The following is a 57,671-nucleotide window of genomic DNA, read 5'->3' as shown; positions in this document are numbered from 1 at the left end:
CGCCCTCGGTGAGGAGGATGCCCATGCGCCAGATGCCCGTCGGGTGGAACTGGAAGAACTCCATGTCCTCCAGCGGCAGTCCGCGCCGGTAGCAGGCGGCCTGGCCGTCACCGGTCAGCGTGTGCGCGTTGGAGGTGACCTTGAAGAACTTGCCGGTGCCGCCCGAGGCGTAGATCACGGCCTTCGCCTGGAAGATGTGGATCTCGCCGGTGGCCAGCTCGAACGCGACCACGCCCGCCGACTTCTTGACGCCGTCGACCTCGGTGATCAGCTGGTCCAGGACGTAGAACTCGTTGAAGAACTCCACGCCCTCCTTGACGCAGTTCTGGTACAGCGTCTGGAGGATCATGTGGCCGGTGCGGTCCGCGGCGTAGCAGGACCGGCGGACCGGGGCCTCGCCGTGGTTGCGCGAGTGGCCGCCGAAGCGGCGCTGGTCGATGGTGCCGTTCGGGGTGCGGTTGAACGGCAGACCCATCTTCTCCAGGTCGAGGACCGCGTCGATGGCCTCCTTCGCCAGGATCTCGGCGGCGTCCTGGTCGACCAGGTAGTCACCGCCCTTGACCGTGTCGAAGGTGTGCCACTCCCAGTTGTCCTCCTCCACGTTGGCGAGCGCGGCGGCCATGCCGCCCTGCGCCGCGCCCGTGTGGGAGCGGGTCGGGTAGAGCTTCGTCAGCACGGCGGTACGGCTGCGCTTGGTCGACTCGATGGCCGCGCGCATACCGGCGCCACCGGCGCCGACGATGACGGTGTCGTACTTATGGATCTTCATTGGTCTCGTCAGCCCCGGCTTTAGCGGATGTTCGGGTCGAAGGTGAAGATCACCAGCGTGCCCAGAAGGATGGTGAACACCGTGGCGGTGTACAGCAGGCCCTTGAGCCACAGACGCGTGTTGGCGCGCTCCGCGTAGTCATTGATGACAGTGCGGAGGCCATTGGCGCCGTGCAGCATGGCGAGCCACAGCATCAGCAGGTCCCAGGTCTGCCAGAACGGTGACGCCCAGCGGCCGGCCACGAAGGCGAAGCCGATCTTGGAGACGCCGCCGTCGAGCACAAGCTGGATCAGCAGGTGGCCGATGACGAGGACGACGAGGACGACGCCGGACAGGCGCATGAAGAGCCACGCGGCCATCTCGAAGTTGCCGCGGGTCGCCTTGGGGGTCGTCCTGGTGCGCCGGCGCGGCGCCTCGATGTACGGGGCCGGGTTGTCTGTGTCGAATCGGAGGACAGGCTCGCCGCCCTCGACGGGGCCGACGGCGGACGTGGTGTCAGCAACTGTGTTGTTCGAAGACATGGTCTGGCGTCAGCTCCCGAACAGTTCACGTACGGCGTGGCCGAGCACCGGGTAAAGGGCGCCCACCATCAGCACGAACCAGATGGCCATCACGGTCCAGAACATCTGCTTCTGGTAGCGCGGGCCCTTGGACCAGAAGTCCACGGCGATGACACGCAGGCCGTTGAGCGCGTGGAAGAGAATCGCGGCCACCAGGCCGTATTCGAGCAGCGCCACGATCGGCGTCTTGTACGTGGCAACGACATCGTCATAGGCCTCTGGCGAGACGCGGACGAGAGCGGTGTCCAGCACGTGTACGAACAGGAAGAAGAAGATGAGGACGCCGGTGACTCGATGAGCCACCCAGGACCACATTCCTTCCCGGCCGCGGTACAGCGTTCCAGCCGGCACGGAAGAACCCTCCGGGAGCGGGGATTGGGGCCTGCCGGCTTGGGGGGTCGGTCTGGCCCGGCCGGGTACGGTCCACCGGCCCCGGCCATCGTAGCGACGACTTGTCGGTTCGCTTGCCCGGGGTCCACAGGTGTGATCAAACAGGCAATCAAACAGCCTCGGACGGGCTATCGGGAAGCCCCTGCGACGTCTGATTCCGGATGGTTGGCCACTACATGTGCCAGTCGGGAGCGCACGAGTCCGCGCAGCTGCTCGGCGGAGACGGCCCGCTCCTCGTCCGGTTCGTGGCCGAGACGGGCGCGGATGCCGGCCAGCACCTGGTCGAGGTACTCCTCGGGGTGGTACCCGTCTAGGCAGATCACGAAGGCGTGGCCGAAGCGGCTCTCGTACGCGGCGTGCGCGGCGCCGATCGCGGTGTGGGCGGCCTGGGGCGCGCCCGGGTGCACTCCGGCGGACGACTCGTCGGCGAGGGCCTCGCAGAGGTCGGCGGGGGAGAGGTCGTAGCTGGCCTCGTCGGCGGCGGCGAGGAGCGCGTCGAGGTCGGGGTAGGGGCGGTGGGCGACGAGTCGCTGGGCCCAGCGACTGCTGCCGCAGCAGGCGAGGAGGGTGGCTTCGGCGACGTCGGCGGGGGCGGTGTTGAAGCGCTCGAGGCCGGGAGCGCCGCGGTGCCGGCCCGGTGGCGGGGCCGGTGGCGAGGCCTGGGAGGGGGAGCCATGTGAGGCCTGGGACGCCTGGGAGGCCAGCTGGGACGGTATGGCCGATGGTGTGAGGGCGCGGGGCGTGTGGTGGAGTGTCGGCGGTCGCTTCGGGAGGCCGGCGTGGGATTCGCTGGACAGCGGGGGCTCCTCGAAAAGGACAGCTGGACGGCTGCGACGCAGGGGATGGATGGGTCATAACGCTATCCGCGCCTGACATGAGCTGTCCGACGGATGCGCAATTTTCACCCGGACGAGAGAGTTTCGATCATGTGATGGACGATGGACGGGGGTGCTTCGCCGTAGTTACGCAATAAATGGGAGGTATCCGAGTGATACGGCACTTTGGGCGCACGCGGTTCACCGGAGCGGTCCTCGCGGCAGCCGCGGCCTTCTCGATGACGCTGTCCGGCTGCTCGACCGGTGAACCCGACAGGGCGGGCGGCGGTGGTGCGCGGGGCGACGTGAAGGCCCCCACCGCGAGCCCGTCGCCGTCGCCGTCCCGGACGTACGCCCTCTCCAAGGCGCCCGCCACCATCCCCTCCGTACGCACGCACGAGCCGGCCCGCGGTCCTGGCTGGCGGCCCGGGCCCGGCGGCGGAGTTGTCGTCGCCAAGGGCAGTGAAGCGCTCGCCGACGAGGGCCGGCTGATAGCCGGCGAACTGAAACTCGGCTACCGCGGCGCCGTCCCGGCCCGTGCGGGCGACGTGGAACTGGCGCTCGCGGGCAAGGGCGGGCGCGAGTCGTACACCGTCATCACCGGCGGCGGCCGGGTGCGGATCACCGGTGCCGACGAGGCCGGCGCCTTCTACGGGACACGGACCCTGAAGCAGGCCGTGAAGTCCGGCGGCGTGATGCCGGAGGGCGTCGTACGGGACGGGCCGGACCGGCCGCAGCGCGGGCTGATGATCGACATCGCACGCAAGCACTTCACCGCGGGCTGGATCGAGGACCGGCTGCGCGAGATGGCCGACCTCAAGCTCAACCAGCTCGGCCTGCACTTCTCCGACGACCAGGGCTTCCGTATCGCATCGGACTCGCATCCCGAGGTGGTCTCGAGTCAGCACCTGACCAAGGACGAAGTCCGGCGGATCGTGGACCTCGCCGCCCGGCTGCATATCGCGGTCATCCCGGAGATCGACTCCCCGGGCCACCTGGGCGCGGTGCTGGCCGCGCATCCGCAACTGCAGCTGCGGGACGCGGCGGGCAGGTCCGTGCGGGGCGCGATCGACATCGGGCAGCCGGCGTCGGCGCAGATCGTCGATGAGCTGCTGAAGGAGTACGCGGATCTGTTCCCCGGCGCGTACTGGCATCTGGGCGGGGACGAGTACCAGGCGCTGGTCCGGCAGAACCCGGAGGCGTCCTTCCCGCAGCTGGCGGCCCTGGCCCGGCAGAAATACGGACCGCAGGGGCGGGTCCAGGACCTGGCGACGGCCTGGGTGAACGACCGCGCGGCGGTGCTGCGGCCGGAGGGCAAGAAGCTCAAGGCCTGGAACGACGGCTTCTTCCGCGGCGGTGCGGTCGCCGTGGACAAGGACATCGAGGTCGAGTACTGGACCGGCAAGGAGATCGGGGCGCGCCCGCCGGTGGAGTATCTGCGTGAGGGCCGACGGCTGGTGAACGTCAACGACGAGTATCTCTATTACGTGCTGGGCCAGCCGCAGACCTTCGTATATCCGACCGGCCGGCGGATATACGAGCAGTGGAACCCGTTCGTGATCCGCGGCACTCAGCCGGTGTCACGGCAGTACTCGGACCAGATCCTGGGCGGCCGCTTCGCGGTGTGGTGCGACCTGTCCCGGTCCCAGACCCAGGACCAGGTGGCGCGCGGCATCGCCATGCCGCTGGCGGCGACGTCCCAGAAACTGTGGGACCCACGCAAGCCGAGCCGCAGCTGGCAGAGCTTCGAGCAGCTGGCGCGGACGCTGGGCTTGGCCTGAGCTGCGGATTCGCGCTGGACGGTGGCCCGGCCGGAGCCATATCGTCCGTGAGCGGTCGCACGGAGTGCGGTCCCGGTTCCACGACGCCTCCGGGGAGGGGCGTCATCGCGCCCGTGGGGGGTCTGCTCAGCCATGCTCTGCTCGAACTGCCGGAAGAACACAGCCACAACCGATGACGGACTCTGCGACGGCTGCCCGGCCGTCCCGGTGGTGGACCGCACCTTGCCGGGACGGCCCGCGGAGCGTCGGCCGGGTGTCCTGCGCTCGCCGGTCGGGCTCTCCTACGCCGTGGTCGCACTGCTCTGCATCGTCGTCGCGGCCGACGTCTTCTCCATGTTCGCCGCGGCCGGCCTGCGGAACCTGATGGGCACGGCCTATTCGGAGACGGACCTGGAGCAGGCCCTGTCGGTGACGGATGCCGCCGGCGTCGTCCAAGGGGTCGCGCAGATCGCCACTGCCGTTGTCTTCATCATCTGGTTCTCCCGGGTGCGGGCCAACGCCGATGTGTTCGCGCCTGATCTCCAGCGGCGCGGTCGGGGCTGGGCGATCGGCGGCTGGTTCGTCCCGTTCGGGAATTTCTACCTCCCGCGCGCGATCGCAGCCGACATCTGGGCGGCCAGCCGCCAAGACCCGTACGGCACGGGGAAGCAGGAGCCACACACCATCATCAACGTCTGGTGGATCGCATGGCTCGTCTCGAATCTGGTCAATGGCATTGCGGGCGCTCAGTACGACATGGCCCAGACGGCGGACGAGGTCCAGGCGGGCGCGGACGCCTTCATCGTCGGCGGTCTTGTCGACATCGGGGCCGCGCTGCTGGCGGTCGTCGTCGTGCGCAGGCTCACGCGTATGCAGCTCACCAAGGCGGTGCGGGGAGCGGAGAAGGTCGCGGTGTGAGCCCGCCCGGGGGCGCGCGGGCTCACACCGCGTGATTCGGCCGAGGCGTTCCCAACAGGGCGCTCTGCAGGCCGAGTTCCGGTGGCGCAAAATGTAACAGAGCTGTGGCGTATATGTGTACGAGTTGCGCATGGTGAATAGCGCACGTCGGCTTGGCAGGACTGTGGCGGCAGGGGTGCCAAAGGGAGTACTTTGCGCCAAGCGGTCCGCGGCCCGCGCCGAGGAACTCTGCTTCCGATTCCTGGAAGGAACTGGGGATTCCCGGCCCGTGGGAGTGACGCATTTGAGCCACGGGGCGCAGTAAGAGGAAGTACTGCGTCCGCGATGGGAGTCGTCCGGTGGCATCGAAGTGCCTGAGGGAACTGATCGCACAGGCGGATGAGCAAGGCCTGGCCGCGAGTGGGCTCGCCTGCCTGGACCGCTGTCTGCCGCTGCTCGCGTCCGAGGCCGATGTGCTGCGTCCGCTGTGGGCCGGCCTGGTGGACGGTGAGGAGGACTGGTCGGGACGCCTCGCCGAGGCCCGGCAGACCATGGGGGGCGCGGCGGTCGAGGACGAAGCGGCGGCGCTCGTACGGCAGATGCTCGGCGCCGCGCCCTCGGACTGGGCGGCGGAACCGCTGCGCGAGTGGGCGGACGACTGCTCTGTCGCCGCGCTCGAACTCCACCACCGCCTCGACGCGGGCCCCGGGGCCGACGAGCCCGCTGCCGCCGATGTCGTCGAGGTGCTCAAGCGCTGCCGCGAAGGCGAGCCGGACGGTGCGGGCCCGCTGGTCTCCGGTGAACTGCGCCGTCAGGTGCAGATCCTGGAGATTCTGGCGGACGCGGAGGGCGGCGTCGGGCTGCGTCAGGCACTGGACGTGTCGACCGAGGGGCAGCGGGTCCTGCGCGCGGTGGTCTCCCGCCGCGCCCGCGTCCAGCGCTGACGCGTCCGGTCGCACGCTGAGCACGCTCGGTGGCGCCGGGCTGGTGCCGGGCGCGAGGTCTGCACGCCTTGTCTCCGTGCCCGGCGCTGACGCCCTGGTACGCGTGGCCACGAGCGCGCCGGTCGGGGTGCCGGATATGAGACGAGCGGGCGTCAGTGGGCGTCAGTTCTCGCCGCGCTCGCCGGCCGGCAGTTCGCCGGTGCAGGTTGCTCGCCCAAAGCTGCCGGAGGCGGTGGCGAGTTGCACATGCTTGCCGCGGATGGCGAGCGTGCAGCTGGCCTGCCCGCCCTTCTCGTTGAGGACGATGGCGATGGTCGGTGCCTTGCCGAGGGGTACCTGGACGGACTTCTTCCAGGGCAGTGCGACGCTCTCCTCGACGGTCGCCTTGCCGGACTCGCTGCGTGCGAGGTACGAGAGCTCGGCCGTGCCGGTTCCGGTGACCTCGTAGGTCACCTCGGCGGTCGGGACGGCGCGGGCCTTCGGCTTGTCGGGGGTGTTGAGGATTCCGTAGCCGATGAGCCCGCCGCAGGCGAGCAGCACCGCGGCCGCGATGGCCAGGCCGCGCCGGTCGGGGCGGCCCTTCTCGGCAGTCTCCGGCTCAGCGCTGCTTTCCGGCTCCGCGCCCTCGGGCTCAGCGCTGCTTTCCGGCTCCACCCTGCTCTCCGGCTCCGTGATTCCGGTCGAGTCCGTCGACTCGGTGGATTCCGTTGACTCCGTAGATGGCATGAGGACTCGGCTTTCCATGAATTGACTCGGTGCGGAACCGGGTGGTTATACCTCATTCACTCCGCCCAGCGCGAGCCATCGGAGGAAACGGGCAAAGCGGCCTGCGTTTCAGAGGTCAACTGTCCTGAATGTTCCGAGGGTTGACGGGACCTCAGGTAACTGATTAGAACTCCACCGCTGCGCCCCGGCCATGCATTTTGTGTCCGTGGTGCCGTGAGTCAAGCCAGCCCGGAAACCTCCGAGCGGGCCCATTCGGCGTGCCAATTTCGCGTGCGGCGAATGGGATGCCGATACGGAAAGGTACCGAGGTGAAAGTTCCATACAGGAGATATCTCTCCTGTCTGGTGGTCTCGGCGGTGGCGGGTACGCTGCTGCCGCAGGTCGCTTATGCGGCCCCACCATCCACGCCCGAAAAGGACGACGAGAAAGGAATCGTCGACACCGTAAAGGGCTGGTTCTCGGACGACGAGGACGTAACGACTGCCAAACCTCCTGTCGGCGGCAAGCTTGAGATAGCCAGCCGGGAGAAGCTGCCGAAGGGCAAGAAGCTCCCGCCGGCGAAGCGGGTCAGGGAGCTGACGGGGAAGCGCACTTCGCAGGCGCGGTTCTGGGAGCTGTCGGACGGGCGGGTGGAGGCCGATCTGTCGGCCGTGCCGGTCTCGTACAGGTCCGGCAAGTCGTGGAAGCCGATCGACACCGCGGTACACGCCACTGGGGACAAGGGCTTCGCGTTCGCCAACACCACCAACACCGGCCGCAGCTGGTTTGGTTCGGACGCGAAGAAGCTGCTGCGTTTCGAGGCGCCGGACGGCCGGTCGGTCAGTCTGGGGCTGGTGGGCGCGAAGGCGCTGAAGCCGCAGGCCAAGGGTGACACGGTCACTTACCAGGACGCGGTTTCCGGTGCGGATCTGCAGTACAAGGTGGGCCGGGGGCAGGTCAAGGAGAATATCGTCCTGGACGCTGCTCCGGCCGGCCCGGTGTCCTTCACGTTCACGCTGAGCACCGACGGTCTGACGCCGAAGGCGCGCAAGGACGGCTCGGTCGCCCTGTTCGGTGAGGCGCCCGGTACTCCGGTGCTGGTGATTCCGGCGCCGTATATGACGGATGCGAAGAAGGACGCGCTGTCGCCGACTGGTGGTACGTACTCCACCAAGGTCAGCCAGAAGCTCACCCGTGACGGGAAGAACTGGAAGCTGACCCTCGCGCCGGACGCCAAGTGGCTGGCGGCGAAGGAGCGTCAGTATCCGGTGGTGATCGACCCGACGATCACCGTCGCGCCGTCGCCGTCGGCCTCGCAGGACGTGATGGTCCTGTCCGACCAGGCCGGGGTGAACTTCAACTCCACGTGGAAGCTGTCGGCCGGCAAGACGGACATCGGTATCGCGCGCTCGCTGATCAAGTTCCCGCTGAGTGAGATCCCGGCGGGCGTGAAGGTCGATGCCGCGCGGCTGGGCATGTACTACGACCAGTCGCACACCACCAACGGCAACGTGGTGACCATCGAGGCGCACCGGGCCACCGGCGCGTGGACCGAGTCGACGGCGACCTGGTCCAACACCAGTGCACTGGTGGGTGAGCTGTCCGGCACCACCGTCCAGCAGGACGACGGGGACACCGGTACGGCCAAGGTCGGCGAGTGGCCGGGAGGCACCACCACCGGTGGGGCCGCGACCAATGACGACTTCGCCTACAACAAGAACGCGCTCACCGGCGAGACGTACACCTGGCAGCCGCAGGTCCCGGAGACCGACACCTACCGGGTTGATGTGCACTACCCGGCGTCTGCAGACGCGGCCACGGCGGCCCCGTACACCGTGAACTACAGCGGCGGCACGAAGAACTACACGGTCAACCAGACCGGGACCGGCGGGGTCTGGAAGACCCTGGACACCGCTGAGTACAGCTTCGCCAAGGGCAACGGCGGCAAGATCGTGCTCGGCGACACCGGCAGTTCGACCACGCGCACGCTGGCGGACTCGGTCCGGCTGGTGAACCCGGCGCAGATCGTGAAGCCGATTGGCAAGTACAACCTGTGGCACGACTTCCCGGTCACCGACACCGTCCAGAAGTGGGTGTCCGGTACCGCCACGAACCACGGCTTCGTGCTCAAGGCCGCCGATGAGTCGGGCGACGCGACGACGGGCGGTCCGCTCGGCGGTCCGCGCTACGAGGCGGGCGACGGTGACTACGGCGGCGAGACCTCGACCATTCCGCGGCTGACCGTCACCTACGGCAAGGTCGGCACCGCGCTGAACTCGCCGACTGTGGTGCACGGTACGGGTCCGGAGCTTTCCTGGCCGGCGTACGTCAACACCGGTGGCGCGGCCAACGACGCGATCGTCGAGTACCAGCTGCACCGCTCCACGCAGCAGGTCTTCACGCCGTCCGCGGCGACGCTGATCGCCCCGATCGCGTCGACGACGACCGCCTACACGGACACCACCGCGGTGCCGACCCCGGACTCCAGCTCGGCGGAGATCGGCAAGTCGTACTTCTACCAGCTCGCGGTGAAGACCAAGGGCGGTGAGCTGCTCGGTTCGCCGACCCGGGTGGTGGGCATTCCCAAGGCCGGCCGGACGATGAAGATCATCCAGTCCGGTCAGACGGACACCACGCTGTCCTCGCTGCAGCCGACCACCAACCAGGACGCCATCAAGTCCTTCAACATCGGCCAGACCTGGCTGAGCGTCGGCAACAACTCCACCACGTACGGCAAGACGCGCGCCGTGCTGAAGTTCCCCACCACCTCCATCCCCACCACCGCCACGGTGCTGGAGAACAAGATGTACATGTGGGGAGCGGAGACCACCAGCACCACCAACGGTGCGATCTACGAACTCCACGCGCTGACCCGGGACTTCACCGAGACCACGGCGACGTGGAACAACGCGAATGCGACGACGGCGTGGACCACGCCGGGCGGCGACATGTCCGCCACGGTCTCGGACACCGTCCCGCAGATCACCGACGAGGTCGGGCGCCACTGGTGGGACGCCACCGGCCTGATGCAGTCCTGGGTCAAGACGCCCACGGGCAACAAGGGCGTGGCCGTCAAGCTGAAGGACGAGACGACCACCGGCCCGCAGGAGCGCACCCTGTTCCTGTCGGCGGAGGCCTCCGACCCGCAGCTGCGCCCGTACATGCAGGTCATCTACGTCGACTCGACGACCGAGGACACGTACTACGCGCCGACCACTCCGGCCCGGATGACCCCGAACTCGCAGTACACGGTTGAGTTCACGGTCACGAACACGACCGCGACGGCGTGGGCGGCCGGTGAGCGGCAGCTGTCGTACACCTGGAAGCTGCCCGACGGCACGGACGTCACCAACGGCGGCAATCAGCTGTCGACCGCGATACCGGCGCTGCTGCCGGGCAAGTCCGCCACCATTCAGGCGCAGGTCAAGACCCCCATCAACTCCGACTCCGGCAACAAGCGCAACGAGTACGTGCTGGGCTGGGACGTCCGCAAGATCTCCGACGGCAGCTGGCTCTCCGCCGGCACCCCCGCCATCCCGCCGCTGAAGCAGAACGTGGCGGTCGAGGACCCGACCTCCAACACGCTGGGCCTGGAGAAGTTCTACTCCTACACGGGCAAGAACACCGGCGCCGGCTCGACGGTCATGAACAACCTGGCCTCGGGCAACAACGTCTGGTCGTACAACGCCTTCACCAACCCCGGCCGAGGCCTGAACACGTTCGCGCGGTTCGCCTACAACTCGCAGGACACCTCAGACACGGTGGCCGGTCACGGATGGTCGTTCCAGGCTGCGGGGCCGATCCGGTTGGGTGCGCCGCTGGACTTCCACCCGAACCCGAATCCGACGGAGATCCGTCTTCCGGACGGTGACGGCACCACGCATGTCTTCCGCAAGGAGCCCGACGGCAGCTGGAAGGCTCCGGCAGGTGTCCATTACAAGGTCACGATGAAGTCGGGCCTGGACTGCAAGCCGACCAAGGACCCGGTGCCGGACGCCTGGACGCTGACGCGTCCGGACGGCACCCGCTTCCTGTTCGGCTGCGACGGCTACATGACGTCGATCGTGGACAAGAACGGCAACACGCAGAACTACACGTACGAGGAGCGCAAGTCCAACAACAAGCCGACCAAGTTCCTCACGTACATCACGGACCCGGCCGGCCGTCAGTCGCTGACGGTGGAGTACTACAAGAAGGGCGACGCGTCCTACGAGTACATCAACGACACGGGCGCGAAGGTCACCGGCTCGAACCTGACCAACTCCAAGATCTACGACCACGTGAAGTCCATGACGGACATCTCGGGCCGCAAGATCGCCTTCTACTACACTGACAAGGGACTGCTCGGCCAGTTCACCGACGGTGTCGGCTCCAGCCAGCCCAAGGACTTCAAGTTCACCTACGACGCCACGCAGGGGAACAAGAACGTCAAGCTGGTCAAGGCCACCGACCCACGCGGAAACGCCACGAACATGGCGTACTACGCACCGCAGGCGGGCGACGACCCGAAGCACCACTGGTGGACCAAGACGATCACCGACCGTCTGCAGGGTGCCACCGGCTTCACCTACGCGGTCAATGCCGGGAACACCAAGTTCACCGACACCAAGGTCACCGACGCCGAGAACCGCGCCACGGACTACGTGACGGACGACTTCGGTCGGCCGGTACAGACCACCAACGCCAAGGCGCAGACCACGAAGACCTCGTGGGACGCGGACAACAATGTCACGTACCTGGAAGAGCACAACGGTGCCAAGACGGCCTACTGCTATGACCAGAAGACCGGCTATCCGCTCTGGGAACGCTCAGCCGAGTTCAACAAGGCGGGGGTTCCGTCGGCGGGCGACTGCGCGCCGGGCACCTTCCCCGCCGATTCGGTGAAGTACACGTACCAGACACGCGTCGACGGCTACTCGGCCGACCTATTCACCAAGACCTCGCCCGAGGGCCGCGCCTGGCAGTTCACCTATGACTCCTTCGGCAACCTGAAGACGGTCACCGACCCCAAGGGCGTGTCCACCACCTCCGTAGCGGGCGACTACACCGTCTCGTACGACTACGACGCGTACGGTCAGCTGACCAAGGTGACCGACGCTAATGGCAACCCGACGACGAACACTGAGTTCGGTCCGACCGGTTACCCAGCCAAGATCACCGATGCCCTGTCCAAGACGACTCAGTTCGTCTACGACGAGCGGGGGAAGGTCACCGAGGTCACCGACCCACTAGGCAAGAAGACCACGCAGACGTACGACGCCTTCGGGCGCCCGATGGTCAACACCGTGCCGAAGAGCCAGGATACCGGCGACCTCATCGTGACCCCGGCGCCCGTCTACGACGCCAACGACAATGTCACACAGACGACATCACCTAATGACGCGATCTCGACGGCGGTTCATGACGCTGCAGACCAGATCACCTCGGCTACGGCGCCGAAGGACACCGCCACTCAGGAGGACCGCCGGACGACCTACACGTACGACAAGGCGGGCAATCTCAAAACCACTACGGAGCCAAAGGGCAATGTGGCTGGTGCCGTGGCCGGTTCGCACACCACAACCAACAACTACGACGAGATCTATCAGCTGACATCCGTTGTCAACGCGGCCGGCGACAAGATCTCGTACGAGTACGACAACGTCGGCAACCCGGTCAAGACGATCGCACCGAAGAAGAACGCGACCGCGGACCCCGACGACTACACGACCAAGACCGCATACGACCTCAACCACCGGGTCACGACAGTCACGGACGCGGTGGGCAAGTCCACTTCGCGTACCTACGACAAGGACTCTCTGGTCGTCGAGTCGACCGACACGGAGAACAACACCACCTTCATCACCCACGACGAACGCGGGAAGCAGAAGGAGGTCAAGGTCCCTCATACGGGCACCGCGCCGATCACCTACCGCTCCACCAAGTACGAGTACGACCAGGTCGGCAATGTGACCAAGGTGATCACGCCGCGAGGTGTGGAGACGGCCAACGCCGACGACTTCGCTGGGCGTACCGAGTACGACGCACTTAACCGGCCGGTGAAGCAGTATCAGCCGTACGATCCGACGGACCCGCGCTACAACAAGCCGAATGTGTACTCGGAGACCACGTACGACGCTGTTGGCCGGGTTGCCAAGTCGTCGCTGCCTCCGTCCGAGGGGCAGACGGTCCGCAACGACACCACATTTGCGTACTTCGACAACGGCTGGGCGAAGTCTTCGACCGACCCGTGGGACATCGTCACCTCGTACGACTACAACCAGCTCGGTCAGCAGACGAAACGGACGCTGACCTCGGCCGGAGGCTCCTCCGACCGCACGATGAGCTGGAGTTACTTCCCCGACGGCAAGCTCCGTTCGAAGTCTGACGACGGTGTGCCGGTGGGCAAGAACGTGGTTCTTGTCGACAACACCGATACGCAGAACATCGCGTCGACGGGTACCTGGACGAAGGACAGCATCACCGGGCAGCACGGCTACGACCACCAGGTCCACGCCGCAGGCGCGGGTGCGGACGCGTTCACCTGGACGCTGAACATCCCGAAGGATGGCACGTACACCGCGTACGCGAAGTTCCCGAAGGTCAGCGGGGCGGCCACGACCGCCAAGTACACGGTCACGCAATCCACCGGTTCGACCGAGAAGACCGTTGATCAGAACAACGTCAACAACACCGGCAACTGGCTGAGCCTGGGCTCGTTCGCCTTCAAGCAGGGCAACGACGCCACAGTTCGGCTCGACCAGAACAGCGGTGGGGCTGTCGTCGCCGACGGCATCAAGCTGGTGCGCGACACCTCCGGTGACAGCGACACGGAGCAGCGGACCTTCGACTACACCTATGACGTCAACGGCAACATGACGTCGATCGCCGACACCTCTTCCGGCTCGAAGGTCGACGCCTACACGGTGGCGTACACGGGCTTGAACCAGGTGCAGAAGGTCACCGAAGCGCTTGCGGGACAGGATAAGGAGTCCACCGCCTACACCTATGACGCCAACGGCCAGTTCCTGACGGTCAGCCATCCTGACCAGTACAGCGCATACACCTATGACCCGCGCGAACTGGTCAGGACCGTGTCGATCGGCGAGAGCGCGACTGACCCGACCCCGAAGGTCAGCAGCTACACCTACACCGACAGGGGCCAGCGGCTCAAGGAGACCAAGGCCAATCAGAACACGGTCGACTACGCCTACTATCTCGACGGCGCGCCGAAGAGCACGGTCGAGAAGAAGCCCAACGGCACGCTGGTGTCGTCGCACACCTACGCCTATGACGCCAACGGCAACAAGGCGCAGGACGTGGCGAAGAAGATGAACGCCGACAACCACGCGGCGTACCTCGACTCCACCACTGACTACACCTACGACCCGGCCGACCGGCTCGCCAAGTCGGTCAAGACCGGTAACGGTGCCGGCACCGAGACATACGTCCACGACGACAACGCCAACGTGGTCAGCCAGACGGTCCGAGGCGCCACCTCGACCTTCACGTACGACCGCAACCGCCTGCTGTCCGCAACTGCGTCCGGGACGTCGTTCTCGTACAACTACGATCCCTTCGGTCGGCAGGACTCCGTCACCAGCGGTGGCCGGGTGGTGGAACGCAGCGTCTACGACGGATTCGACCACGTCGTCGAGTCGTCGAAGATGGACGACGCCGGGGCGATGAAGACGGCGACGTACACGTTCGATCCGCTGGACCGCACCGCCTCCAAGACGGCGGACGGCAAGACCACCGACTTCACGTACCTCGGACTGACGGACGAGGTTCTGGACGAAGAGGTCGCGGGCCAGCTCACCAAGTCGTACCAGTACAGCCCGTGGGGCGAGCGCCTCTCGCAGGTGAAGCACAACACCGATGGGACGCGTGAGGACGGCTACTACGCGTACAACGGCCATACGGACGTCGAGGCTGTGACCACCGGAAGCGGTGACACGAAGGCGACTTACGGCTACACGGCCTACGGCAGCGACGACACCTCCGAGTTCACCGGCATCGACAAGCCGGACACAGCCGACCCGAGCAAGGAGGCCTACAACCCCTACCGCTTCAACGCCAAGCGCTGGGACGCCCAGTCCGGTACATACGACATGGGCTTCCGCGACTACAACCCGGGCCTGAACCGCTTCACCACCCGGGACATGTACAACGGTGCGCTGTCGGACATGGGACTCGGCACAGACCCTATGACGGGCAACCGCTACGCCTTCACCGGTGGCAATCCCACCAGCTTCATCGAACTCGACGGCCACATGTTCGGTTTCGATGACCTCTGGGACACCGTCCGTCAGATGGTGAGGGACGCGAAGAAGACGCGGAAGAACCTGGGGATCAAGCACGACAAGGACTTCACCTACCCGCATAACCAGGCGCAGGCAGTCGCGGCGGGTGAGATCAAGAAGCAGGCGGCTTCACTCGGGGTCGCGGACTTCGAGGTCATCCAGGGCTCCAAGCTCGACAACGCGAGCAAAAAGTGCATGCCAAATCCGACAGCCTTCTGCCCGAACCCGGGCTACATCGACATCCTGGGCCACGACAAGAGGACGGACACCTTCTTCGTCTGGGAGGTCAAGTCGGCCGGTCAGTCGGCGAAGGCCGTGCCGGAGGCCCAGTGGTACGTGGACCGACTGAAGGTCAACGGTGAGAAGGCTGTACTCGGCTGGACGATCGGCGGTCCATACGATGTGGCGACGACCGGTGACAAGGTCGTCGGTCCGGCCGAGGGGGCCGTCATTTATGGCAAGCAGCAGAACAAGAAGTTCAACAAGATTCTGACCTCCAGCCCGGCGGCGGCGGTCCAGCAGCAGTCGGCGCAACCGACACCTTCACCGAGTGCCGGTCCCGGCCCTGGTGACTATCCGGGGATCGCCTACCAGCCGGGACTCGGGCACATCCCGCAGCCGGCAGGCGGTGTGAACCACTGGCCGTTGCTCGTTCCGGTGGCTGTCCTTGCTCTTCCGGTGGCCTTGGAAGGGGGCGCCGTGGCGACCGGAACCGCGGTTACGGTGGGTGTCACGGCGGCCATGTTCGAATTGGCAGCATGATGGCGACAGCGAAAGGAGAACGATGATCTCGCAGAGCGCCTGGTGCCGTCGTCATGTCGTCCCCGTGGCCAAGGAGGCAGGACTCGTACCGGACGGCAAACAGTTCCGGCTGTTCGGGGAGCGCGGGGACTGCGCGGTGCTGGAGCTTCAGACGCACCGCGTCGATCCGCAGCGGGAGACTTTCTTCGCGCGGGTGTCGATCGTTCCGCTACCCGAACGCGCGTGGGTTCATCGGCAGCACTGGCAGCAGGCCAAGGACCAGCTTCCGAGCTCGGGTTCGGGCATGCTGCAGTGGCAGCTGAGTCCCCCGGACGCAGTCGCACTCGAGCCGCAGGGAGGCATGGACGTCACGGGCCTGTGGGCGTACAGCCCGGACATCGATCCAGTTGTGTGCGCCGAGGAACTGACCCGGATACTGCGTGATCTCACGTTCCCGCAGATGCGCCGGTTCCTGGACCGCGATGTCCTGCTCGCCGAGATGAAGCAGCGCTCCGCCGGACTCCGCCATCGGCGTCCCCCCGGATGGGCGCAGGTGCTCCTGAACGTGGACCGGGTCGCACCGGCCGCGTTGGAGCCGTTGCTCGACGAGGTCGAGACTGACTATCCGGTGGCTGACGAGTTCATTGCCTGGGCACGAGAGCAGGCAGCGGACTGGAGCCGGTCGAGCTAGCGGTTGAATAGTGCAGAACACTGGGTCCACCGGACGGATGTCCGGTGGACCCAGTGGCAATCGTTCGAAGAGGCTGGCTCTGCCGAGCCGTTTCGCGGGACGGTGGGTCGGGGCGGTCTGCCGCCCGCCGTGGAGGCTCGCGCAACTTCGCTCCCGAAGGGCCCTTCTTCCAGCCGATCGACTGACCCGAACCCATAGCGACGGCCCGCCGGCCTGCCCGGCGGGCCGTTGTCCACGAGATGCGAGCACGATGACGAGGGGGCCTGAGGTGGAAGTGGCAATCGCGAGTGCCATGTTCCCCGGCCGGACTCCTACGGCAGGAGGAGCACAAGTGACGAATGACGCGTGGGCAGCCACCGAGCGGCAGTTTCCGATCGGATCGACGCTGACTGGCACCGTGGAGAGCATCGCCTCCTTCGGCATCTTCGTTTCCGTCGAAGGAGTGCGGCAGTACGGTGTCGTCGCGGATGTCGCCGGGATGCGCAAGGACGCCGCCGATGATTCGGTGGTGATCTGGCCCGAGGTGGGCGAATCGATCACCGGGATCGTGGTGGGGCACGCGGACCGAGAGCTCAAGATCCACCTGACCTGACCCAGGCGACGCCTGTTCGCGTGACCGCAAACCCGGCCCACCACGGGGCGGCGCGGCACGCAGCCGCCCGGCCGGTGGCTGCGTTCAGGGCCGGCCTCCACGTCGACGTACGACCGCAACCGTCTCCTGAAGACGGCGGCGGGCGGTGTCGCCTCCACGTACAACTACGACCCGCGCCGATGTCGTTGTCGGACTCGGCGGGGACCGGTCCTCGCCGAGGGGGGAGGCCCGGATTCGGGCCGAGGTTCAGGGAGGAAAACATGAATCATCTCGATGTCGTTCGGCTACTTGGTCTCGATGCCCCGGTTCCGTCACAGGAGAGCGGCAGTGAGGAGCGGTCAAAGGAGAGCGGGTACGGGGGCGGGCAGGTGATCCCCGAGGATTTCGAACTGCTGGTCCAAGCAGTGCAGAAGGGGGATATCGCGGGCTCCGTGGTCCTCACGCGGCCCCGTTTTGCCGTGCGTTCCCTGGAGGACTTCACCGAGGACGCCGCGCCGCGCATCGCGAGTATGGAGGCGTCCCTGCGCACCCGCGGTCACGAGCTTCCACTGCCTTTCTTCCCGAACCCCGGCGGAATGGTGCCGTGGGGCCGCACCGCCCGTGACGGTGTGCTGCTGTGGGACACCACCGCCCCGGACACCGCGAACTGGACGACCGTCCTCACCGAATCCGATTTCCAGGTGTGGCTGGACCTTCCTTTCTCCGCAGCAGAATTCACCGCAAGGGTCCTCATGGCGCGCCCGGAGGGAATTCCTGCGTTCGAGACCATGGAAGAGTACGAGTCGGGCACGTTCTGGAATGTCTACGAAGACATTCGTGAGACGGCCACGACGCTGGCGAACCGGGACATCGGGGCGGTGGAAGAAATTGTCACGATGGTGCGGAGCATAGGTGTCCCGGGCATCCGGCAGTACGCAGAAGAGCTTCTGGACCGCGCCGTGAGCGAGTCGTTCGACGCGCTCCCGGAGGACTACCTGGCGGTCATGAAGGAATTTCCCGGCGGGGTCATCGCCGGAGTGCGGGTGTTTCCCGTCGTGCGGGACGGCTCACCCGCCGCGGACGGCTTGGCGAGCCCGGCGGCCCCGGCCCTGCGGTGGCTGGACCAGGACCGGCTGTTCCTGCAGTGGGGAGAGGTGGAGGGCCGAGCGGCCGGTTGGCTCACCGGCAAGGGCGCTCCACAGGACTGGCGCGTCGCCTACATCGAGCCGGACGGCTCCGCGCTCACCTGCCTGGTGGACCAGACCTTTGCCACGTTCCTGCAACGCCGGCTGCGGGGCAACAACTCACTGTTCTGATCCCGGTTCGGCCATATCCGGGCGGGGTCGCGCATTCCGTGACGGGCGCGCAGACGGCCCTCCTTGAGGGACGTGACGAAGGACGTCCAGGCCGGGGTCATGATGGTGAGGACCGGGCCGTGGGGGAGCTTGGAGTCGCGGACAGGGACGATGCCCGCGAGGCCGTCGGCGACCTCGACGCAGTCTCCGCCGGTGCCGTTGCTGTGACTGCTCTTGCGCCAGCGGGCGGCACCGGGGAAGGCCTCGGCTACCTCGACGCAGTCCCCGCCGTCGCCGTTGCTGTGGCTGCTCTTGCGCCAGACGGCGATGCTCAAGTCAATCCCGTTGCTTGCCATTTCGGTCATCCTCAGCCGCTTGATCGATCAGGGCGAGGGACGCCTCCGGCGGCAGTGCGGCGGCCCTGAGCCGATCGTATGCCTTGCGGTACTGCTTCACGAGGGCCGGATCGTCGATGGTGTCACCGCTGTACTGCGCCTCTGTGTAGACCAGGGGCGGGGCATCCGGGAAGGTCATGATCTTTGCCGTGCCGAGCATGAGGGGGTGCGGCCCGCAGTTCCACGGAAGGACCTGTGGAACGATCCGGCGGCGCCTCGCCAATGCCGCGATCCGCTCCAGCTGTTCGACCGTCTGCTCCGGCGGAAGGATTGGCTGGCGCAGCAGCGACTCAGGCAGGATCGCCCAGTACTCGGGGGTCCTGTGGTCCTGCTCGAAGAGGCGGGCCCGCGCCATGCGGGCGCTGACCTTCTCCTCCACTTCGTCGTCCGGAGCCAGCGGGTGCGCCGACCGTACGACCGCCCGCGCGTACGCATCCGTCTGTAACAGGCCCGGAATCAGCGTCGGGCACCACTCCTCGATGGTCTCCGCGTGCTTCTCCGCCTCCAGCACGCGCTCGAAGTAACTGGCGTGGCCTCGTCTCTTCGCCTTCCTTACGTCCTCGCAGCGGCGCTTGAAGAAGCCGTCCGTGCCGAGCGCCTTGTCCACGTGCTCCGCCAGTTCCGCCGGCATGCGGCGCTCGCCGCGTTCGATCTCGCTGAGGTGGCTGGGGCCGTAGAAGCTGCCCTCGACCAGCTGCTGGAGGGTGAGCCCGACCGCCTCCCGTTTCCAGCGCAACTCCTTGCCGTAGAAGGTGGGGACGCTCGCCGACCCGTCGATGTCCTTGCGCTGTCCCATCGCCCACCGCCCTTGGTGCCGCTACCGCCTGTTTCACAGCGTGTCCGCCCGAGTCCCGGCGATTCCCGTGCCCGTACCAACTCCACGTCGCATACGTGCAGTTCAGGGCCGGGAGCCCGAACCTCTTTCACGGTACGCGGCTCTGCGTCAGGGTGTGAGCAGTTCGTCACAGAGCGCACTGAAAGGTGTGACCCCCATGCACGACCACCCTGACGTCCAGGACTGCGCCGAGGAGCTGCGGTCCGCCCTCGCCGCCCACGGCATCAAGCTGCCGTCCCTCGGCGTCGACCTGCCGACTCTCACCGCCCGCTACCCGACCGGGCCCCTCATCGCGCTGGGCAACTGCAACCTGCTCACCGCCCGCGCCCTGGTCGCCGCCCTGCGCAAGGGGGTTGCCTGATGCGACCACCGCTCACGCTGGAACTGCTCGCCACCCCCAAGGCCGTGCCCGAGGTCCGCCGCGCCCTCCGCGCGCACATGGGCGGTCCCTGCGCCGACCTCCAGCTCTGCGCGAGCGAACTCGTCACCAACGTGATCCGCCACCTCGGCGAAGGCGTCCCTGTGACCGTCCGTGTGGCCCGTGAGCCGGGCCGTACGCGGCTGGAGGTCACCGACCCCGACCCCCGGGCCCTGCCTGTCCTGTGCAAGGCCGCCGACGATGACGAGACCGGCCGCGGTCTTGCGCTGCTCGATGCCCTGACCCTGCGGTGGGGTGTGGAGCAGGGGCCCGGCAGCAAGACCGTCTGGTGCGAACTGTCGGGGGACAACGTCACGTCCCCTGCCGCGTGGTCTTCGTTCGTCGCGCACGTGTCTTCCTGATGGACCGGGCCGGGCCGGTGTCGTTCTACGAGCGGCGGTACAACCGTTCTGGGGCCACCGCGCAGCGCGAAGTACTGGACATTTTGGATAGAGGCGCAGGCCGGCGCGAGACTATGGAAAGAATCAAGGAGGCTTCTCAGCCTGCGGTACGGCGATTCACTGAGGAGATGCCCGAATTCGTCCGGTGAGCGGGCTGGGAGAGCTGAAGCGCCCTCAAGAGTCCGGCGGCGCGCGGCCGTAATACTTGGAGCAGTGTGCACATGGTGTGGGTTGAGCACATCCTTGATGCGGTCGGCCGTCAGTCGGAACAGGTTCGGGTGTACTGGGGCGAGGTGGAGTCGGAGCTGGGCACACCGCTCCCCGCCGACTTCAAGCAGCTGTGCGAGGTATTCGGGCGCGGCGAGTTCAACGGGTTTCTGTACCTGTACTCCTCGAAGGGCGGAAGCCATCTCGAAGTCGTCGACAGTCTGCGCGGGCTGCACCGGGCCATTGAACGATTCCCCGACTCCGCGGAGGTCTACGCGCCGTACCGGATCTTCGAGCGAGGGTGTGGCGGTCTTATTCGCTGGGCGGGGGCGGCCGCGGAAGGTTACGAGTATTTCTGGCTGGCTGATGACGGTGCCCCGGAGAACTGGCCTATCATCGCGAGGACGGACTACACCGAGGAGTGGCACCGATACGAGATGCGTGTTTCGGAGTTCGTGTACCGGATGCTGACGGATGCCGATTTCAAACCATTCAGCATCGTCCGGTATTCGCCGACGCCGAACTACTCTTCCTATGCGGACCCGGAGTGATCAAGCCCAGCGGACGTGGTCCGGCGTCACGTTCCAGTGGATGTCGGCGACATGGGAGTCTGCCGTGGGTATGTCATTGCGGATGCGGAGAGTTTCTACCCATGATGTGGCGAAGGGGGCGCGTCATCTGGAGAAGCAGTTCTCGAAGACCTTGAAGGACAGAAGGTTCAAGACGGAACTGGACTGCGGAATTCTGTGCAATCTGGGTGAGGACTGGCAAATGGTCAACGTGCTCCTCACCGGTGAGGATTTTCCGGCTACCGGAGCCGAGTCGTTGCCCGTCCTCGGAGGGGAGCACATCGCGATTCTGGGGGAGCAGGTCGAACTTCTGGTTCTGAAACCCGAGTTGGTTCGGATGGCGGCTGATTTCCTTGAGGACGCGGACAGCGATGCACTGGTACGTCAGAACAAGGGCAAGCTTCGCGTCGTCGGGGGAGCCCCGGACTGGATGACCGATGCGCTGGTGGGTCATCTTGAAGCGATGAAGAAGTTCTATCTGGAGGCTTCGGTGAGCGGCAGCGCCGTGGCCAAGCGCGTTTACAGTTGATCGTTGGCTGTCCGCCCCAGAATTCGCTGTGTGAGCGTGACCATCAGGCTGCGCTGATTTACCCGAGAGCTGGAAGGGGCCCGATCCCGGCCACGGTCTGCGCCGGCTGGCGATGACCTGACTGACTTTCCCGCCTGCCCGAGACGGCTTCTACCGGAGTAACGGCTCGGACGTCGTGTCGTGGACCGTGCTGGTCTGCGGTCGCAACGACCACGTCGTCGGGGCCGTTGCCGACGCGGGAAAACAGAAGGGGGAATTCGGACACTTCGCCGACGATTTCATGGGATTAGTCCGAAAGGTCGCTGGGGTCGCATCCGGGCGTCGACCTGGTATATAACCGGCCTCATTTCCCCGCGCCGGGCTCGGCCGGTCGTCACCAGCAACCGAAGGATTACATCGTGCTGCCCTCGTCCCGTAGGTTCTCCGCCGCACTGGCTGCCACCGGCGCGGTATTCCTGGTGTCGGCGTGCGGAGGCCAAGGCGAGACTGCCCCGGCCGCAGATGTCGCAGCCAGTGCCGAGAGCGCGGCGACGCCGGACGTGTCCACCTCGCCCGCCTCTCCGAGCAGCTCCCCTTCCGCTTCTGCTTCCCCCTCCGCCTCTGCGTCCGCGTCGCCGTCCGGGAGCGCGTCGCCATCCTCCAGCGGCTCCCGCGCCGCGGCGGCCGGCGGTGCGGAGAAGGGGCAGTCCTCCGCCGCGCCCGCAGCGCCGAACTTCCCCGTTCCGGTCAACGTGGGCAACGCCACCCAGGTCATCACCGTGAAGGCGAGCGGCTCGTACGCCAAGGTGACGGCCTGGGCCAAGGGTTCGTCCGGCTGGAAGTCGGTCATCTCCGACAGCGGCCGGGTCGGATCGAACGGCGTTGTCGATGGCGCCACCCGCAGGCAGAGCACCTACACCACGCCGTCGGGCACCTACACCATCACCGAGGGCTTCGGCGTTGAGTCCAGCGGCACGAGCATGCCGTACACGCGGGTCAACTCCAGCCACTGGTGGGTCCAGGACCCCGAGTCGAAGTTCTACAACCAGATGCACACCGAGGCCGGGGCCGACTTCCCGCTCACCGAGAGCGGCGAGCGGGGCAGTGAGCACCTCATCAACTACCCGACGCAGTACGCCAAGGCCCTGGTCATCAACTTCAACCGCTGGCCGGCCACGCCGGGCCGCGGAGCCGGGATCTTCCTGCACGTCAACGGCAAGGGGGCGACCGCGGGTTGCGTATCGGTGCCGCGCGCCACCATGGACCGGATCATGGGCTGGATCAAGCCCGGCGCGCACCCGCGCATCGCCATCGGCTGACCCGCCGGCCGAAGGAGCGTGAACATGCGAGTGAACTACAGACTTGCCGCGCTGATCATCCCGCTCTCCGTTTCGTTGATCGGTTGCTCTGCGGAAGGGGAGCCGACGGAGTCGGTCGTGTCGGCTGAGTCCACGAGCCCCGGAGTAAAGACAACGGAGCCTGCGAAGCCGGTCACCGCAGCGGACTTTCTTGGCCGAGCGGAAGAGGCGATGGCGGCCCAGGGCGGCTGGACGTTCGCGGTGAAGGGCAGTGAGACTCTCGTCTTTCAGGGGCAGACGAGTGCCGCTTCTTACGAAGCCACCGTAAGGCGGACCCAGGCCCCTGAGGCTTTCCATTCCTCAGGGTCCGTCATCAGTAAGGGGAAGCGTAAGCCTGAAGAGATCTTTGTGATCGGTGGTACGCAGTACGTCAAAGAGGGAGGGGACACCTGGAAGCGCGGCCCCGTCTCCGACCCGGACATGAAGAACAAAGTGGAAGACCCTGTGGCTGCCATAGGGGAGTTCAGGAAGTACCTACAAGAGTCGGGGGATGACGTCACGCTGACCAAGGAGGGAGGGAAGGTTCGACTCCAAGTCCGCTCTGGCTCACGGAAGTTGTCGGAGGTGCGGGACCGGTCCTTTGCCGAGAAGGCTGTACGCGAGCTGAAGCCGACCCTGAAGCAACTTCAGAAGGCCGGGGTTTCAGCGACCGAGGACCAACTCACCCTGTCCCAGCTGGAGGAGACGCTGATCCTCGACCCCGAAACGTACAGAGTCGAATCCCACCGGTTGCGTTTCGGTTTTCTGATCCCCTACGGGGGACAGGACATCACTTATGGCCAGGATGTGAACGAGGAGAGCGGGGGAGTGTTCGACGAGGACATCGAGCTTCCCGCAGGGGTGAATTGAGCGGGGAGAGGAGTTCCCTCACGGCTACTCAACGTCGACCAATGGCTCGAAGTCGATGTGGTCCAGCGGGTCCTTCACCCGGCCGAGACTCGGCAGGCCTTCCGTGGCGAACCGGCCGCGCAGCCACTCAAGCAGGGTGTCGGTGAGCGTGCCGGTCAGCGGCGGGCCCTGTTCGGCGTGGCGTGGGTAGACGATCAGCGGCCAGTCGTCCGGTGTGGGGCCCTCGGTGAGCCAGCCCAGTCGGTCGCCGTCGATGGAGTCGGCGAACGGGAGGAAGCCGCCCGGCTCCGGCCAGACCGCCAGCGGCTGGAACTGCGGGTGTTCGGCGCGCAGTCCACGGTAGGCGTCGCAGACCCACCTGACCTCCTCGGCAAGTCCGTGCTCGCCGGTGCTCAGAGGGGCGCTGACTCTGAGCCAGTTCGTCCAGCAGCCGCCTCCGTACGTCTCCATCAGGGTCACGTACTCCGCCGGAAGCCGCGTGCCGAGGTGCTCGTACAGCCACTCCCATGTGCCGTCTCCGAGAAACGGCTTCCGCGGCGGCGGTACGAGTGCGGTCAGTGCCGCCAAGCCCGTGCCCTCGGTGAGCGCGGCGCGCTGCTGCGGGGTCGGTGCCGGGCGCGGGACCGGCGGGGTCCACGGGCCGGGGTCGACTTCGGTCAGGAAGGCCGTGCGGCTCGCGCTCGGCCGGAGGCCCTCGCCGATGAGCGTGGTCAGGGTGGGCAGCAGCGGAGTGCTGTAGCGGTGCCAGGGGTCCGCGCCCGCGCGAGCCCCGTCCTTGTGGAAGGTGACGACCGGCCACTCGTCGGGATCGTCGGACGCCGTGGTGTCCCAGTACAGAAGGTCGCACATCCGGGTCTCGCCCCACGGGAGCAGTCCCTCGGGCGCCTCCCGTCGTGCGCCCTCCAGCCAGCTGCCGTACTCGAACCAGCCCTCCCGGGCGCACGGTATGTGCAGCCAGAGGAACTCCCCGATGTCCAGCGGCCCGTAAGCGGAGGCGATCGCTTTGTAGTCGGCGGGCAGTCGCAGTCCGAGCCAGGACTCGACGGTGTCCCAGTCGACGGGGACGGGAGCCGGGGCGGCGGCGGCCGGGGGTTGGCCGAATAGTTCCGCGAAGGCGGTGACGTATGAGGCCGGTGTCATGGGGCGCATCCTGGCACGTTGGCGTGAATGGTGTGAATGGTGTGGGCGGAAGACGCCTGAGCCGTGAAAATGGTTGTACGGGTGGCCTGAACTCATGCGTGAGAACGAACACTTCCGCTTGGCGTGATGTTCTTCATGTACATGCCGCTGGGTCTGGCATGGATACGGACTTTGGAGTGCTGCCCGGTGCTGCCGAGATGCGCGTCTATGCCGCCGGGGTCGTCGACCGGCTGACGGCGCGCAGCCGGCTGCCGCTCGACTACTCCGTCGCCAGTCTGCGGATCGTCGACTTCATGGTGGACGGGGTACGGCGCGGCCGTCCGGAGATCGGGCGGGTCGCCGGGCTCCTCCAGGGCCTCGGGGCGTACGCGGGAGAGGTCATCGTCCGGCGGGCCGGGGCCCGGTGGGTGGACTTGGACCCGGAGCAGCGGGAGCTGTTCGGCCAGCCGGTGGGGATCCGGATGCCCGACGGGCGCGTGTGGAATCCGCTCGGCAAGGTGGTCAACCGCTTCGAGCTGGGCGGCCCGGAGGAGTCGATGCAGCGCTTCTATCTGCTGCTGCACGGGCGGGCGCGCAAGGCCGCCGCGCCGGATGCCCCACCGGTCGTGTGCTGCTGACGGAGTAGCCCCGGACGCAGACGGAGCGGCCCCGGACGTAGAAGGACGACCGGGGCCGCCACCCCCCACAGGAGAGGCCCCGGTCGTCGTTCGCCGGGGCGGCAGAGCCGCCCCGTACTTCTCTCAGCGCCGAGCGTGCGGTTTCTGTCACACCCCGCTGTGTCGGCACGTCGTTGCTGGTTGTACAAATTATGGACGTGGCCCCCTGCAAGGACGTAGCGTGCTGATTCGCGCAGGGCGGCGCGGCAGTGGTGACCAGCTGCGAATTCAGGACAGGTTGGGGTAGTGCTGGGGGACGACGCGGAGTTGACCGCCGCGGTGCTCGCGGCACAGGACGGGGACGAGAGCGCCTTCCGTACTGTGTACCGCGCCGTGCACCCGCGGCTGCTCGGCTATGTACGCACTCTGGTAGGCGAACCGGACGCCGAGGACGTCGCGTCCGAGGCCTGGCTGCAGATCGCCCGCGACCTCGACCGGTTCAGCGGCGACGCGGACCGCTTCCGCGGCTGGGCCGCACGGATCGCCCGCAACCGCGCCCTCGACCACATACGCATGCGCGGCCGTCGCCCCGCCGTCGGGGGCGACGAGACCGAGCTCACCGGCAAGGCCGCCGACTCGGACACCGCGGACGAGGCCATGGAGGCTCTCGCCACCGGCAACACGATGGCCCTCATCGCCCAGCTGCCGCAGGACCAGGCCGAGGCCGTCGTCCTGCGCGTCGTGGTCGGCCTCGACGCGAAGAGCGCGGCCAAGACGCTGGGCAAGCGGCCCGGCGCGGTACGCACCGCTGCGCACCGCGGGCTGAAGAGGCTGGCCGAGCTGCTGGGCGAGGAAGCCGCCCCGACCCTCAGCGAGGACACCGCGCCGGCCCTCAGCGCGGACGGCGGCGAAGCGGACCACGTACACCCTGGTGCCGACCGCGCGGATCTGAACGGCGTACCGCCGCAGCGCGGCCCCCGACCGGGCGCGACGGCACCCGCCGGTGTGACGCATTCACGCCTGCGGACGCAGAAGGACATGTGATGGCCGACGAGCGGTACGAGTGGCTTGACAGGGACGCGGCGGAGCGACTGCTGCGCGGTGAACCGGTCGAGGCTGCCGACGAACACGCCCGTATCCAGGCCGCGCGACTGTCCCGCGAGCTGTACGGAATGGGCAGACCCAGCCACTCCGGCTACTTGGACGGCGGTGAAATGCCCGGCGAGGCGGCCGCATTGGCCGCCTTCCGGAAGTCCAGGGCGGACGCCGACGTGCCCGCGGGGGACATGCTCGGGGCCGTACGTCTCGCCCCTTCCACGCGCCCCGCTTCCACGCACCGCGCACCCCGCACGATCTTCGCCCGCCCGGTGCGCTTCGGGCTTGTCGCCGCGGTGGCCGGCTGCGCGCTCGGCGGCGTCGCCGTCGCCGCGAGCACGGGCTTCCTGCGGTCGCCCTTCGGCGGCGATCCGCTGCCCGCGTCCTCCGTCTCGGCCGCCGCGACCCCGGGGCCGCTGGTCTCCGAGTCGCAGACCGGCGGGGGAACAGTCGCACCCCCGCCGATCTCGGGCTCGCCCAGTACGCCGCCGGTGTCACCCCCGGCGAGTGAGGGCGGCGAGCAGCCGGCCCCGTCAAGCGGCGCGGACGGCGGCTCGGGCAAGCGGCAGGGCGACCCGGACGACAAGTCCCCCGACCGGAACGCCGAGTCGTACCGCAAGTCGGTCGAGGCCTGTCGCGACTACCGCAGTGGCCACATCGCCCCCGACCGCAAGCGGCAGCTCGAGGAGGCGGCCAAGGGGGCGGGCCGGGTGGAGCGCTTCTGCGACCAGCTGCTCGGCGGTGACACCAAGGACAGCGGCCAGAGCGACGGTGGCGGCGACAGCGGTGGCGGCGACGACGACAGCGGCGACAGCGGTGACGACGACGGGAAGGGCCACGGCGCCCCCGCCTTGGAGAGCCACTCGGGCGGCGCTTCCCTGCCGCCCGTCTCCTGGACGCCACTGCCCGCGGAGCCCGCGCCCCTGCCGTCCGAAAGTGCATCCCTGCCTACGTCCGGCGTTGCCCTTAACGGCTTCTGACCTGCGATTTCCCGGCAGTGACGATTTTCGGCCGTCCAGGTGTGACGTTTTTTGAAGCCACGGCGCAGTAGAGAGTGAGCCGACTGGTCATCGGCTGCGCCAGAGCCGGGGTTCCCCCCGTACCTACGGCTCGGCGCAAACGGCGCGGGCGGGACACGTTCCCCCGGTCCTGCCCGCGCCACATTCACCCCTCGCGCTCACCAATAGATGACCACGCGGTCACCGTTGCGGACCTGCGAGAAGAGCGAGGCGAGCTTCCCCTCGTTCCGGACATTGACGCAGCCGTGCGACGCGCCGTTGTAGCCCCGCGCCGCGAAGTCCGCCGAGTAGTGCACCGCCTGGCCGCCGCTGAAGAACATCGCGTACGGCATGGGCGTGTGGTAGATCGACGAGACGTGGTGCCGTGACTTCTGGAAGACGCTGAAGGCGCCCTCACGCGTCGGCGTGTACTGCGAGCCGAAGCGCACGTCCATCGTCGACTGCACCTTGCCGTCGATCACCCAGGAGAGCGTGCGGGTGGTCTTGCTGATGCACATCACCCGGCCCGTCTTGCAGCGCGGGTCCAGCTTCGCCGACGGCTTGTTGACGGTCCTGCCGTTCAGCTCGTCGCGCGTCGGCTTCTTCGTCATGGCGAGCAGCTTCTGCCAGGTCACGGCGTCCGTGTCGCCCGTCGTCGGCAGCCCGCGCTTGCCCTGGAAGCCCTTGACGGACGCAACCGTCAGCGGACCGTACGTGCCGGTCGGGGTGTCGTCGAACCAGCCGATCTGAGCCAGCCTGGCCTGCAGCTCGCGCACCCGCTCGCTCTTCGAGCCGCTCGCCATCAGGACCTCGGGCTTCGCGGTCGTGGCGGACTCGCTCGGCTTCGCCGACGGCGTGCCCGGGTCAGACGCGGAAGGCGTCGGCGTCGATGTGTCGCCCGGCGCGGGCGCGGTGCTGCCCGGCTTTGCGTCGGCCGCCGGCCGGCCGACGGCCGCCTGCGCCATACAACCGGTGGTCACGGCCAGTACGGCGGCCGCGGCGAGCGTTCTGCGTATGACGGTTCTGCGTATGACAGCTCTGCGTATGACAGCTCTATGTATGACGGCTTTCCGAAGCATGTACGTCCCCCCTGTATTTCCTGTGCCTCATGAGACAGATTCCCGCTCTGCCCGGTTGCGCAATCCCGCGCATTATGGGGAAGAAGCTGTGAGGAAGGTCCCAGCGCGTGGCCCTCCACCCGTACCGGGCCCGCCGCTACAGTCCGTCGCGAGAGTCGGTTACCAGCGAGTAGCTTCAGTGGAGGCACACATCATGGCGCGCGAGTCCGAGTCGGGACTGCCCATCGAACCGGTCTACGGGCCGGACGCACTGGAGGGGTGGGACCCGGCCGAGAAGCTGGGCGAGCCCGGCTCGTACCCCTTCACCCGCGGCGTCTACCCGACGATGTACACCGGCCGTCCCTGGACGATGCGCCAGTACGCGGGCTTCGGCACCGCCGTCGAGTCCAACGCCCGCTACAAGGACCTCATCGCCCACGGCACCATGGGCCTGTCCGTCGCCTTCGACCTGCCGACGCAGATGGGGCACGACTCGGACGCGGCCATCGCGCACGGCGAGGTCGGCAAGGTCGGTGTCGCCATCGACTCGCTCGACGACATGCGGGTGCTGTTCGACGGGATCCCGCTGGACAAGGTCTCCACGTCGATGACGATCAACGCGCCGGCCGCGCTGCTCCTGCTGCTGTACCAACTCGTCGGCGAGGAGCAGGGCGTCCCCGCGGACAAGATCACCGGCACCATCCAGAACGATGTGCTCAAGGAGTACATCGCCCGCGGCACGTACATCTTCCCGCCCAAGCCCTCGCTGCGGCTGATCGCCGACATCTTCAAGTACTGCAAGGCCGAGATCCCGAAGTGGAACACCATCTCGATCTCCGGCTATCACATGGCGGAGGCCGGGGCCTCGCCCGCGCAGGAGATCGCGTTCACGCTCGCGGACGGCATTGAGTACGTCCGTACGGCCGTGGCCGCGGGTATGGACGTGGACGACTTCGCGCCGCGCCTGTCGTTCTTCTTCGTCGCCCGTACGACGATCCTGGAGGAGGTCGCCAAGTTCCGTGCCGCGCGCAGGATCTGGGCGAAGGTGATGCGCGAGGAGTTCGGCGCGAAGAACCCCAAGTCGCTGATGCTGCGCTTCCACACACAGACCGCCGGTGTGCAGCTGACCGCGCAGCAGCCCGAGGTGAACCTGGTGCGGGTGGCCGTCCAGGGGCTCGCGGCCGTGCTCGGCGGCACGCAGTCGCTGCACACCAACTCCTTCGACGAGGCGATCGCGCTCCCGACGGACAAGTCGGCCCGGCTCGCCCTGCGTACGCAGCAGGTCCTCGCGTACGAGACGGATGTGACCGCGACCGTCGACCCGTTCGCCGGCTCGTATGTCGTGGAGAAGATGACGGACGACGTGGAGGCGGCGGCGCTGGCGCTGATGCAGCGGGTCGAGGACCTGGGCGGCGCGGTCAGCGCGATCGAGCACGGCTTCCAGAAGAACGAGATCGAGCACAGCGCCTACCGCATCGCGCAGGAGACCGACAGCGGCGAGCGCGTCGTCGTCGGCGTCAACCGCTTCACGCTGGATGCCGAGGAGCCGTACGAGCCGCTGCGCGTCGACCCGGCGATCGAGGCGCAGCAGGCGGAACGGCTTGCGAAGCTGCGGGCGGAGCGCGACCAGCAGGCGGTTGATACGGCGCTGGCCGCGCTGCGGAAGGCCGCGGAGGGCACGGGCAACGTCCTTTACCCGATGAAGGACGCGCTGAAGGCGCGGGCGACGGTGGGCGAGGTGTGCGACGCGCTGCGCGCGGTGTGGGGCACCTACGTCCCCACGGATGCGTTCTGAGCGGATCCGGCACGCCTCATTCCGCGATACGGAACGCAAAGGCGGAGTGTCGTACCCACGTGCGACACTCCGCCTCATGCTGGGTGTTACCGATCTGCCGACCTATCTCGTAGGCCTTGTCCTGATCATTCTGCTGCCGGGGCCGAACTCCCTGTACGTGGTCTCGGTCGCCGCACGCCGTGGTGTGCGCACGGGCTATACGGCCGCCGCCGGTGTGTGGTGCGGCGACACCGTGCTGATGGTGCTGTCCGCGGCGGGCGTCGCCTCGCTGCTCCAGGCCAACGCCGTGCTCTTCGGGATCGTGAAGTTCGCGGGCGCCGGCTATCTGACCTGGCTGGCGATCGGGATGCTGCGCGCGGCCTGGTCGATGTGGCGCACCCGGCGCGAGCGGACGATCGAGGAGCCGGCCGCGGACGGTGCTTCCGCGGCCGAGCGGCCCTTCCGCAGGGCCTTTGTGATCAGCCTGTTCAACCCGAAGGCGATCCTCTTCTTCATCGCCTTCTTCGTGCAGTTCGTCGATCCGGGCTACGCCTATCCCGCGCTGTCCTTCGTGGTGCTCGGCGTGCTCGCGCAGCTGGCGAGCTTCCTCTATCTGACCCTGCTGATCTTCACCGGCACCCACCTTGCGGCTGCGTTCCGCCGCCGCAAGCGCCTGTCGGCGGGAGCGACGTCGGCGGCCGGCGCGCTGTTCCTCGGCTTCGCGGTGAAGCTCTCGCTCAGCAGCTCCTGACCCGCTCCAGCCACTCGGTCAGCCCCGCCGCGGACTCGCCCGCCCAGCCGACATGGCCGTCGGGCCTGACCAGGAAGAGCCCCTTTCCGTACGGCTCGTAGGCGTCGATGCGGTGTACGTGCACCAACTGGCCGTCCAGCGGCGGAAGTTCCGCGTCCGTGCCGATCGCGAGCAGCGTGAAGTGCGGGCCGCGGAAGAGGTCGAACAGCCGGGTCCCGCCGGGCAGCGGGCCGTCCGGGGCGCGGTCGCCCGCCTCCAGTGCGCCGTCGGCGACGGTGCCTCCTGAAGCGAGCGGGCCGCCGCGGTAGCCCAGGCCGAGCTGCATGGTGGCCGCGCCGCGCTGCTCCTCGCCGCGGTGGATGCGGGTGGACAGGCCCAGCATCTGTGCGGCGACGGGCAGCCGCTCCTGTTCGTAGGTGTCGAGCAGCGCCTCGGGCGCGCCGTGGCGCAGCACCTGGCCCAGCTTCCAACCGAGGTTGTACGCGTCCTGGACGCTGGTGTTGAGGCCCTGCCCGCCGGCGGGGGAGTGGATGTGCGCGGCGTCGCCCGCGAGGAACACACGCCCCTCGCGGAAGCGGTCGGCCATGGCGGCGCGCGGCCGGAAGTCCGATGTCCACAGCACCTCGGTGACCTCGTCCGAGGCCAGATGGCTGCGGGCGGCGACCAGCGCCCGTATCCCCGCGGGCGAGGTGTCGGGCTCGCCTTCGGTGAACTGGCCGATGAGCTGGAAGTCGTCGGTGCCCGGCAGGGGGCAGACGGCGAGGTGGCCGGTGCCGTCGCCGGGGAAGATGTGCCAGCTCAGACGGTCCAGCGACGGGATGCGGACGTCGGCGACGAGCATCGGCGCCGGGTCGACGTCCTCGCCGGTCATCGGGATGCCGAGAGCCCGGCGCACGGTGCTGCGGCCGCCGTCGGCGGCGACCGCGTACGACGCGTGGACCTCCCCTGTCGAGAGCCGGGCCGTCACTGTGTGCGCGTCCTGCCTGATCCCGGTCAGGGCGGCGCAGAAGGCGACGCTGCCGCCCAGCTCCGTCAGGCGCGCGTGCAGGATCTGCTGGGTGCGCCACTGCGGGAGCAGCCAGGGTTCTGTATACGGTTCGGCCTCCGAGGGCGCGGGCCGCTCGAACATGTCGTGCTCGCCCTGCCTGGCGCCGTCCTGCCAGATCATGCCGACCGGGGCCCGGCCGCCGGATGCGAGGACCGCGTCCACGACCCCGAGGTCGTCGAAGACCTCCATGGTGCGCGGCTGGATGCCCTTGCCGCGCGAGCCGAGGAAGAGCGCGTCCGACTGCTCGACGACGAGGGTACGCACGCCGCGGCGGGCCAGATCGCAGGCGAGAGCGAGCCCGGTGGGCCCGGCCCCGACGACGAGGACGTCCACGTCCTTCGCTTCCTTAACGCTGTTAAGTTCCATGGTTCGGAGGATGCGCTTAACGCTGTTAAATTGTCAAGGTGGCTACGGAACGACTCGACCGGATCCGGGTGGCGCGCACCGCCCTGCGCCTGCTCAACGAAGTGGGCCTCGAAGGGCTGACGCTGCGCGCCATCGCCAAGGAGCTCGACGTCAAAGCCCCCGCGCTGTACTGGCACTTCAAGGACAAACAGGCGCTGCTCGACGAGATGGCGACCGAGATGCTGCGGCGGATGGCGGCGGACATGCAGGAGTCGGCCCCGCCGGCCGACTGGCGCGAGGGCCTCGCCGCGGCCATGCGAGGGCTGCGCGAGCACCTGCTGCGCTACCGCGACGGCGCGAAGGTCTACAGCGGCACGCATTTCACCGACATGAGCTACGCGGGCCCGATGGAGGCGAATCTGCGCATGCTCACCGGGACGGGGTTCACCCCGGCGGCGGCCGCGCGCGCCTGGCTCACCGCGTACAGCTACACGATCGGTTACGTGATCGAGGAACAGGCCATGGGCCCGGACCCGGCGACCGGTGCGGAGGGCTACGACCTGGCGGCGCGCGCCGAGCGGCTGGCCGAGTACCCGCTGGCCGCGGCGGCGGGCGAGGAGATGTTCGCGGGGCGCGATGCGGGGTTCGAGGTGGGGCTGGCGGCGGTGGTGGCGGGGGTGGGGGCGGTGCTGCTGGGCTAGCGCCTGCGGCGGGCCTGGTCCCCGACCCTCCCCCTACGCCCTGGCGGGCGTGGGGGGACCCCCACTTCCCGAACTGGGGGCAAGCCCCCAGACCCCCGTACGCGCTTCGCGCGTGTCCTCAATCGCCGGACGGGCTTGATATGCCCGGGCAAATCAAGCCTCGTGGGGGTCCCCCGGACGAAGTCTGGGGGAGTTTGAGGCGCGGGGTCCGGGGCGGAGCCCCGAAAATAAGCCCCTCCGGCGATTGAGGAGCGGGGTCTGGGGCGGAGCCCCAGGGAAACCTCAGCCCAGCGCCACCCGCTTCAGGCGGCGCGCCCGCCGCACCACCCTGCGCACCGCCGCGTTCCGCGGCACCGGGATCCCGCCCGGCAGACCGAGCACCGTCAGCCGGCGGCGCTTGAAGTAGCGCCAGGTGTGCGAGTCCAGGTGGCCCCTGAGATAGCTCTCCGCCGCCGCGCGCAGATCCGGCCTGAGCTGCGACTGCATCGCGAAGCCGACCGTGTTGAGCAGGCCGGTCACCGTCTCGTCCGCCTCCCTCTGCGCGCCCGATTCGCCCTTCGCCAGATCGGGCAGCAGCGCGTCGACGATCGTCAGCGGAATCCGGTTGCTGTTCTGGTACGGCGTGAGCCGGTCGAGGAGCGGCTCGGTGCCGATCCGGGCCACCGGGATGCCGTAGAACGTGCTCGCCGTGAACAGCGCGGTGGAGAAGCAGCCCGCCACCAGTGCGGGCCGCAGCTGACGGTAGAGCACTTCGGCGATCAACGGCCGGTCCAGGACGGTCAGTTCCGCCTCCAGCTTCTCCGCCTCACGCTCCAGGGTGCGCGTCCAGGAGGCCGGGGCCGTGGGGTGCGGCTTGAATACAATCCGGCGGTGGCCGAGCGCGACCGCGCCCCGCACCATCCGGACGTGGAGGGCCTCTTCCTCCTCGGGCGTGATGATGCCGAGCGCCGCGAGGTACTGGCCGAGCAGCAGGGCCGGGCCGTCGCCCGCCGCAGTCCCCTCGTCCGCCGCAGTCCCCGCGCCGGGTGCCACATCCGTGACGGCGTCGGAGAGTTCGGCGACGACCTTGACGAACGCCTCCGTCGGGACGACCTGCGGCTGTGCCCCGAACTCCGCGAGCAGCAAGGGCTTCAGGCCAGGCACGAGGTCCAGGTGGAACAGCCTGCGCACCCGCTCGCCGACCAGCGGGTCGATCTTGCTGCGGGTCGGTCCGTAGCTCATCAGCCCGTCCGCGTACACATCCAGCGTCGCGTCCGGGAAGAGCTGCGCGATCGCCAGCGCCGGGTTGACCTGGATGGACTCGACGGCCAGCTCGATCCGGTCGTCACCGAGGTCCCACAGCATCCGCAGATACCGCTCCCACAGCGGGCCGTCGTCCGAGCGCGGGGCCCAGCCGCCCGGATGAAAAGGGGAGATCGCCTCGTTCCAGGAGAGCACCCCGTCGAAGCGGCCGCGCAGCTGCTCGAAGCCGGGCATCGTGTCCAGGGAAGGCGAAGTCTCCGGCGTCGCCGCGTTGTTGGCGACCAGCAGGAGGCGCCGGTCGGCGGTCGCGAAGCAGCCGCTGTCGATCGCCGCGGCCAGCGTGGCGGCCCCGTACAACGAGGACGCGTAGAAGATCTGGGTCGTACGCATCAGGCCGCTGCCTCCCCGGAGAGCGGGGCGGGGCGGCGGCGCAGCCTGCGCAGCCTCGATGCGCGCTCGACGTCCATCGAGTCGAGCGCCTCCTTCAGAATGTCCTGCGGCATCCGCTTCAGGGCCGCCGCGCTCATTGCACGCAATTTCCGCGCCACTGCGGGTTCGAACCTCTCTACTGATCCCAAGTGGTGGGAAATGACGGCACAGTACGTTCGCACGGCTTTTGGCAACAGCTGAGCGGAATCCGGATCCTTCGCCGTTTCTTCGAGCACCTGGTCGAATGCCCGGATGAAATCAAGCTGGCGAATGTCACCAATTTGTGTCAGGGATGATGCAACGCCGCGTCGGTAGAAGATCCCCAAGTGGCTGATCGCGGCAAAAGACTCGGCCTCGCGGTGCAGCCGCCAGATCCACGGCCGGTCCTCGGCGGTGCGCAGCCCGTGCGTGAAATGCAGCAGCCCGCGCTCCGCGAGCCGCCGGTGGTACATCCCGGCCCAGGCGAAGGGGTAGTCGACGCCGGTCGACCGGTCGGCGGGCAGGATCGCGTCCCGCGGCCGCAGCACCTCTCCGCGTCGGCCGACCGGGACGCGGTGGACCGTGCGGGCCCTGGCCGTGCACTGGACATGGTCGGTGCGGACGAAGTCGCAGCCGAGCTCCTCGATGGCCGCGAGCAGGCGCTCGTAGTGGCCGGGCGCCAGCCAGTCGTCGCCGTCGAGGAAGGTGAGGTACTCCCCGCTCGCGGCGTCGAGGCCGGTGTTCCGCGCGGTGGCGAGGCCGCCGTTCTGTTCATGTCTGATCAGCCGAGCCCCCGGAACCTCACGCTCCGCGCGCTCCAGGATCTCCGGTGTCCCATCTGTCGAGCAATCGTCGACAAGCAGGAATTCGAAGTCCTCGCGGGCGTTCGCCTGGAGGCTTCTCAGGGTGTCGGGGGCGTATGTCTGCACGTTGTAGAACGGCACGATGACGGAGAGCTTAACCACCCGCGTGAGGTTAGGCCGAGACCCGGCATTCGTTCTGTCGCTGGGAGGGATGGCGGGTGAACGCAGGGCGGCGAGTCCGTTAACCAGCTTGATTCATGGGCATTTTCGCCAACCGTAGACGCGCTGTTAACCAGCTGTTGTGGTCGAGTTGGGCCGTCAAACGGAATGCCTTTCTAACGTCCTCGGCGTGCCATCAAGTACAAGCGAGGCCGTACGGGTCGCCGTACTCGCCGACTCCGACACCCGGTGGAAATGGGGCGCGCTCACCGCGCGTCGTATCGCCCCCGCCGACGCCCCGGACTCCATCGAGCTGAGCGGCTTTCTGCTGCGCGGCCGGGCCACTCCCACGGCCCGCCAGCTCGCCGAAGTCAAAGTGCGCGCCGACGAGCTGCGCGAGGTGACCGGGAACGAGTTCCTGCGGGCGATGAAGGACGAGCCGTACGACGTGGTCGTGCTCTCCCTCGTCGGCGGCGCCGTCCAGGCCATGCTGCACGGGCTCGCCGCGCTGGCGCTGCCCCGCAGGCCCGTCGTCGTCACCGGCTATGTCGGCGTCGTCTACGAGAAGCTCGCCGACGGCCTGCTGCTGCGGCACGGCGCGGACGTCGTCCTCGCCAACTCACGGCACGACGCGGACCGGTTCCGCGCGGTGTACGAGGGCGTGGGCGCCGACGCCTCGTCCGTCACCGAGGCCGCGCTGCCGTTCCTCGGCGGCGCGCCCTACGAGGCCGCGGACGACCGCGACACCGTCGTCTTCGCCGCTCAGCCCTCCGTGCCCGAGTCCCGCGCCCACCGCACCTATCTGCTGCGGCGCCTGGTCGAGCACGCCAGGCTCCATCCGCACCGCGAGGTGCTGCTGAAGCTGCGCTCCAAGCCCGGCGAGCACACCACGCACCTCGAAGAGGTGCCGTACCAGAAGCTCGCCGACAAGCTGCCCGGCGGACTGCCGCCGAACTTCAAGCTGGTCTACGGGCACATGGGCGAGGTCCTCGACCGCACCGACCTGCTGGTGACGGTCTCCTCGACGGCCGCCCTGGAGTCCCTGCACCGGCGCATCCCCACCGCGGTCCTCAGCGACCTGGGTGTGCGCGAGGCGCTCGGCAACCACCACTTCCTCGGCTCCGGGCTGCTGACCTCCTGGGACAGCCTGGACGGCGGCCACCGGCCCGCCCCCGACCCGGACTGGCTGGCGGTGCAGGGCGTCGCCGCGGACGGTACGTACGAAACGGCCTTCGACGCCGCCCGCAAGCGCGTCGCCGAACTGCTCGAGCAGCCCGAGCTCCCGCCGATCGCGCCGTACTACACGCCCGCCACCGCGCCCGGCTATCTGCCCGGCATCCTCGCCCGCCACCACCTGGCCCCCGACGGCACCCCGCGGCCGGGCGCGGCCCCGAAGGCAGAGGCCACCGGCATACGGCGTGTGGTGCGCGACGCCATGCGGAACGCGGCGCGCGGCGCGTACCGCCACGGCGTGCAGCGCGTCGCCCCCGTCATCCGCCGGATGGGCGAGCTGTGACCCCCGCCGCCCCGGGCGCCTCCCCTCAACTCCCGTACTCAGGAGCACAGATGACCGTTCTCGCCGTGATTCCCGCCCGTGGCGGCTCCAAGGGCGTACCGGCAAAGAACCTGGCCCCCGTCGGCGGCGTGCCGCTCGTCGCACGCGCCGTCCGCGAGAGCCTCGCCGCCCGCCTGGTCACCGATGTCGTGGTCTCCACAGACGACCCGGACATCGCGTCGGCGGCGCGCGGCGCGGGCGCCGAAGTGGTGCTGCGGCCGGCCGCGATCGCCGGAGACACCGCCACCAGCGAGGCGGCGGTGCTGCACGCGATGGACGCGCACGAGGCAATGCACGGCGCGCCCGTGGACGTGGTCCTGCTCGTCCAGTGCACCAGCCCCTTCCTGACGCGCGCCGACGTCGAGGGTGTCGCCGCCGCGGTCATCGAGGACGGCGCGGACAGCGCGGTCACCGTGGCCCCCTTCCACGGCTTCGTCTGGCGCGAGCAGGGCTGCGACTCCGGCGCCGAGCAGCCCGCCACGGCGGCCATCGGCGCCCAGCGCGTCGGCGGCTCCACGGCCGTGCTCCTCGAGGCCGCCCCGGCCTGCGGACACGGCGTCAACCACGACGAGTCCTTCCGGCCGCGCCGCCAGGACCGGCCGCAGGACTTCCTGGAGACGGGAGCCGCGTACGCGATGTCCGCCACCGGTTTCCGCGAGGCCGGGCACCGCTTCTTCGGCCGCACCGCGCTGGTGCGTACCGACCCCGCCCGCGTCCTCGAGGTCGACGACCCGCACGACCTCGCCAGGGCCCGCGCGCTCGCCCCGCTGCTCGACACCTCCGCGCTGCCCACGCGCGACGACGTCGACGCCGTCGTCCTGGACTTCGACGGCACCCAGACCGACGACCGCGTGTACATCGACGCGGACGGGCACGAAACCGTCGCCGTGCACCGTGGCGACGGCCTCGGCATCGCGCATCTGCGCAAGGCAGGCCTGGAACTGCTCATCCTGTCCACCGAGCAGAACCCGGTCGTCGCCGCCCGCGGCCGCAAGCTCCAGATCCCCGTCCTGCACGGCATCGACCGCAAGGACCTCGCACTGAAGCAGTGGTGCGAGGAGCGCGGAGTCGCGCCGGACCGGGTGCTCTACGTCGGCAACGACGTCAACGACCTTCCGTGCTTCAACCTCGTCGGCTGGCCCGTGGCCGTCGCGAGTGCGCACGGCTCCGTACGTGCCGCAGCGCGTGCCGTCACTGCCACGCGCGGCGGCGAGGGGGCGATCCGCGAGATCGCCTCCTGGCTCCTCGGCCCGACTCTCAACACCCCTGCGAACACCCCCGACACCCCTGCCACCTCCCACAACTCCCCCGAGAAGTAAGGAACGACCCCTCATGAGCACGTCCCGTCTGCGCACCCTCGGCACCAAGACCGCGGGCCCCGGTCACCCCGTCTACGTCACGGGTGAGATCGGCATCAACCACAACGGCGACCTGAACAACGCCTTTGCGCTCATCGATGCCGCCGCCGACGCCGGCTGTGACGCGGTCAAGTTCCAAAAGCGCACCCCGGAGATCTGCACCCCGCGCGACCAGTGGGACATCGAGCGCGACACCCCCTGGGGCCGGATGACGTACATCGACTACCGCCACCGTGTGGAGTTCGGTGAGGACGAGTACCGCCAGATCGACGCGCACTGCAAGAAGCGCGGCATCGACTGGTTCGCGTCCCCGTGGGACACCGAGGCCGTCGCCTTCCTGGAGAAGTTCGACGTCCCCGCCCACAAGGTCGCCTCCGCGTCACTCACCGACGACGAGCTGCTGCGCGCCCTGCGTGCCACCGGCAAGACCGTCATCCTCTCCACCGGCATGTCCACGCCGAGGCAGATCCGGCACGCGGTCGAGGTGCTCGGCAGCGACAACATCCTGCTCTGCCACGCCACGTCGACGTACCCGGCGAAGGCGGAGGAGCTCAACCTCCGTGTCATCAACACCCTCCAGGGCGAGTACCCGAACGTCCCGATCGGCTACAGCGGCCACGAGACCGGCCTGCAGACCACCCTCGCCGCGGTAGCCCTCGGTGCCGCCTTCGTCGAGCGCCACATCACCCTCGACCGTGCCATGTGGGGCTCCGACCAGGCCGCCTCCGTCGAGCCGGGCGGCCTGCAGCGCCTGGTCCGCGACATCCGCACCATCGAGACCGCGCTCGGCGACGGCGTCAAGAAGGTCTACGAGTCCGAGCTCGCCCCGATGAAGAAGCTGCGCCGCGTCGCGGGCGTCGTCGCCGAGGGCGGCGACCGCGAGCCGGCCCAGGTCTGACAGGTCTGGCGCCGTGCTGTGCCTCCCCGGGGGCGGGCCCCCGGACCCCCTGTCCCACCAGCAGGCCAGCGGGCTGGCCGACCCGGCACCACGAGGTGAAAATCGGTGAACCTCGCCTTTGTCGAGAGTCCGGTCCAGCTCCTGAACGTCCTGGAGTGGGCCCACGCACAGCACGGTGCGCCGCTGACCGGTGTCCCGACCCAGCCGGCAGGCCCGGCGGGCACGGCACGGACCGGCGCCGCCGATCTCACGGTGGTCGTTCTGTCGCCCACCGACCCCATGTCGCGGGGCCAGCTGCGCCGCATGGCGGAGCTGGCCCGCGACGAGGGGCACACGGTGCGCTGGCAGGAGGCGCGCGGCCGGGCGGGCGCGCCGCTGAAGACGGTGCGCGAGCTGGCCCCGCTGCTGCATCGCGCGGAGCGCATCGTCATCGGGGACCCGTTCTCCCGCTACGTACAGCTGCTGCTGACGCTGGTCGGCAGCAAGGATCTGACCGTGGTCGACGACGGCACCGCCACCATGGAGTTCGTGGCACAGCTCGCGCGCGGCGAGAAGCTGGTGCGCTGGCACCGGCGCGGCAGGCGGGGGCCGCGCGAGCTGGTCCTCGCGCCGGTCACCTTCCTGGCCCGCCGCCGGCTCACCCCGTCGCGCAGCCGCGATGTCGAGGTCTTCACCTCGATGCCGGTCGAGCCGCCGCAGGGGATCACGGTCACGCCGAACCGGTTCGGCTGGACCCGCTCCAGGTTCGGTCCGCCCAAGATCACTCGGGGCGCGGACCTGGTCGGGACGTCGCTGGTGGAGACGGGGGTGGTCGACCCGGACCAGTATGTGGAGGCGGTCGCGGCCCTGGCCCGTACGCACGGCGCCACCCGCTACTTCGCGCACCGCCGCGAGAGCTCGGAAAAGCTCCACCGCCTCGCTGTCGAGACGGGCCTGGAGATAGTGCGCCCGGACCTGCCGCTGGAGCTGATCGCCCGCCGCGGCCCGATAGGGGCCACGGTCCTCAGCTTCCCCTCGACCGTGGTGCACACCCTGCCGCTCGCCCTGGTGGGCACCGGAATCAGGGTCGCGGTCTGCGACATAGCTCCCGAATGGCTCAGGGACAGCGCCTCCCCACGGGCCCAGGGGTTCCTGGCGGGGGTCACGGGGACGGCTCAGGATGTGCAGCGGCTGCCCGCACCCGCCTGAAGGCCTGATCTGCCGGGCGGGAAGAAGGAGTGAGTGAGTTTACCCACATGGATGGACAACCATGCACCTCGGGGCCGTCTTTCCTTCCCCTATCGGGCTGAACTTTTGTTGATCAGTGGCCAGTTGGACCCCACCTGGGCTTACTCTTCAACAGGTGAACCAACTCATGTCCCCCGAGTCAGACGCCGACCTGCGCGGGGAAGCCGCACTGCCCGGCACGCTGTCCGAACCGCTGCGCGCCGAGCTGATTGCCTTCCGCCGCGACCTGCACATGCACCCGGAGCTCGGCAACCAGGAGTTCCGTACCACCGCCGCGCTCAAGGCCCGCCTGGAGCAGGCCGGCCTCTCGCCGCGGGTGCTCGCCATCGGCACCGGACTCGTCTGTGACATCGGGACCTGGGACGGGGTACGTCCGCTGTTCGCAATCCGCGCCGACATCGACGCGCTGCCCATCCCCGACACCAAGACCGGGGTGCCCTACCGCTCCACCGTCCCCGACCGCGCCCACGCGTGCGGGCACGATGTGCACACCACCACGGTCCTCGGCGCCGGGCTCGTCCTCGCCGAGCTCGACCGGCAGGGCCTGCTCCCGCAGCCGGTCCGGCTGATCTTCCAGCCCGCGGAGGAAGTGCTGCCGGGCGGCGCGCCCGACGCCATCGAGTCCGGTGTGCTGGACGGCGTCGGCAAGATCATCGGGGTGCACTGCGACCCCAGGGTCGACGCGGGCGTCATCGGGCTGCGGTCCGGACCCATCACCTCCGCCTGCGACCGGCTGGAGGTCACGCTCGACGGCCCCGGCGGCCACACGGCTCGCCCGCATCTGACCACCGACCTGGTCACCGCGGCCGCGAACGTCGTCACCGAGGTCCCGGCCCTGCTCGCCCGCCGCGTCGACGCGCGCTCCGGCCTCGCCATCACCTGGGGCCGTATCGAGGCGGGCCACGCCTGCAATGTCATCCCGCAGCACGCCGAACTGTCCGGAACTGTTCGCTGCCTCGACCTGCCGGGCTGGCGCGCGGCCCCCGACCTGGTGCACGCGGCCATCGACGAGATCGCCACGCTGCACCGGGCCAAGTCGCAGGTCAACTACATCCGCGGGGTCCCGCCGGTGGTCAACGACCCGGTGGTGACCGAGCTGCTGCGCGACGCGCAGACCGCGCGCCGGGGATCGTACGCAATCGAGGACACCGAGCAGAGCCTGGGCGGCGAGGACTTCTCCTGGTACCTGGAGCATGTGCCCGGCGCGATGGCGCGACTGGGCGTGCGTACGCCGGGTGACACGACCCGGCGCGATCTGCACCGCGGCGACTTCGACGCCGACGAGCGCGCGATCGAGGTCGGTGTCGAGCTGTTCACGGCCGCGGCCCTGATCGACGGGCTCCCCGCCTGAGCCGAAAAGGGCGCAAGGCGCCCGTGATTCCGCGGGTGCCTTCCCTTGTTCCGGCGAGCGGAAGCGGCCGGGCCGGCGCACTGCGACACAGCGAATCGTCCCCGATTCCAGCTGGGTGAAAGTCGAGGTTCTGCGCGTTCCCACTTGCTGAACCCTTTTGCGGGAGCCGCTCTGCGGAATAGGGAATTCCGCTCATTCGCCGTGCCCGGATGTCGCGAAGGCGGGACGGCCCCGGCCCGATACGGGTAACTTCCGGTGACGGCGTGATGTGCTTCACGTAGCGATACGTGTCCGGAATATGGATCATGTGAAGTATGTGAGCTCTATGGAAGAATGTCGGCCATGCGTAACCGCCAAGTCCGCCACGCGTCGATCCGATAACGACTGATGAACGGGTCTTTAACTGACATCTACGCGCGTTACGATCGCCGCGAACGCAGCGCCGGAAGTGGCGCTTTCGGCCAGGTCTAAGGAGCCTTTCCGTGCGCCGGATCACCAGGATCGCCACCGTGGGCATCGCCTCCGCGGCTCTCGCACTGTCCGCCACCGCGTGTGGCGGCAAATCGTCTTCCGAGGCTGGCTCGGACAACGCCGCCACCGCCGCCATCGCCTACGACATCGGCGGCCGTGGCGACCAGTCCTTCAACGACGCCGCCTACGCCGGTCTTGAGAAGGCCGAGAAGGACCTCGGCATCAAGGGAACCGAAGCCGAGCCCAGCGAGGGTGAGGGCGACCCGGACAAGGTCCAGCGCCTCACCGAGCTGGCCCGGGCCGGCAACAACCCCGTGATCGGCGTCGGCTTCGCCTACGCTCCGGCCATCGCGGAGGTCGCGCCGAAGTTCCCGAAGACCACCTTCGGTCTCATCGACGACACCTCGAAGACCGGCAAGAACATCGCCAACCTGGTCTTCAACGAGGAGCAGGGCTCCTACCTGGCCGGTGTCGCCGCCGCCAAGGTGACCAAGTCCAACACCGTCGGCTTCATCGGCGGTGTCGAGACCCCGCTGATCAAGAAGTTCGAGGCGGGCTTCGTCCAGGGCGTCAAGGACACCAACAAGAACGTCAACGTCAAGGTCCAGTACCTGACGCAGCCGCCGGACTTCGGTGGCTTCTCCAAGCCCGACCTGGGCAAGGCCGCCGCGCAGGGCCAGCTCGACGCGGGCGCCGACGTGATCTACGCCGCCGCCGGTCTCGCCGGCTCGGGCTCGATCGAGGCCGCGGCCAAGGCCAAGAAGTGGGCCATCGGCGTCGACTCGGACCAGTACAACCAGAAGGGTCTGGCGCCCTACAAGGAGTCCATCCTCACCTCGGTGACCAAGGACGTCTCGGACTCCGTCTTCAACCTGATCAAGTCGGTCAAGGACGGCAAGCCGCAGTCCGGTGAGGTCCGTTACGGCCTCGCCAAGGACGGTGTGGGCCTGGCCGCCTCCAACCCGGCCTACACCAAGCTGACCGACGTGACCGCCGCGGTCGACAAGGCCAAGGCCGACATCATCGCCGGCAAGATCAAGGTCAAGACCGCTCCGTAACCGCGCGGCCCGGAACCGAAGGTCCGCGGGTCCGGAAGGACGGCGAACAGCCGCCCTCCGGACCCCGGGCCGGCTTCCGGCCACGGGTTTTCCATATTCGCCGGTGCTACGCGCGTAGATAGCTCTCTGACGCGGTAACTTCGCCCCGCCCCCTGCCCCCAGCCCGTCCGCCTGCCCCCATGCTCCTTTCCCGCCAAGGAGAGTGCGTCATCAACGCGTCCAGCCCTCCTGCCGCCGTAGAACTGCGCGGCATCACCAAGCGCTTCCCCGGCGTCGTCGCCAACCACGACATCGACATCACCGTCGGCAAGGGCACCGTCCATGCCCTCGTCGGTGAGAACGGTGCCGGCAAGTCGACCCTTATGAAGATCCTCTACGGCATGCAGAAGCCGGACGAGGGCACCATCACCATCGAGGGCGACCACGTCACCTTCTCCAGCCCGGCCGACGCCATCGCGCGCGGCATCGGCATGGTCCACCAGCACTTCATGCTGGCCGACAACCTCACCGTCCTGGAGAACGTGGTTCTCGGCGGCGAGAAGCTGTACGGCATCGGCGCCCGGGCCCGTAGGAAGATCAAGGAGATCTCGGACGCGTACGGGCTGAACATCCGCCCTGACGTCCTGGTCGAGCAGCTCGGCGTCGCCGACCGCCAGCGGGTGGAGATCCTCAAGGTCCTCTACCGCGGCGCCCGCATCCTCATCCTCGACGAGCCGACCGCCGTGCTCGTCCCGCAGGAGGTCGACGCGCTCTTCGACAATCTGCGCGAGCTCAAGGCCGAGGGCCTGACCGTCATCTTCATCTCGCACAAGCTGGGCGAGGTCCTGTCGGTCGCCGACGAGATCACGGTGATCCGCCGCGGCACGACGGTCGGCACCGCCGACCCCCGCACCACCACCACGAAGCAGCTCGCCGAGCTGATGGTCGGCAGCGAACTGCCCTCGCCGGAGACTCGTGAGTCGACGGTGACGGATGTGCCGATGCTGCGGGTCTCGGACCTCAGGCTGACCGTGACCGACCCCGACGGCGTCATCCGCGAAGTGCTCGCCGGGATCACCTTCACCATTCACAAGGGTGAGGTCATGGGCATCGCCGGTGTCGAGGGCAACGGCCAGACCGAGCTCATCGAGGCCCTGATGGGCATGCGCGACCCCGACGGCGGTGTGATCACCCTCGACGACACCGACATCTCGCACGCGCCGACCCGCAAGCGCCGCGAGGACGGCATCGGCTACATCCCCGAGGACCGCCACCGGCACGGTCTGCTGCTGGAGTCCCCGCTCTGGGAGAACCGCATCCTCGGCCATGTCACCGAGCGCCCCAACAGCAAGAAGGGCCTGCTCGACCTCAAGGGCGCCCGCGCCGACACCGAGCGGATCGTCCGCGAGTACGACGTCCGCACCCCCGGTATCGAGGTCACCGCGGCATCCCTGTCCGGCGGCAACCAGCAGAAGCTGATCGTCGGCCGCGAGATGAGCCACGCGCCGAAGCTGCTGATCGCCGCCCACCCCACCCGTGGTGTGGACGTCGGCGCGCAGGCGGCGATCTGGGACCAGATCCGTGAGGCGCGCCGGGAGGGCCTCGCGGTGCTGCTGATCTCCGCCGACCTGGACGAGCTCATCGGGCTCTCCGACACCCTGCGGGTGATGTACCGGGGCCGGCTGGTCGCGGACGCCGACCCCGCCGCGATCACCCCGGAGGAGCTGGGCTCGGCCATGACCGGCGCCGCCACCGGCCACCTTGAGCACGACGAGAACGGTGAGGGCCGATGAAGAAGTTCGACAAAGACCGGCTGATCCTGGGTCTCGCCGGCCCGGCGCTCGCCCTGGTCGTGGCCTTCGCGCTCACCTCGGTGGTGCTGCTCGTCTCGAACCGGAATCCGGTCGAGCCGTACCAGCTGATGTGGGAGAACGCCGAGTACACCGACGTTCAGGTACTGATCCTCAATCAGGCGGGTACGTACTACCTCGCCGCCCTGGCCGTCGCCATCGGCTTCCGGATGAACCTGTTCAACATCGGTGTGGACGGCCAGTACCGCCTCGCGGCGATGCTCGCGGCGGTCGTCGGCGCGTCCGTGGAGCTGCCAGGACCGCTCCACATCCTGCTGATCGTGCTTGTCGCCATGTTCGTCGGCGCCTTCTGGGCCGGAATCGCGGGCATCCTGAAGACCACCCGCGGGGTCAGCGAGGTCGTCTCCACGATCATGCTCAATGCGATCGCCACCAGCCTGATCGCGTGGATGATCCTGCCGGCCAACCTCGGGGTGCAGCCGGAGGGTTCCAACGACCTGACGACGGGTGAGATCTCCGAGTCCGGCTGGTTCCCGGGCGTGGATGTCGACGGCGGAGTCATCTACGGCTTCACCTTCGTCGCCTTCGCGCTCGGCATCGTCTACTGGTTCGTGCTCAACCGCACCCGCTTCGGCTTCGACCTGCGCGCCACCGGCGCCAGCGAGTCCGCCGCCCAGGCGAGCGGCGTCGACGCCAAGAAGATGGTCCTGACCGCCATGCTGATCTCCGGCGCGGTCGCGGGTCTGTCCGGTCTGCCGCTGCTGCTGGGCCAGACCCACACGTACAGCCTGAGCTTCCCGGTCGGTGTCGGCTTCACCGGCATCACCATCGCCCTGCTCGGCCGCAACAACCCGGTCGGCATCTTCTTCGCCGCTCTGCTCATCGCCTTCCTGGAGAAGACGTCGGCCTCGCTGGACCAGCACGGCTACGAGAAGGAGATCGCCACGATCATGCAGGGCCTGATCGTGATCTCGGTCGTCGTGTCCTATGAACTCGTCCGCCAGTACGGGCTCCGCCGTCAGCAGCAGAAGGTCGGCGAGGAGCTTGCCGCCCAGGCCCGCAAGAACAAGGAGGTCGTTCTGTGAGCGACGCACGCGAGGCCGCCGGGCCGCAGACGGAGACGAAGGCCGCACCGCTGCGCCGAGCGGGCGGAGAAGCGAATGAAAGGAGGGAGGCCGCATGAGTACGAGCACCGTCTCGATGGCGAGCACCGCGCCCAAGAAGGGCGGCGGACGCCGCAAGCTGTCCCTGCCGGTCATCATGCTGATCATCGCGGCCGGCCTCGCGCTGTTCTCGCTGGTGCGTGTGATCAGCGGCGCGAACGACCTCACCTCCGTCGGCCAGGTCGCCGGCGCCCTCCAGCTGGCCGTGCCGATCGGTCTCGCGGGACTCGGCGGTCTGTGGGCGGAGCGGGCCGGTGTGATCAACATCGGCCTCGAGGGCATGATGATCCTCGGCACCTGGTTCGGTGCCTGGGCGGGCTACCAGTGGGGTCCGTGGACCGGTGTCCTGATGGGCATCGTCGGCGGCGCGCTCGGTGGCCTGCTGCACGCGGTCATCACGGTGACGTTCAACGTCAACCACATCGTCTCCGGTGTGGCCATCAACATCCTGGCCGTGGGCGTCACCCGCTATCTGTCGAACTTCACCTTCGCCAATGCCGAGGGCGGCTCGTCCAAGCAGTCCCCGCGCATCGACCAGATCACGGAAATCACCATCCCGGGACTCTCGGACTGGCTGGCGGACGTCCAGGCCAGACACTGGTTCTTCATCTCCGACCTGGCCGGTGTCCTCGGCGGTCTGGTGACCAACCTGTCGCTGCTGACGGTCCTGGCGATCCTGCTGATCCCGGGCACCTGGTGGGTGCTGTGGCGTACGTCCTTCGGTCTGCGGCTGCGTTCCTGCGGTGAGAACCCGGTCGCCGCCGAGTCCCTCGGCGTCAACGTCTACAAGTACAAGTACATCGCCGTCGTCGTCTCCGGAGGTCTGGCCGGTCTCGGCGGCGCCTTCCTCGCCATCGTGTCCACCGGCATCTACCAGGAGGGCCAGACCGGCGGCCGCGGCTACATCGGTCTCGCCGCGATGATCTTCGGCAACTGGATGCCGGGCGGCATGGCGCTGGGCGCCGGACTCTTCGGCTTCACCGACGGCCTCAAGCTGCGCGGCGGCGCCCAGAACGTCCACGCGATGCTGCTTCTGCTGGCGATCCTGCTGGTGGTGGTCGTGATCTGGCAGCTGTACAAGAAGAAGTACCTGCAGGCCGTGATCGCCGCGGCCGTGTCCGCTCTGCTGTTCACCTGGTACTCGCTGACCGACGCGCTGCCGAGCCAGTTCGTGGACGCCGCGCCGTACGTCACCACGCTGCTGGTCCTGGCGCTGTCCGCGCAACGCCTGCGGCCGCCCAAGGCCGACGGCATGCCGTACCGCAAGGGCGAGGGCAAGTGACCGCCGCCGCCCGGGAAGTCGACTGGGGCGCTCTGCGCGAGCGGGCGCGCGAGGCCATGTCGCATGCGTACGCCCCCTACTCGGGCTTCCCGGTCGGCGTGGCCGCGCTCGTCGACGACGGCCGTACGGTCGTCGGCTGCAACGTCGAGAACGCCTCGTACGGCCTGAGCCTGTGCGCGGAGTGCGGTCTGGTCTCCGCGCTCCAGGCCACCGGCGGCGGCCGGCTGACCCACTTCACCTGCGTGGACGGCCGGGGCGAGATCCTGGTGCCGTGCGGCAGGTGCCGGCAGCTGCTGTTCGAATTCGGCGGCCCCGAGCTGCTGCTGCAGACCCCGGAAGGGGTGCTCCCGCTCTCCGAGATGCTGCCGCAGGCCTTCGGGCCCGGGCATCTGCGCTAGCCCCTCGGCCTCCCGCTCCGGCGGGAGGCCGTTTTCCCTACTCTCTATGCGTGCAGAGGCGCGTAGAGCGCACATTGCGCGTACAGCGCACACTGGAGGACTCCCATGGACGCCATCTCCGTCATCCGGACCAAGCGGGACCGGGGCGAGCTGAGCCCCGAGCAGATCGACTGGGTCATCGACGCGTACACCCGCGGCGAGGTCGCCGACGAGCAGATGTCGGCGCTGGCGATGGCGATCCTGCTGAACGGCATGAACCGTACGGAGATCGCCCGCTGGACTGCCGCGATGATCGCCTCCGGTGAGCGCATGAACTTCGACGCGCTGTCCCGCCCCACCGCCGACAAGCACTCCACCGGTGGCGTCGGCGACAAGATCACGCTGCCGCTCGCGCCCCTGGTGGCCGCATGCGGCGCCGCCGTACCGCAGCTGTCCGGACGCGGCCTCGGCCACACCGGCGGCACCCTCGACAAGCTGGAGTCCATCCCCGGCTGGCGCGCGCTGCTGTCCAACGAGGAGATGCTGCACGTCCTGGACTCCACCGGCGCCGTGATCTGCGCGGCGGGCGACGGACTCGCCCCGGCGGACAAGAAGCTGTACGCGCTGCGCGATGTCACCGGCACCGTCGAGGCGATCCCGCTCATCGCCTCGTCGATCATGTCCAAGAAGATCGCCGAGGGCACCGGCTCGCTGGTCCTGGACGTCAAGGTCGGCACCGGCGCGTTCATGAAGACCATCGAGGACGCCCGCGAACTGGCTTCCACCATGGTCGCGTTGGGCACCGACAGCGGTGTGAAGACCGTCGCGCTGCTCACCGACATGTCCACCCCGCTCGGCCTCACGGCGGGCAACGCGCTCGAGGTCCGCGAGTCCGTCGAGGTGCTGGCGGGCGGCGGCCCCCAGGACGTCATCGACCTCACCGTGGCCCTCGCCCAGGAGATGCTCGCCGCGGCCGGCATCAAGGACGCCGACCCGGCGAAGGCACTCGCCGACGGCTCCGCCATGGACGTCTGGCGCCGCATGATCGCCGCGCAGGGCGGGGACCCGGACGCCGAGCTCCCGGTCGCCCGCGAGCAGCACGTGATCACCGCCCCGTCGTCGGGTGTCCTCACCCGCCTCGACGCGTACGACATCGGCGTCGCGGCCTGGCGCCTGGGCGCGGGCCGCGCCCGCAAGGAGGACCCGGTCCAGGCGGGCGCGGGCGTCGAACTCCACGCCAAGCCCGGCGAGCCGGTGACCGCGGGCCAGCGCCTGCTGACCCTGCACACGGACACCCCGGAGAAGTTCGAGTACGCCCTGAAGTCCCTGGCGGGCGCGTTCGACATCGCCTCGTCGGACACGGAGTTCACCCAGAACCCGATCGTGCTGGACCGCATCGCCTGACGCGGCCCCCCGACGGGCAGGCCGATGAGAATCGGCCTGCCCCGCGGTCCACAGAGCAGGGACATATCTGCCACCGCGACCGGACGGGACGTGAGCCATGCGCCGCAGACTGGGTACGGCGATGAGTTCCGCCCGCAGGGGCAGTCTGCTCCGCGTGGACGCCACACAACCGATCGTCGTGCGCATCGCCGGGAGAGTGACCCCGGCCGATGTGCCGTGCCTGTGCGAGGAGTTGAGCGTGCGGCTCACCGGTGCCGGGGCCACCGAGGCGATCTGTGACGTCGGCGGGCTCACCCATCCCAACCTCGCCGCCGTCAACGCCGTCGCCCGCCTCCAGCTCACCGCCCGCCGGCTGGGCTGCCGATTCCGGCTGCGCGATGCCGGGCCCGAGCTGGTGGCGCTGCTGGACCTGGTCGGTCTGGGCGAGGTCGCCAAGGGCGTGTTTTAGAAGTCCCTCCCCCAGAGCTTCGCCTGGGAGGTGCCCCCAGCCCCGCGACGCCTGGCACGCACTCCCCCAGCTACCGCTGGGAGGTGCCCCCACGCGACGTTGTCGGAGTCGCCCAAGTACGTCCAGTACGAGGGCGATCTCCCCCAGACTTCGTCCGGGGGTGCCCCCACCGCCTTGCGATTGCACGCACCAGACGCCGCAGGGCCCGCCCTTCGGGCGGACGGCGCTACTTCTCAATCACGCCCTAGCTCTCGGGCGCGCCCTCCTTGTCCAGCCGGGGCGGCAGGTCGAACAGCGGGAACCAGCGCTTGGTGTCCAGGAAGAAGTCCATCCCGCCGACCCTGCCGTCCGAGATCTCCAGCACGATCAGTGCCCACGGCTCGTACCCGTCGCCGGACTGGCTCGGGTGGTAGTGCGCGAAGGCCGGCGAGCCGTTCGCCACGGTCGGCACCAGCTTCGAGCCGCGGCAGACCTCGCCGACGCCGAGCATCCAGCCCACTATGTCGTCATGGCCGCGCAGCCACAGGTCGTACGGCGGCATCGACATCGTCGCGTCCTCGTGCAGCAACGCGGTCAGCGCCTTCATGTCGTAGCCCTCGAAGGCCGCGACATAGCGCTCCAGGAGCTTTTGCTGCTCCTCGTCCAGCGGGTCGGCCGAATCGGTCGAGGCCGGCTCCGATTCGGCGAGCGTCGCCCGCGCCCGCTGCAACGCGCTGTTGACCGAGGCGACCGTGGTGCCGAGCAGCTCGGCCACCTCGCTCGCCTTCCAGGCCAGCACCTCGCGCAGGATCAGCACCGCACGCTGCTTGGGCGGCAGGTGCTGCAGCGCGGCGACGAACGCCAGCCGGATGGTCTCCCGCTCCACCGCCGTCTCCGCCGGGTCGGCGGCAGACGGCAGCACCCGCCCGTCCGGCACCGGCTCCAGCCAGGTGATCTCCGGGCGGGAGGTGAGCTGTGCCTGGGCCACCGGCGTGGCAGCCGTGAGGTCCATCGGGCGGGCCCGGCGGTTGCCGGCGTGGAGCATGTCCAGACAGACGTTCGTCGCGATGCGGTAGAGCCATGACCGCAGCGACGACCGCCCCTCGAACTTCTCGAAGTTCCGCCAGGCCCGCACCATGGTGTCCTGGACGGCGTCCTCCGCCTCGAAGGCCGAGCCCAGCATGCGGTAGCAGTAGCCGGTCAGCTCCCGTCGGTGCTGCTCCAGCCTGGAATCCAGATCCTGCGTCGCTGCCAGATCACTCATCGGGTCCACCCCTGTCGCCCTTGGCACCAGCCGTTCGGAACCTACAGGAGGGGACTGACAATGCGGATCAGGTTCCGGGCTTGCGCCCGTAGACGTAGACGTCGTCGCCGTTCTTCAGCAGATTCCAGTATGCCTTCGCGTCCGCGGGGCGCATATTGACGCAACCGCCGGAGCCGGGCGGGTTGTACATCGACTTCGTGGTGGAGTGGAAGGCCTGGCCGCGGTCGAAGAACTGCGAATACGGCATCCGCACGTTGTAGAGCGTCGACCAGTGGTTGATGCTGCGCCAGTAGATCTTCTTCGCACCGGTCCGGGTCTCGGTGCCGTTCTTGCCCGTACGCACCGGCACCGGTCCGTATTTGAGGTGCTTGCCGTCCTGGATCCAGGTCAGCTGGCGGGTCAGGTCGACGCAGGCGATACGGCCCTTGTTCGTCGGGCACTTGCCCGCCTTGTTCGGAGTCTTTCCGGCTGCCCGCTGCGCGAGCATCGTGCTCATGGTGCGCCAGGTCACCGGCCCCGCGTAGCCGATGGTCGGGGTTATGCCGTGCTTGGCCTGGAAGGCGCGGATGGCCTTGCAGTCGGCAGTCGACTGCTTCCCGTCCACCGGGCGTCCCAGGAACTTCTCGACCTGCTTCTGGTACGGCCCCGTGGACGTCGTGCACGACGCGGCGTGCGCGGTCCCGCTGCCCAGTGCCACGGTCAGCGGGACCACCAGGCCGGTCAGTCCGAGCACGATGCCCGCCCGCCCACGTATGCCGCGCGTCCGTCTTGTCCCTTGTGTCCCGCCTGTGTCTGCCACAGCCACCAACTCCCCTTTGTGCACTACGCGATTGCGATCGCTCAGTGTTTGACGCTCGTCGGGGAGCAGGAGTTGCACGGATCCGGTGCGGAATCTCAGTGGCGGGCCGCCGCCAGGACCAGCCGGTGCTCGGCCCTGGCCACCCGCGTCCCGTACAGCGTGATCGATACGACGCCGAGGACCGCGAGCAGGCCCAGCACGACCGTGCCCGCCCAGCCGCCGGAGTGGAAGGCGACCGCGCCGAGCGTGCCGCCCGCGCTGCTGCCGAGGTAGTACGCCGACTGGTAGAGCGCCGACGCCTGGGCGCGGCCCGTCCTGGCCGTACGGCTCACCGAGGACGAGGCGACCGCGTGGCCGGCGAAGAAGCCCGCGGTGATCAGCACCAGGCCGAGCAGCACTGCGGCCAGCGACTGTGCAAGCGACAGCAGCAGGCCGCCCGCGGTGGTGGTGACCGCGAGATACAGCGCGCCGCGGCGGCCGAGGCGGGCAACGAGCTTGCCGGCCGCGGCGGAGGAGACCGTACCGACCAGGTAGACCAGGAAGATCGAGCCGACGATGCCCTGGGGGAGGCTGAAGGGGGCCTCGACAAGCCGGTAGCCGATCACCGTGTAGACCGCGCCGAAGACGGTCATGAACAGTGCGCCGATCGCGTACAGCCGCAGCAGCAGCGGGTCGGCGAGATGGCCGCGTACGGTCTTCGCCAGCGTGCGCGGGTTCAGCGAACCGGGCGTGAAATGACGGGCCTTGGGAAGCATCGCGCGGAAGACCAGCGCGCACACCACTGCCATCAGGCCGACCGCGGCGAGCGCCGCGCGCCAGCCCCACAGCTGGGCCACCCAGCCGGTGACGATCCGGCCGCTCATGCCACCGATGCTGTTACCCGCCACGAACAGGCCGATCGCGGCGACCAGCGCCTTGGGCCGCACCTCCTCCGCGAGATACGCCATCGCCGACGCCGGCAGCCCGGCGAGCGCAGCGCCCTGCACGGCGCGCAGCGCCACCAGCCACTCCAGGCTCGGCGCGAACGGCACCAGCAGCCCGACCACGACGGCGACCGCGAGCGAGGCGGTCATCACGGTGCGTCGCCCGTACCGCTCGGAGAGGGCGCTCATCGGCAGCACGCACAGGGCCAGCGCGCCCGTCGCGGCGGAGACCGTCCAGCTGGCGGCGCTCGCGCTCACGCCGAAGTCGGCGGAGACGGCGGGCAGCAGCGCCTGCGTGGAGTAGAGGAGGGCGAAGGTGGCGACACCGGCGGCGAAGAGCGCGAAGCTCATGCGGCGGTAGCCGGGGGAGGAAGGGGCGAGGCGATGGTCGGAGTCGGCGCCCACAGCGGTGGCGGGCGCCTTGGTACTGGCAGGAGGCATGCATCGAACGTAAGACTTGGTATTTCATGCGTCCAATGCATGGAATGGCGATAATCGTTCCCATGGTGCATCAACACAGCTCACAGCCGCGGCTGTCACCGAGCAGTTACGAAGAAGACATCACGCTGCTGCTCGCTCCGCGCCTGGCGTACTTCGCCGGAGTGGCCCGCCAGGAGCATGTGACCCGTGCGGCGCAGGAGATGGGCGTCCCGCAGTCGACGCTGTCGCGGGCGATCGTGCGGCTCGAGGAGGATCTGGGGGTCGTGCTGTTCGCCCGCAAGGGCCGTACGGTGTCGCTGACGCCGGCCGGCCGGACCTTCCTCACCTCCGTGGAGCGGGCGCTCGCGGAGGTGGAGCGGGCGGCGGAGTCGGTGCAGGCGGACGCGGATCCGGCGGCGGGGAAGGTGGCCTTCGGCTTTCTGCACACGATGGGCTCGGAGACCGTGCCGGGGCTGATCCGGGCGTTCCGGGCGGATCATCCGCGTATCCGCTTCACCCTCGTCCAGAACTACGGCGAGGCCATGATCGAGCGCCTGCGCGCCGGCGACCTCGACCTCTGTCTGACCTCGCCGGTCCCGGACGCGCCCGACCTGGTCGCCCGCCGCCTGGACGAGCAGCGGCTGCGCCTCGTCGTGCCGGACGACCACCGCCTCGCCGCCCGCAAGCGGATCCGCCTCGCCGAGGCGGCCGACGAAACCTTCGTCACTCTCGAACCCGGCTACGGCCTGCGGCGGATCACCGACGACCTGTGCGCGGAGGCGGGCTTCACGCCTCGCGTGGCCTTCGAGGGCGAGGAGGCGGAAACCCTGCGAGGCCTGGTCGCGGCGGGCCTGGGCGTGGCACTGCTCCCACCCCCGGCGGTGGCGCGCCCGGGCGTCGTCGAACTGACGGTGACGGCGCCGCGCGCGGTCCGCGAAATCGGCGTCGCCTGGCTGGACGGCCATCCGGACACTGCCCCGGTGGCGGAGTTCAAACGGTTCCTGCTGTCACGCCGGGGCCACCTGCTGCCGGACTGACCCGCCTACCGCCGCAGCGACCGCCCGAATCCTCCCGCCAGCGGCATCCGCAGACCCAGCGGCGGCGGGGCGGCGAGCGCGTCCGCCACCGGACGGGCGTAGGCACGCGTGAACAGCGCGCCCAGGACGAAGTCCGACGCCAGGGCCTGGACTTCGCCCTGGTGTTCGCGCAGCGCGTGGCCGTCCGAGTGGACCTCGAAGCGGCAGGTGTCGCGGTTCGTCTTCTTGGCTCGCTCCGCCAACCGGTAGGACAGCTCCGGGTCCGTACGCGCGTCGTTCGTACCGTGCACGATCAGGACCTGGCGTCCCGCCAGCTGCTTCACCGGCTCCGGGGCGGCGGCCACATCGTCCTCCGGTAGCCAAGGCGCCAGCGCCAGCACGGAGTTGACCGCCGGATGGCCCGCCGCGTGGAGTGCCGCGCGGCCCCCCATGCCGTGGCCCGCGAGACAGACGGGGACGTCGCCGTAGCGGCGTACGACCTCCTCCACCGCCCAGGTCGCGTCCGCCGCGAGGTGCGCGTCCGGGCCGTTCCAGCCGCGGCAGCGGTAGCGGACCGTATGCACGAACAGGCCGTCCTCGCGGCCGGCCCTGGCCAGCGTGCGGCCGAGCGGCAGCGCCGCGGCGTACGACAGCGCCGAGGGCCTGCGTGCCGACTCGGGCTCGCCGTCCGGCAGGATCAGCACCACGCCGCCCACGGCGGAGTCGGCTCCCAGCGCGCGACCGCCGGCCGCACGGCCGAGACGGGCGCACGGCGGCGTCCGGGTCCCTCGCGCTCCCCTTGCCACGGTCGCCTCGCGGCGGGTGTCCGCTCCGCCGGCCGCCTCGGCCGGACGCCCCCACCACAGGGGCAGTGCGTGGTGTGCCATGGCAGAACAGTCTCAGAAGCGCAGGTGTACTCCACCCGTCCGCACGGTCACTGTTACGTATCGACAGGGGGTGTAGGGGGGCGCCCTCTACGCGCGTAGGGGCTAGAGTGCGCAGATGACGAGCCAGACCCTCAACACGCCCACCGCGGACCAGGTCCGCCGCGCTCCGAAGGTGCTCCTCCACGACCACCTCGACGGCGGGCTGCGTCCGGGCACGATCATCGAACTCGCCCGCGAAACGGGCTATGAAGCGCTTCCCGAGCACGAGCCCGACAAGCTCGGCATCTGGTTCCACGAGGCCGCCGACTCCGGCTCGCTGGAGCGCTACCTGGAGACCTTCGCGCACACCTGCGCCGTCATGCAGACCCGTGACGCCCTCTTCCGGGTAGCCGCCGAGTGCGCGGAAGACCTCGCCGAGGACGGCGTCGTCTACGCCGAGGTGCGGTACGCCCCCGAGCAGCACCTGGAGGCGGGACTCACGCTCGAGGAGGTCGTCGAAGCCGTCAACGAGGGCTTCCGCGAGGGCGAGCGGCTGGCCCGCGCGAGCGGCCACCGCATCCGCGTCGGCGCCCTGCTGACCGCGATGCGGCACGCCGCCCGTGCCCTGGAGATCGCCGAACTCGCCAACCGCTACCGCGACTCGGGCGTCGTCGGCTTCGACATCGCCGGCGCCGAGGCCGGCTTCCCGCCCACCCGCCATCTCGACGCCTTCGAGTACATGAAGAGGGAGAACAACCACTTCACGATTCACGCGGGCGAGGCCTTCGGACTGCCGTCCATCTGGCAGGCGCTCCAGTGGTGCGGCGCGGACCGCCTCGGGCACGGGGTACGGATCATCGACGACATCGAGGTCGCCGACGACGGCAGCGTGAGGCTCGGGCGGCTCGCCGCGTACGTAAGGGACAAGCGCATCCCGCTGGAGCTCTGCCCGACCTCCAATCTGCAGACCGGGGCTGCCGCCTCGTACGCCGAACACCCCATCGGGCTGTTGCGCAGACTGCACTTCAGGGCCACGGTCAACACCGACAACCGGCTGATGAGCGGCACCAGCATGAGCCGCGAATTCGAGCTGCTGACCGAGACCTTCGGATACACGCTCGACGACATGCAGTGGTTCACCGTCAATGCGATGAAGTCGGCGTTCATTCCTTTCGATGAACGACTGGCGATGATCAATGACGTGATCAAGCCGGGATACGCCGAATTGAAATCCGAATGGCTGTTTCGGCAGACCGCCACGACCAGCGATTCTTCCTTCGGCGAGAGCTGATCGCCGATGCGCCGAAGCGGCCGGGATCGTCAACACTCGGCCGCTTCGTGGTGTTTGCGGCCGCCGCGCGGGGCTGGCTAGCTTGCAGGGCCGCTCAATATTCCCGTCCCAAGGACTCATCACTGATGAAGCAGTCTGCTGCCAAGACTCTCGGCATCGCCGCTCTCGGCGCCGCCTTCGCTGCTGCCGCCGCGGGCACTGCCTCCGCCGCGCCGACCGCGCTCCCCGACTCCGCCACCTCGCTGGACACGGTCACCAGCATCCTGCCGGTCCAGGACGCCGTCACGAAGCTCCCGGCCGCCCCCGAGTCGCTGGCGGGCGGTCAGCAGGCGCTCATCGGCAGCGCGACCACGCTGCCGGCCGCCGTCCAGGAGGCCGCCGCCAAGGGGCTGCCGACGACCGACCAGGCCGCCCCGGTCTCCAGCCTGCTCGGCGGCCTCCCGGTCGGCGGCGCGGCCGGTGGTCTGCCTGGTGGTCTGCCTGGTGGTCTGCCCGGCCTCGGCTGACGTCGGCTGACGTACGCCAACAAGTGTGGGGGGGGCCCCCCCCGGGGGGGGGGGGCCCCCCCCGGGGGGGGGGGGGGGGGGGGGGGGGGGGGGGGGTGAACCCCGGGGGGGGGGGGGGGGTGCGCCCGCGGCGGCCCCCCCCCCCGC

50 protein-coding genes and 1 pseudogene (1 of these 51 cut by a window edge) are annotated in these 57,671 nt (G+C 68.8%); 34 read left to right on the top strand and 17 right to left on the bottom strand.

From position 1 onward, the window contains the following. The 4 genes from sdhA to ACZ3H8_RS08995 form a co-directional block, all read right to left on the bottom strand. Window positions 1–769, bottom strand: partial view of a succinate dehydrogenase flavoprotein subunit gene (gene sdhA, locus ACZ3H8_RS09010; RefSeq protein ID WP_467399257.1) — the 5' end (the start) only. 986 nt of this gene lie to the left of the window's left edge; the window shows 769 of its 1,755 coding nt (coding positions 1–769); the start codon lies at window positions 767–769; the stop codon falls past the left edge of the window. Window positions 770–789: 20 nt separating this feature from the next. Further along, a complete protein-coding gene (locus tag ACZ3H8_RS09005) occupies window positions 790–1,290 on the bottom strand; it encodes a succinate dehydrogenase hydrophobic membrane anchor subunit (RefSeq protein WP_467399254.1) in 501 nt (166 codons plus the stop codon). 9 nt (window positions 1,291–1,299) lie between these two features. Then, on the bottom strand, window positions 1,300–1,680 hold the full coding sequence (gene sdhC, locus ACZ3H8_RS09000; protein WP_360871672.1) for a succinate dehydrogenase, cytochrome b556 subunit: 381 nt from the start codon (window positions 1,678–1,680) through the stop codon (window positions 1,300–1,302). Between the two features lie 167 nt (window positions 1,681–1,847). Next, entirely contained in the window at window positions 1,848–2,423 is a 576-nt protein-coding gene (locus tag ACZ3H8_RS08995) for a 2-oxo-4-hydroxy-4-carboxy-5-ureidoimidazoline decarboxylase (RefSeq protein WP_467399966.1), read from the bottom strand. A gap of 269 nt (window positions 2,424–2,692) precedes the next feature. Between ACZ3H8_RS08995 and ACZ3H8_RS08990 the strand changes: the two genes are divergently transcribed. From ACZ3H8_RS08990 to ACZ3H8_RS08980, 3 genes are all read left to right on the top strand, one after another. Then, window positions 2,693–4,315, top strand: a complete 1,623-nt coding sequence (locus ACZ3H8_RS08990; RefSeq protein WP_467399250.1) for a beta-N-acetylhexosaminidase — start codon at window positions 2,693–2,695, stop codon at window positions 4,313–4,315. Window positions 4,316–4,525: 210 nt separating this feature from the next. Next, window positions 4,526–5,212 (top strand): DUF4328 domain-containing protein, encoded by a 687-nt coding sequence (locus ACZ3H8_RS08985; protein ID WP_467399248.1) that lies wholly within the window; start codon window positions 4,526–4,528, stop codon window positions 5,210–5,212. Between the two features lie 338 nt (window positions 5,213–5,550). Next, complete coding sequence (locus tag ACZ3H8_RS08980) at window positions 5,551–6,135, top strand: hypothetical protein (protein WP_467399246.1); 585 nt, start codon at window positions 5,551–5,553, stop codon at window positions 6,133–6,135. A gap of 162 nt (window positions 6,136–6,297) precedes the next feature. Here ACZ3H8_RS08980 and ACZ3H8_RS08975 read toward each other — a convergent pair whose 3' ends face one another. Next, window positions 6,298–6,861 carry a hypothetical protein gene (locus tag ACZ3H8_RS08975; protein WP_467399243.1) on the bottom strand — a complete coding sequence of 188 codons (564 nt, stop codon included), beginning with the start codon at window positions 6,859–6,861 and terminating at the stop codon, window positions 6,298–6,300. Between the two features lie 284 nt (window positions 6,862–7,145). On the opposite strand from ACZ3H8_RS08975, the gene ACZ3H8_RS08970 reads away from it, so the two are divergent. From ACZ3H8_RS08970 to ACZ3H8_RS08955, 4 genes are all read left to right on the top strand, one after another. Further along, entirely contained in the window at window positions 7,146–15,884 is an 8,739-nt protein-coding gene (locus ACZ3H8_RS08970; protein ID WP_467399241.1) for a golvesin C-terminal-like domain-containing protein, read from the top strand. A gap of 22 nt (window positions 15,885–15,906) precedes the next feature. Beyond that, window positions 15,907–16,554: a hypothetical protein gene (locus ACZ3H8_RS08965; RefSeq protein WP_467399239.1), complete on the top strand. Its 648-nt coding sequence runs from the start codon at window positions 15,907–15,909 to the stop codon at window positions 16,552–16,554. Between the two features lie 331 nt (window positions 16,555–16,885). Beyond that, window positions 16,886–17,146: a hypothetical protein gene (locus tag ACZ3H8_RS08960; protein ID WP_467399236.1), complete on the top strand. Its 261-nt coding sequence runs from the start codon at window positions 16,886–16,888 to the stop codon at window positions 17,144–17,146. A 260-nt stretch (window positions 17,147–17,406) separates the two neighbouring features. Continuing rightward, entirely contained in the window at window positions 17,407–18,441 is a 1,035-nt protein-coding gene (locus tag ACZ3H8_RS08955) for a hypothetical protein (RefSeq protein ID WP_467399234.1), read from the top strand. A gap of 59 nt (window positions 18,442–18,500) precedes the next feature. Here the strand turns inward: ACZ3H8_RS08955 and ACZ3H8_RS08950 are convergent. Continuing rightward, window positions 18,501–18,776, bottom strand: a pseudogene (locus ACZ3H8_RS08950) (DUF397 domain-containing protein); the annotation flags it as partial. Next, the gene (locus ACZ3H8_RS08945) at window positions 18,757–19,611 is read right to left on the bottom strand and encodes a helix-turn-helix domain-containing protein (RefSeq protein ID WP_467399231.1); all 855 of its coding nucleotides are present in this window, start codon (window positions 19,609–19,611) and stop codon (window positions 18,757–18,759) included. The gene ACZ3H8_RS08945 and the pseudogene ACZ3H8_RS08950, both read right to left, overlap by 20 nt. A gap of 196 nt (window positions 19,612–19,807) precedes the next feature. On the opposite strand from ACZ3H8_RS08945, the gene ACZ3H8_RS08940 reads away from it, so the two are divergent. The 4 genes from ACZ3H8_RS08940 to ACZ3H8_RS08925 all read left to right on the top strand — a co-directional run bounded on the left by ACZ3H8_RS08940 (window position 19,808) and on the right by ACZ3H8_RS08925 (window position 21,774). Beyond that, the gene (locus ACZ3H8_RS08940; RefSeq protein ID WP_467399229.1) at window positions 19,808–20,011 is read left to right on the top strand and encodes a hypothetical protein; all 204 of its coding nucleotides are present in this window, start codon (window positions 19,808–19,810) and stop codon (window positions 20,009–20,011) included. Then, complete coding sequence (locus ACZ3H8_RS08935; RefSeq protein WP_467399226.1) at window positions 20,011–20,430, top strand: ATP-binding protein; 420 nt, start codon at window positions 20,011–20,013, stop codon at window positions 20,428–20,430. Before ACZ3H8_RS08940 ends, ACZ3H8_RS08935 begins: the two co-directional genes overlap by 1 nt. 260 nt (window positions 20,431–20,690) lie before the next feature. Continuing rightward, a complete protein-coding gene (locus tag ACZ3H8_RS08930) occupies window positions 20,691–21,227 on the top strand; it encodes an SMI1/KNR4 family protein (protein WP_467399223.1) in 537 nt (178 codons plus the stop codon). Between the two features lie 40 nt (window positions 21,228–21,267). Continuing rightward, complete coding sequence (locus ACZ3H8_RS08925) at window positions 21,268–21,774, top strand: DUF1877 family protein (protein WP_467399220.1); 507 nt, start codon at window positions 21,268–21,270, stop codon at window positions 21,772–21,774. Between the two features lie 391 nt (window positions 21,775–22,165). Here ACZ3H8_RS08925 and ACZ3H8_RS08920 read toward each other — a convergent pair whose 3' ends face one another. Further along, window positions 22,166–22,504, bottom strand: coding sequence for a hypothetical protein (locus ACZ3H8_RS08920; RefSeq protein ID WP_467399218.1), 339 nt, complete (start codon window positions 22,502–22,504; stop codon window positions 22,166–22,168). A 1-nt stretch (window position 22,505) separates the two neighbouring features. On the opposite strand from ACZ3H8_RS08920, the gene ACZ3H8_RS08915 reads away from it, so the two are divergent. After that, entirely contained in the window at window positions 22,506–23,072 is a 567-nt protein-coding gene (locus ACZ3H8_RS08915) for a L,D-transpeptidase family protein (RefSeq protein WP_467399215.1), read from the top strand. A gap of 24 nt (window positions 23,073–23,096) precedes the next feature. After that, window positions 23,097–23,960 (top strand): hypothetical protein, encoded by an 864-nt coding sequence (locus tag ACZ3H8_RS08910; protein ID WP_467399213.1) that lies wholly within the window; start codon window positions 23,097–23,099, stop codon window positions 23,958–23,960. A 24-nt stretch (window positions 23,961–23,984) separates the two neighbouring features. Here ACZ3H8_RS08910 and ACZ3H8_RS08905 read toward each other — a convergent pair whose 3' ends face one another. Next, the gene (locus tag ACZ3H8_RS08905; protein ID WP_467399211.1) at window positions 23,985–25,100 is read right to left on the bottom strand and encodes an SMI1/KNR4 family protein; all 1,116 of its coding nucleotides are present in this window, start codon (window positions 25,098–25,100) and stop codon (window positions 23,985–23,987) included. A 158-nt stretch (window positions 25,101–25,258) separates the two neighbouring features. Between ACZ3H8_RS08905 and ACZ3H8_RS08900 the strand changes: the two genes are divergently transcribed. From ACZ3H8_RS08900 to ACZ3H8_RS08890, 3 genes are all read left to right on the top strand, one after another. Then, on the top strand, window positions 25,259–25,717 hold the full coding sequence (locus ACZ3H8_RS08900) for a hypothetical protein (protein WP_467399209.1): 459 nt from the start codon (window positions 25,259–25,261) through the stop codon (window positions 25,715–25,717). Between the two features lie 285 nt (window positions 25,718–26,002). Beyond that, window positions 26,003–26,740, top strand: a complete 738-nt coding sequence (locus tag ACZ3H8_RS08895; RefSeq protein ID WP_467399207.1) for an RNA polymerase sigma factor — start codon at window positions 26,003–26,005, stop codon at window positions 26,738–26,740. Next, window positions 26,740–27,771 carry a hypothetical protein gene (locus tag ACZ3H8_RS08890; protein ID WP_467399204.1) on the top strand — a complete coding sequence of 344 codons (1,032 nt, stop codon included), beginning with the start codon at window positions 26,740–26,742 and terminating at the stop codon, window positions 27,769–27,771. The genes ACZ3H8_RS08895 and ACZ3H8_RS08890 overlap by 1 nt, the downstream gene beginning before the upstream one ends. A gap of 197 nt (window positions 27,772–27,968) precedes the next feature. On the opposite strand, the gene ACZ3H8_RS08885 is transcribed toward ACZ3H8_RS08890, so the two are convergent. Next, window positions 27,969–28,868, bottom strand: a complete 900-nt coding sequence (locus tag ACZ3H8_RS08885) for a L,D-transpeptidase family protein (RefSeq protein WP_467399202.1) — start codon at window positions 28,866–28,868, stop codon at window positions 27,969–27,971. Window positions 28,869–29,061: 193 nt separating this feature from the next. Here ACZ3H8_RS08885 and ACZ3H8_RS08880 point away from each other — a divergent pair, with 193 nt between their 5' ends. Together ACZ3H8_RS08880 and leuE are read left to right on the top strand one after the other, a co-directional pair. After that, window positions 29,062–30,642, top strand: a complete 1,581-nt coding sequence (locus tag ACZ3H8_RS08880) for an acyl-CoA mutase large subunit family protein (protein ID WP_467399199.1) — start codon at window positions 29,062–29,064, stop codon at window positions 30,640–30,642. A gap of 76 nt (window positions 30,643–30,718) precedes the next feature. Further along, the gene (gene leuE, locus ACZ3H8_RS08875; RefSeq protein WP_467399196.1) at window positions 30,719–31,372 is read left to right on the top strand and encodes a leucine efflux protein LeuE; all 654 of its coding nucleotides are present in this window, start codon (window positions 30,719–30,721) and stop codon (window positions 31,370–31,372) included. Here the strand turns inward: leuE and ACZ3H8_RS08870 are convergent. Next, a complete protein-coding gene (locus ACZ3H8_RS08870; protein ID WP_467399194.1) occupies window positions 31,359–32,786 on the bottom strand; it encodes an FAD-dependent oxidoreductase in 1,428 nt (475 codons plus the stop codon). The two genes, leuE and ACZ3H8_RS08870, sit on opposite strands and share 14 nt — an antisense overlap. Window positions 32,787–32,824: 38 nt before the next feature. On the opposite strand from ACZ3H8_RS08870, the gene ACZ3H8_RS08865 reads away from it, so the two are divergent. Continuing rightward, window positions 32,825–33,466: a TetR/AcrR family transcriptional regulator C-terminal domain-containing protein gene (locus tag ACZ3H8_RS08865; RefSeq protein ID WP_467399192.1), complete on the top strand. Its 642-nt coding sequence runs from the start codon at window positions 32,825–32,827 to the stop codon at window positions 33,464–33,466. Window positions 33,467–33,748: 282 nt separating this feature from the next. Here ACZ3H8_RS08865 and ACZ3H8_RS08860 read toward each other — a convergent pair whose 3' ends face one another. Together ACZ3H8_RS08860 and ACZ3H8_RS08855 are read right to left on the bottom strand one after the other, a co-directional pair. After that, complete coding sequence (locus tag ACZ3H8_RS08860; protein WP_467399189.1) at window positions 33,749–35,098, bottom strand: alpha-2,8-polysialyltransferase family protein; 1,350 nt, start codon at window positions 35,096–35,098, stop codon at window positions 33,749–33,751. Further along, window positions 35,098–36,081, bottom strand: a complete 984-nt coding sequence (locus tag ACZ3H8_RS08855; protein WP_467399187.1) for a glycosyltransferase family 2 protein — start codon at window positions 36,079–36,081, stop codon at window positions 35,098–35,100. The genes ACZ3H8_RS08860 and ACZ3H8_RS08855 overlap by 1 nt, the downstream gene beginning before the upstream one ends. A 187-nt stretch (window positions 36,082–36,268) precedes the next feature. Here ACZ3H8_RS08855 and ACZ3H8_RS08850 point away from each other — a divergent pair, with 187 nt between their 5' ends. From ACZ3H8_RS08850 to ACZ3H8_RS08795, 12 genes are all read left to right on the top strand, one after another. Continuing rightward, window positions 36,269–37,594: a DUF6716 putative glycosyltransferase gene (locus ACZ3H8_RS08850; RefSeq protein ID WP_467399184.1), complete on the top strand. Its 1,326-nt coding sequence runs from the start codon at window positions 36,269–36,271 to the stop codon at window positions 37,592–37,594. A 50-nt stretch (window positions 37,595–37,644) separates the two neighbouring features. Further along, on the top strand, window positions 37,645–38,952 hold the full coding sequence (locus ACZ3H8_RS08845; RefSeq protein ID WP_467399182.1) for a cytidylyltransferase domain-containing protein: 1,308 nt from the start codon (window positions 37,645–37,647) through the stop codon (window positions 38,950–38,952). A 13-nt stretch (window positions 38,953–38,965) separates the two neighbouring features. Further along, window positions 38,966–39,889 carry an N-acetylneuraminate synthase family protein gene (locus ACZ3H8_RS08840; RefSeq protein WP_307661529.1) on the top strand — a complete coding sequence of 308 codons (924 nt, stop codon included), beginning with the start codon at window positions 38,966–38,968 and terminating at the stop codon, window positions 39,887–39,889. Between the two features lie 105 nt (window positions 39,890–39,994). Then, complete coding sequence (locus tag ACZ3H8_RS08835; protein ID WP_467399178.1) at window positions 39,995–41,077, top strand: hypothetical protein; 1,083 nt, start codon at window positions 39,995–39,997, stop codon at window positions 41,075–41,077. 166 nt (window positions 41,078–41,243) lie between these two features. Next, entirely contained in the window at window positions 41,244–42,467 is a 1,224-nt protein-coding gene (locus ACZ3H8_RS08830) for an amidohydrolase (protein ID WP_398993459.1), read from the top strand. A gap of 482 nt (window positions 42,468–42,949) precedes the next feature. Beyond that, window positions 42,950–43,996: a BMP family lipoprotein gene (locus ACZ3H8_RS08825; RefSeq protein ID WP_467399175.1), complete on the top strand. Its 1,047-nt coding sequence runs from the start codon at window positions 42,950–42,952 to the stop codon at window positions 43,994–43,996. Between the two features lie 179 nt (window positions 43,997–44,175). Then, window positions 44,176–45,768 carry an ABC transporter ATP-binding protein gene (locus tag ACZ3H8_RS08820; protein WP_467399172.1) on the top strand — a complete coding sequence of 531 codons (1,593 nt, stop codon included), beginning with the start codon at window positions 44,176–44,178 and terminating at the stop codon, window positions 45,766–45,768. Continuing rightward, window positions 45,765–46,871, top strand: coding sequence for an ABC transporter permease (locus tag ACZ3H8_RS08815; protein WP_467399170.1), 1,107 nt, complete (start codon window positions 45,765–45,767; stop codon window positions 46,869–46,871). Before ACZ3H8_RS08820 ends, ACZ3H8_RS08815 begins: the two co-directional genes overlap by 4 nt. Before the next feature lie 94 nt (window positions 46,872–46,965). Further along, window positions 46,966–48,231: an ABC transporter permease gene (locus ACZ3H8_RS08810; protein ID WP_467399168.1), complete on the top strand. Its 1,266-nt coding sequence runs from the start codon at window positions 46,966–46,968 to the stop codon at window positions 48,229–48,231. Next, window positions 48,228–48,629 carry a cytidine deaminase gene (locus tag ACZ3H8_RS08805; RefSeq protein ID WP_398993447.1) on the top strand — a complete coding sequence of 134 codons (402 nt, stop codon included), beginning with the start codon at window positions 48,228–48,230 and terminating at the stop codon, window positions 48,627–48,629. The genes ACZ3H8_RS08810 and ACZ3H8_RS08805 overlap by 4 nt, the downstream gene beginning before the upstream one ends. A gap of 105 nt (window positions 48,630–48,734) precedes the next feature. Further along, a complete protein-coding gene (locus tag ACZ3H8_RS08800) occupies window positions 48,735–50,012 on the top strand; it encodes a thymidine phosphorylase (RefSeq protein ID WP_467399164.1) in 1,278 nt (425 codons plus the stop codon). Between the two features lie 154 nt (window positions 50,013–50,166). Continuing rightward, complete coding sequence (locus ACZ3H8_RS08795) at window positions 50,167–50,460, top strand: STAS domain-containing protein (protein WP_307661519.1); 294 nt, start codon at window positions 50,167–50,169, stop codon at window positions 50,458–50,460. Window positions 50,461–50,704: 244 nt separating this feature from the next. Here ACZ3H8_RS08795 and ACZ3H8_RS08790 read toward each other — a convergent pair whose 3' ends face one another. From ACZ3H8_RS08790 to ACZ3H8_RS08780, 3 genes are all read right to left on the bottom strand, one after another. After that, window positions 50,705–51,703 (bottom strand): sigma-70 family RNA polymerase sigma factor, encoded by a 999-nt coding sequence (locus tag ACZ3H8_RS08790; RefSeq protein ID WP_467399161.1) that lies wholly within the window; start codon window positions 51,701–51,703, stop codon window positions 50,705–50,707. A gap of 67 nt (window positions 51,704–51,770) precedes the next feature. Then, window positions 51,771–52,439: a L,D-transpeptidase family protein gene (locus ACZ3H8_RS08785; RefSeq protein WP_398993518.1), complete on the bottom strand. Its 669-nt coding sequence runs from the start codon at window positions 52,437–52,439 to the stop codon at window positions 51,771–51,773. A 158-nt stretch (window positions 52,440–52,597) separates the two neighbouring features. Next, window positions 52,598–53,866: an MFS transporter gene (locus ACZ3H8_RS08780; RefSeq protein ID WP_467399159.1), complete on the bottom strand. Its 1,269-nt coding sequence runs from the start codon at window positions 53,864–53,866 to the stop codon at window positions 52,598–52,600. Between the two features lie 62 nt (window positions 53,867–53,928). Here ACZ3H8_RS08780 and ACZ3H8_RS08775 point away from each other — a divergent pair, with 62 nt between their 5' ends. Continuing rightward, window positions 53,929–54,882, top strand: a complete 954-nt coding sequence (locus ACZ3H8_RS08775) for a LysR family transcriptional regulator (protein ID WP_307661516.1) — start codon at window positions 53,929–53,931, stop codon at window positions 54,880–54,882. A gap of 5 nt (window positions 54,883–54,887) precedes the next feature. Here ACZ3H8_RS08775 and ACZ3H8_RS08770 read toward each other — a convergent pair whose 3' ends face one another. Beyond that, on the bottom strand, window positions 54,888–55,568 hold the full coding sequence (locus tag ACZ3H8_RS08770) for an alpha/beta hydrolase (RefSeq protein ID WP_467399963.1): 681 nt from the start codon (window positions 55,566–55,568) through the stop codon (window positions 54,888–54,890). A 295-nt stretch (window positions 55,569–55,863) separates the two neighbouring features. Here ACZ3H8_RS08770 and ACZ3H8_RS08765 point away from each other — a divergent pair, with 295 nt between their 5' ends. Then, window positions 55,864–57,018, top strand: coding sequence for an adenosine deaminase (locus ACZ3H8_RS08765; RefSeq protein ID WP_467399156.1), 1,155 nt, complete (start codon window positions 55,864–55,866; stop codon window positions 57,016–57,018). Between the two features lie 125 nt (window positions 57,019–57,143). Beyond that, on the top strand, window positions 57,144–57,524 hold the full coding sequence (locus ACZ3H8_RS08760) for an ATP-binding protein (protein ID WP_467399154.1): 381 nt from the start codon (window positions 57,144–57,146) through the stop codon (window positions 57,522–57,524). The last annotated feature ends 147 nt before the right edge of the window (window positions 57,525–57,671 follow it).

This window comes from Streptomyces sp. NPDC002868 (assembly GCF_055563295.1).
Note: the sequence above shows the minus strand (reverse complement) of the source record. Positions and strands in the feature narration are given on the sequence as shown.

Coding starts and splice junctions, on each gene's coding strand:
- ACZ3H8_RS08970 (WP_467399241.1), top strand. CDS start 7,146: ATGCCGATACGGAAAGGTACCGAGGTGAAAGTTCCATACAGGAGATAT.
- ACZ3H8_RS08815 (WP_467399170.1), top strand. CDS start 45,765: ATGAAGAAGTTCGACAAAGACCGGCTGATCCTGGGTCTCGCCGGCCCG.
- ACZ3H8_RS08820 (WP_467399172.1), top strand. CDS start 44,176: ATGCTCCTTTCCCGCCAAGGAGAGTGCGTCATCAACGCGTCCAGCCCT.
- ACZ3H8_RS08800 (WP_467399164.1), top strand. CDS start 48,735: ATGGACGCCATCTCCGTCATCCGGACCAAGCGGGACCGGGGCGAGCTG.
- ACZ3H8_RS08780 (WP_467399159.1), bottom strand. CDS start 53,866: ATGCCTCCTGCCAGTACCAAGGCGCCCGCCACCGCTGTGGGCGCCGAC.
- ACZ3H8_RS09005 (WP_467399254.1), bottom strand. CDS start 1,290: ATGTCTTCGAACAACACAGTTGCTGACACCACGTCCGCCGTCGGCCCC.
- ACZ3H8_RS08760 (WP_467399154.1), top strand. CDS start 57,144: ATGAAGCAGTCTGCTGCCAAGACTCTCGGCATCGCCGCTCTCGGCGCC.
- ACZ3H8_RS08830 (WP_398993459.1), top strand. CDS start 41,244: ATGTCCCCCGAGTCAGACGCCGACCTGCGCGGGGAAGCCGCACTGCCC.
- ACZ3H8_RS08945 (WP_467399231.1), bottom strand. CDS start 19,611: ATGGGACAGCGCAAGGACATCGACGGGTCGGCGAGCGTCCCCACCTTC.
- ACZ3H8_RS08965 (WP_467399239.1), top strand. CDS start 15,907: ATGATCTCGCAGAGCGCCTGGTGCCGTCGTCATGTCGTCCCCGTGGCC.
- ACZ3H8_RS08905 (WP_467399211.1), bottom strand. CDS start 25,100: ATGACACCGGCCTCATACGTCACCGCCTTCGCGGAACTATTCGGCCAA.
- ACZ3H8_RS08990 (WP_467399250.1), top strand. CDS start 2,693: ATGGGAGGTATCCGAGTGATACGGCACTTTGGGCGCACGCGGTTCACC.
- ACZ3H8_RS08975 (WP_467399243.1), bottom strand. CDS start 6,861: ATGCCATCTACGGAGTCAACGGAATCCACCGAGTCGACGGACTCGACC.
- ACZ3H8_RS08930 (WP_467399223.1), top strand. CDS start 20,691: ATGGTGTGGGTTGAGCACATCCTTGATGCGGTCGGCCGTCAGTCGGAA.
- ACZ3H8_RS08900 (WP_467399209.1), top strand. CDS start 25,259: ATGGATACGGACTTTGGAGTGCTGCCCGGTGCTGCCGAGATGCGCGTC.
- ACZ3H8_RS08870 (WP_467399194.1), bottom strand. CDS start 32,786: ATGGAACTTAACAGCGTTAAGGAAGCGAAGGACGTGGACGTCCTCGTC.
- ACZ3H8_RS08935 (WP_467399226.1), top strand. CDS start 20,011: ATGCGACCACCGCTCACGCTGGAACTGCTCGCCACCCCCAAGGCCGTG.
- ACZ3H8_RS08880 (WP_467399199.1), top strand. CDS start 29,062: ATGGCGCGCGAGTCCGAGTCGGGACTGCCCATCGAACCGGTCTACGGG.
- ACZ3H8_RS08790 (WP_467399161.1), bottom strand. CDS start 51,703: ATGAGTGATCTGGCAGCGACGCAGGATCTGGATTCCAGGCTGGAGCAG.
- ACZ3H8_RS08890 (WP_467399204.1), top strand. CDS start 26,740: ATGGCCGACGAGCGGTACGAGTGGCTTGACAGGGACGCGGCGGAGCGA.
- ACZ3H8_RS08845 (WP_467399182.1), top strand. CDS start 37,645: ATGACCGTTCTCGCCGTGATTCCCGCCCGTGGCGGCTCCAAGGGCGTA.
- ACZ3H8_RS08940 (WP_467399229.1), top strand. CDS start 19,808: ATGCACGACCACCCTGACGTCCAGGACTGCGCCGAGGAGCTGCGGTCC.
- ACZ3H8_RS08910 (WP_467399213.1), top strand. CDS start 23,097: ATGCGAGTGAACTACAGACTTGCCGCGCTGATCATCCCGCTCTCCGTT.
- ACZ3H8_RS08955 (WP_467399234.1), top strand. CDS start 17,407: ATGAATCATCTCGATGTCGTTCGGCTACTTGGTCTCGATGCCCCGGTT.
- ACZ3H8_RS08840 (WP_307661529.1), top strand. CDS start 38,966: ATGAGCACGTCCCGTCTGCGCACCCTCGGCACCAAGACCGCGGGCCCC.
- ACZ3H8_RS08925 (WP_467399220.1), top strand. CDS start 21,268: ATGTCGGCGACATGGGAGTCTGCCGTGGGTATGTCATTGCGGATGCGG.
- leuE (WP_467399196.1), top strand. CDS start 30,719: ATGCTGGGTGTTACCGATCTGCCGACCTATCTCGTAGGCCTTGTCCTG.
- ACZ3H8_RS08860 (WP_467399189.1), bottom strand. CDS start 35,098: ATGCGTACGACCCAGATCTTCTACGCGTCCTCGTTGTACGGGGCCGCC.
- ACZ3H8_RS08775 (WP_307661516.1), top strand. CDS start 53,929: ATGGTGCATCAACACAGCTCACAGCCGCGGCTGTCACCGAGCAGTTAC.
- ACZ3H8_RS08765 (WP_467399156.1), top strand. CDS start 55,864: ATGACGAGCCAGACCCTCAACACGCCCACCGCGGACCAGGTCCGCCGC.
- ACZ3H8_RS08885 (WP_467399202.1), bottom strand. CDS start 28,868: ATGCTTCGGAAAGCCGTCATACATAGAGCTGTCATACGCAGAGCTGTC.
- ACZ3H8_RS08810 (WP_467399168.1), top strand. CDS start 46,966: ATGAGTACGAGCACCGTCTCGATGGCGAGCACCGCGCCCAAGAAGGGC.